We start from the raw sequence: 57,671 nt of genomic DNA, 5'->3' as shown, positions 1-57,671 counted from the left end.
AATCCAGCCAGTTTTAGTCGCTGTCTGATGAAGTTATCCGTTCTGCCCAATCGCTTCGCAATTTCGGTAGGTGCATATTTCTCACTTAGGTAAGCAATCGCTTCAGCTTCTTCTGTTGGTTCGACATCCTGTCTTTGTAGGTTTTCGATAATCTGAACTTCAAGTACATCATTGTTCTCATAAGTTCTAACAATACAGGGTACAGTTTTCTTTCCTGCCAGCTTGCTTGCGCGATACCTACGTTCGCCCATCACGATGATGTATTGGTCATTTAGTTGCCTTACCGTGATTGGTTGCAACACACCGTGCTTTTCGATACTCTCAGAAAGCTGCTTCAATGCATCTTGGTTGAACGTCTTTCTCGGTTGTTCAAGGTCAGGCTTGATTTTACCCAATGGTAAGCTCTGAATTTGAAGTACGGATGAATTCTTTCCATTTACTTCTTTCTTGGCAGTAGATTTTGCTCTACTGCGCTTCTTTGTGGTACTCGCTTTTGTTGTCATAATACTCAAATTTTTGATTAAACAATATTTGAGCAGAAACCAAACGGAAGATAAAATCTTGGCTCAAAAGGAAACGGAATAAATGAGTAGTGGAAGAAGCGGTGGCTTTATGCCGTAGTCTTTTGATGGAAGTATTTTACGAGTTTACCTTGCGTGTATATTGTATGATAAAAAACTACCACACCAATGCCCTAATTCTTTCTTGTAGTGTAGTTAGACGTTTCAGAATAGCATCCCAAGAGAGGGATTCCCCTGTAAACATACTTTCTTTCATAACATTATAGTCATTGGCATAATCTTCTATAACTGAATCTGGCGGCACTATGTTAATCGAACTTGGTATATGATTGGAATAATCAATTCCTCTTAGTGGCGAAAAGGTACTGCGATGTTCTGCTATATGATAAAATAGTTTACCATCTTTTAAGGCTTTCTCTGCGTGGTCGCTGTCCATCAACTTCTCTAAATCGTATAAGTGTCGGCTTAGCCTATCAACCCTTATATTTTCCTTTTGCCATTCTTCGTGTAATAGAAAAATTTTCTCTAAGAATGTGCGCTGTGGTTCTACCGTTCTCACATCAAAAGTTGGATTGGCAAAATCCGCTGACCCAAACTCTCTATCAACTATGGAACGTATAGGAACATCCTCATAAGGCTCTCGAAGCGACCTACAACTAATTTCCAAAAGCACTCTTGGTTCTACATATTCATCCTGTTTTGTTAATGGGTCATAAGTAACGTATATCCTTAGTGGGTCGGTATCGGAATCTTCAAAGGGCTCAACGCCTATCGAAGAAATTGGCAGCTTACTATTCTTAATTGCTTGTTTTATATTGTCAATTAACTCTGTACTTATAAACTTGGCACTTTTCTTACGAAGTCTTTTTATCTGTGAACGAGATAATTCCCCTTCCATATCAAAATAAGCACGGTCAATGGCCAAGTCAATATCTTCGGAAAAGCGATTTATCAAATCATAGCCTTTACTTAAAGAAGTACCACCTTTAAATACGAATGCTTCTGCGTAAGGCAACGCAAAAACAATGCGAAGCATTTCTGTGACCCACCAGTCTTTTTCTACTGCAAATGCAGGAAGGTTGGCTTTTACACCAGCTTGGGTAAATATTCTTGTTTTCTGTTCGTTGGTCAGGCTTAAAAACTCACTCATAATAGTACATTAATAAATCCCCAAAAATATCGGCTATCCAAGAAGGTGCCAGCTTCATATCTTGGTATATGTTTTCAGGATCTTCTTTTTTTAGTTGTTCTTTAATTTTGCTAATTTCTTCTTTGGTTACCTTTTCTTTTCCAATCTCTTTTAGTGCCTGTATTGCAAGACCGCTCAACCTACCTTTGGCAGCTAAATTTTTTGGACTGGCTTTTTTGAATTTTATGTTTCGCTTACCAATCTTAATCGTTCGTGGTGAACCGTCGGTTAAAAAAACCGCATTCAACGGGACTTGTGTTGAAAGTCCGAGCAAGTTCAAAGCCTGTATTCCGGTTGGAATTATGCGGGCATTATCGCGAAGTGCTATTTCCTCTGCGACAGTTTCTATGTCTGGATATAGCACCCCTAATAATTCGTCTCTTTCGGGATATAAGTAAATTCCACGTGCCAAACGTTCCAAAAAGCCCTCATTGGTAAGTCGCAATAAAGATTTCTTTGTGTTTTCTACACCATACTTTAGTTCAAAATCTGATGGCATTACTATCTTACCCGTTTTCCCAAGTTGAATTTCGTCCCTTATTTTTTCTTTTATAGACTTCAATATTTTTAATTTGTCCCAAATATATGCTTTTTTTGGGACAATTACAGGCTTAAATCAGGGGAATTTTCCACAAATACACACAATTTATTAAAATTTAATATTTTTGTGTGTTTGATAAATTATCGTATCTTTGTAAAAATGTTGAACTAACACGTTTAAAAATGGAACTCGGAAAGAGAATAAAACAGTTAAGGCAAGATGCAGGGCTATCCCAGCAGGAATTTGCTGATTACACAGGGTTTTCAGTTTCATATGTCCAAAAATTTGAAGAAGGAAAACGAGAAATGAAAACCAATCATTTAATACGCTTTTCTAAAGTCTTAAAGTTGAAACCATTCGATATCATAAATACCGAAAGTACAAACTTGGAATACAATCCGACCGACAAGTCTGCATTCTCAATGACCAATATTGAGTATAGGGAAAAACAAGACTCACACAAAATTTTTGAAAATGAAATTATAGAAACCATTTCAAATGATTTCTTCAACATCATCGAGCTTGAAAATATAATGGACGATAAAATCAAGTTCAAAAATCCAGTTGAAGATATGGTGATAACCAATGGTGATGATATTGAAGATGCGGTCAAGGTTATTCGCAAGAAATGGAAACTTGGAAAAAACCCTATATATGATGTTATCCACCTATTGGAAAACAAGGGCATCAAAATATTTGAGGTAGAAAAGCCAAATAGCTTTGTTGCTTTTTCTGGTTGGGCTGGCGAAGTACCAATTATCGTACTCAACGCTGTAAATCCAGACGTTGCACGAAGGCGCTTTACAACTTTGCACGAGTTGGCCCATCTAATACTTGACTTTGACATTGACGACCACAATAAGATTGAACGTTTTTGCAATCACTTTGCAGGTGCAATGTTACTTTTTGAAGATGTCCTCTTCGACCACTTTAATAACCAAAGAAACGGCATCACACTAGAAGAGCTAAAGAGCATTAAATCTGCCTATGGCATATCCATTTGGGCTATTATTATGCGTGCTTTAACCCTCGGTATTATCAATTGGGACACTTATCACTCGTGGAAAGAGAACTATGACCAATGGCGAGAAAATGAAACCTCTTTTGGCGAGTATCACGGTGTAGAAAAACCAAAACGATTTTACAGCTTGTTGGCAAAAGGATTGAATATGGATAATAAGGAAGGTAAATCTTTACTTTCCCATACAAGGGCGGCAGAACTGTCAAATATGACAATAAAAGATATTAAAGCGAGGTTTGGTGGTAAAAACTTTATGAGAAACTAGATGTATGTATTCAGCGACATAGAATTATTGCTTCTGTTGGATAGTCTAAGGATATTGGACAATTCAACAGACTCTTTTTATGTAACTGAAATGGCACTTGAGTCGCCTTGTTACGACTATGTAGAGCAAAATCGTTTAAAACGCTTGGTTGAAGAAGGTAAAATAAAGACATACTCGCTGGAAGGCGATTTTTTTAAGTTTTCCTGTAAGGAAAGTATAAAGTACAACGGGTTGCACATTATGGATTTTGCGGCTATTTATTATTGCAAAACCATAAATGGATGTCTTGTTGAAAGAAACGATGTGATAAAAGAATACGCCTCAACTAATGGGGTCAATGCCTTATCGGTCGATGAAATATTGAGCACTATTGTTAAAGAAAAAAAGTATATGGAATTTATAAAAGCACTATAAAAAAAGCTGACATCTAAGATATCAGCTCTATAATTTACTTTAAGATAAGATTGGAATATTATCTGTAAAGACTTTGTTTTTGACGACACAAATATACCGTTTATTTCGGTATTTACAAGTCCTTCACACATAATCTTCCCTTTTCAATTAGAGTAATAATCCGCTACCATAATGGTGGCAAGGAATATTTGTTTAATTATTTATAATCAATCTGTTATGGCAAAGAACAAACCATATGGTGACAATGCTAGAAAAGGGGCAGTTAAAAACCGTTCCCAAGTACTTAACCCCAAAACTGGGCTTTACGTTAAAAGAGATTCCGACTCAGGAAGATTTATGGACGTAAAAACCAGCGGCGGAAAATTTAAAGGTGTTACCGATAAAAGTAATTGACGCTTCAGCGAAACCCAAATGCTGTGAACTTGGGCTAATTTAAATTTTGACTATGAATTATTCATTTCAAAATGACAGGTTGAGTCTTTGTGAAAAAGACACCTGTTTACATTTAAAAGGAAATAACGCTAAAGTTATTTCCACAATTCTTACTGTAGTAACTTTTGTTGCGGCTGTTTCAGCCATTGCAAAGGCTATCAAGTAATCAACTAGGCTGGTTCTTAGGATTCAGCCTAGTTAATAATTTAACTCTCTATGGAAAAAGAAAGATTAGAATACACCGTGAGTCGCCTAGACCATTATTACGATAGCGTCAACAACAAAACAGCAGTATATATTGCCATAAACACCTTTATCACAGGTGGGGCAATTACGCTGTTAACCCAAATTCAGGAACTTCTTGATAAAGAAATATGGCTCTTAATATTTTTAGCAGCAATTATTTTATTTGGCGTTGGCAGTCTCTTACTGCTGGCATTGGCAAGTATGCCTTATTTCTCGCCTAAGTCAGATGTGGAATCGCTATACTATTTCGCCAGTATCGCGCAGAAAGACAAAAAAGAATTTTTTGAGCTTTCAAAAAAGCAAGATAAAAAAGAGAATGTAAAGGATTTGAGAAATCAAGTTTTTGTCCTATCACAAGGCTTGAAATCAAAATTCAAAAAACTAAAGTGTGCTTGTGGCCTATTAATCATACAATTTTTGCTACTGGCACCCTTAACCTACATATTAATTAAAATAACCTCATAAAATGAACTTATTTGAAGACTACAAAAACGTAATTAAAAAAGCGGTCGAGAACGACCCTACAAAATCTAACAAAATCTACGGATTAAGTGAACCTCTGTTGGAAAGCAATCGTGAATACCTTAAATCGTTGAGAAACGAACTTCCTGGTCGAGAGCTATCTCGTGAAATGAAATTATTTGCGAAAGGTATGGGTGTGCCAGAGACTTTCGATTATCAGCCCTTGGGAAGTCATCCAGACTTTGCACACTTAAAGGGTACAGACTTAGTTGAAGAACATTGGATAATTTCAGGCTTCATCGATGTAAAGAAGAGCACAAAGCTCTTTAATAATTTCACAAAAGCAACGGTAAGGTTGATTACTGAAAGCATCATTCGAGCTTCTATGTTTGCAGTCAACCTATGTGGTGGCTACGTGCATCGCATACAGGGTGATGGTTTGATGGTCTATTTCGGTGGAAAAAACATAGAAAAGCTGAAAGCCGTCGAAGATGCCCTAAAGTCCTTTTCAATGATATCCTATTTCGTGAAAAAAGACCTAAAAGAATTTTTTGAAGATAATGGTATTCAAGACATCCATACAAGGGCAGGATTGGATTTGGGTCATTCCAAACAGGTGGATTGGTTCTATTCGGGCATTGGTGAATCGGGCGAAGTTACGACGTGTAGTCTTCATACGAGTCTTGCACCTAAAATGCAAAGTAACGCAAAAAACAGCGGCATAGTTGTAGGTCACAATGTGACAACACAACTTAGAAAGGACAAGTATTTTGAACAGCGAAGCAAGGAAATTCACGATTATGAAGATGGAAGAAAATATTACCAATACAACTTTGATTGGGAACGCTATTTGGTAGATAACAACCTAGCTGTTCAAAATGATATGGGTATCTTGGTATTGACAATTAATACCTTTCCCGATGCCAACAGGAATAGCCGTGATTTGTATCCAATCGCTTCTAAAAGTAAACCTTACTTCAAATATGGGTGAAAAAGGCCTCAGTACTGACATTAAAAATTTTCTGGGTAAATATTTTGCCTTTGAGATAGTTGAAAGCTCTAAAACCGGATATTTAGCTCTCGAAGGCAAAATAAGTGTCTTAGACAGAAGTGATAAGCTCTGGGGTCACTTTAAAATCTTAATTCTTATAAACGAAGCTGAATACCCATATACCGTCCCCATAGTAATCGAGAAAACTAAAATTATCAATAGAGATTGGGACTTTCATATTTCCCAGGAAGGGGAATGTTGTTTGGACATTCCGCATAAGCTAATGAAAAGAAAGAGGCGAGGAATAGTCTTTAAAGAGTTTTACAGAGAAGTTATATATCCTTTTTTTGCCAATTACCATTATAAAGTATCCACAGGGGATTATGCAAATGGGGAATACAAACATCACTTTGAAGGTATCGTACAATTTTATCAAGAAGAATTTGGACTATCTGATTTTGGAAATATTGTTGTCCTATTGGAAACGGCCATTAATGGTATCAAATATCGACCGAATGAAGTATGCCCTTTATGTGGCGGTCCTAAATACAAAAAATGTTGCAGAAAGAAAATCTATAATTTGAAAGGGTATGGCCTGCAACAATTAAAATTTGATTTGGCACTTTTTAGGAAACACAAACTGAAAATAGAGCGGATTCCGGGTTAAAACATCGCTCAAAATAAAATACAAATACATCTGCTATCAATTTTCATCAAATTGTATTTCTTGAAGAAAACAACTAAATGTTGTACCTATGTTGTACCCGAAGTCAAAAATCGTAAAGAAAATCCATTTTTTTAAAATGAAAAAGCCGAAGATTTCTCTTCGGCTTTTGTGCGGATGACAGGAATCGAACCTGCACACCTCGCGGCATCAGATCCTAAGTCTGACGTGTCTACCAGTTCCACCACATCCGCATTTTAAATATTTTAACACTTTTTCTTAGGTTAAATCCTAAGTCTGGCGTGTCTACCAATTCCACCACACCTGCATTTCAAATATTGTAACACTAATAAATACTTTCCTCTATTTCGAAAAATCCACTCAACCCAAAAAAACCAATTTTTAAATTCACTCCAATATCAATTTTAGTTTTTCCATGTCCTGACTCACCTTCTTTTCCACTACTCTAGCGTAGATTTGTGTTGTTGCCAACTTTGTATGACCCAAAAGTTTTGAAACCGTTTCGATTGGCACACCGTTAGTTAAAGTTACGGTTGTGGCAAAGGTGTGACGCGCCATATGAAAAGTAAGGTTCTTCTTGATGCCGCAAAGGTCTGCTATTTCCTTTAGATAGCTATTCAACTTTTGATTGGACAATTTAGGTAGAAGATTATCATTATCAAAAGTTCTAAAATCGTTTTTGTACTTATCGATTAAGTTACTAGCCTTAGGAAGTAAAGGTATTTTAAAAGGTGTTCCAGTCTTTATCCTCTTCGCCGATATCCATGAAAGACCATCTATTCCCTTTACTATATTCACGGTTGTCAATCGTATGATATCACTATAAGAAATACCTGTATAACAGCTAAAAATAAATAAATCTTTAACAACAATCAGACGCTCAATCTTAGAGGATAAATTCTCAATATTTTGTAATTCATCGTCAGTAAGAAATTCTCGTTCTTTCTTTTCAATTTTTATTTTATAATTAACAAATGGGTCTCTATCAATCCATTCCATCTGATAGGCAAGAGTAATCATCCTACGTAAACGTTTAATATGCTTCATAGCCGTATTATTTCCAATTTTAGATTGGCCACTGTTTGGAGTGTATGAGCGTAGAAAATTTTCAAAACTTATTATAAAACTATAATCTAGTTCAGAGAGAAGAATGTCAGTAATTTTATATTCCTTTAAAATATACTCTAACATATACCTTTGACTAGTCTTGTATTGACCCATAGTATCTTTATGCAACTTATGTTGCATCTTTTCATTATGATAGTCAATAAGATTTTGAAAAGAAAAACGCCTTCTGTCTTCACCTAGATATCTAGCTTTTACCATTTGGGAAGTAAATGGCTTTTCTTCCTTCTTAAATTCTTCGTAAATCCGATAAACTTTTGATTGTACCTCGTTCAAATAAAGATTTAGAATACGCGAATCCTTATCTGTCCCATTTGCTCTCTGGATTTTTTCATCCCAGGTAGTAATATTAATTTTCTTTTTAAGGCTGATATTAACGCGCTTACCATTTAAGGTAATACGCAAGTAGATATTTACTTGGTCTTTAATGACTCGTTTACCGTATACCCAAAACAGTACTGAAAATGTTGTAGAAGTTCTCATAGTTGTCGTCTTTTAATGGTTAAACATTATTGAGACGAAAGTCAAATCAACTATAATAATATGAGTAAGTTACGTAATTCTGTCAACATAATTAGTAATAAAAAGATATGTTGACGATTTGTGACCTTTTAGAATCAAATAGAACCAAATTCTATGATTGCCCTAAAAATATAAAACCTTGTAAATCATATGATTTACAAGGTTTTGAAGGTTTTTGATAACCCTTTTAGCGGTCTGGACGGGACTCGAACCCGCGACCTTCGCCGTGACAGGGCGACATTCTAACCAACTGAACTACCAGACCGTTGCTTTATTGCGGTTGCAAATATACACGCCTTTTTTTATATCTCAAATCTTTTTTTGTGTTTTTTGAATATTTTTTTCAATTGAACGAATTCAATATTGTTTTTACATCAATACCAATTACGATAAATTATTTCAAACAAATATTAACCAACTGATTTTCATAAAATATGCTTTTAAACAAACTTTTTTCGTTCTACCAAATAAGTCGTAAGGATGTTATTAAACCCCTTATTAATATCGGCCTCAACATACTTTATTTTGTATTGCGCACATTTTAGCTGTAAAGCCACAAAATAATCTTTCACGGCCTTGCTGTAATTCTCTTTTATCGAATCGGCGTACAAATTAATATACTCACCTGTTTCAACATCTACAAACCGCTTGGGTTTATTATCAAAATCGAAATTAAGTTCTTTTGATTTGTCGAATACGTGAAACAAAACCACTTCGTGCTTATTGTATTTTAAATGCCGAAGTGCTTCAAAAAGTTTTTCGTCCTCCTCTGAAGTTTGAAACATATCCGTAAACAGAACAATCATGGAACGCCTGTGGATTTTTTCGGCAATTTCGTGCAAATATTTATAGGTTTCTGTTCGCTTGTTCGAATGTTTGGAAACAACAGCTTCACTTAGATGGTTTAAAAGCATTTGATGGTGCCGTTCACTTCCTTTTTCTGGGGCGTAATAATCGTAATCATCACTGTATATACTTAAACCAACGGCATCGCGCTGCTTTTTTAAAATTTGCATTAATGCAGCGGAAGCCAAAACTGAAAAGCCTATTTTATTTAATCGATTGATGGAAACTGAATTAACCTTTGGATAATGCATCGAACTACTATTATCTATTATAACATGACACCGCAAATTGGTTTCGTCATCATAACGCTTGGTATATAATTTATCTGTTTTAGCAAACAACTTCCAATCTATATGACGTGTACTTTCACCTTGATTGTAAATTTTATGTTCAGCAAACTCGGCAGAAAAACCATGAAACGGACTTTTATGCATACCTGCGATAAAACCTTCAACCACTTGCTTGGCCAGTAGTTCTAAGTTTTTAAATCCTTCGGCTTTATTTAATTCAGGTTGTAAATCCAATTAAATCAATTTATCGACAATACCGTATGCAACCGATTCCTCTGCATCCATCCAATGGTCTCGGTTGAAGTCTTTCAATACTTTATCATAATCCTGCCCGCAATTATCAGCAAGGATTTTAGCACTTAATTCTTTTGTTTTCAAAATTTCCTGGGCCGTAATTTCAATATCACTAGCTTGTCCACGAGCACCACCACTTGGCTGGTGTATCATCACTTTCGCGTGTGGTTGTATAAAACGCTTTCCTTTGGTTCCGGCTGAAAGCAGAATAGACCCCATTGATGCCGCCAACCCAGTACAAATAGTTGACACCTCACTTTTCAAGGATTTTATACAATCGTACATGGCAAAACCTGAGGTTACATAGCCTCCTGGACTATTTATATACAAATGAATGTCTTTGGTTTCTAGAGCATCTAAATAGAGTAACCTATCGATAACATGCTTGGCAGATTTATCGTCTACCTGTCCCCACAAAAACACTTTACGTTCTTCAAGTAACTTACTATCTATTTTATCTTGAACTTTTACTGGTTTACTCATGTTTTATTTATTTTCATCTAAAATAAAAAAAGGTTCGCCATATTGGCAAACCTTTTTTGCTTTCTTTTTCATTGGCAAGCATTAATTTTTTAAAACATCAAAGATGTATAACTCTGTGATTTGATTTCAATAGAAATCCAGAGAAAAATGCTGTTGTTATGTTACTTTTATAAAAGTGAGTCAATGGCGTCTGTATAAGCATTTTTAGGCGCTACACCAACTTGTCTACCCACAACTTCACCGTTTTGAAAAACCAACACTGTAGGGATGTTACGAACCCCGTATTTAGCAGCAAATTCTTGATTGGCATCAACATCTACCTTACCTACAACGGCCTTACCATCATATTCATCGCTTATTTGTTCTATAATTGGCCCAACCATTCTACATGGCCCACACCAAGCAGCCCAAAAATCTACCAATACTGGCTTCTCACTTTTTAATACCGTTTCTTCAAACGTCGCATCTGTAATCTCTAATGCCATAATATTTATTTTTATATGTTCCTTAAATATTTTTATTTTCACAAAATTAGTCAAAAAAAATTCTAAAGCTTACAAACCGTCAATTTGTTTTACTTATGGCTTTATCAATTAGCGTTATCACTAGTTCTAGCCGAATGAAACATATTCAATATTCATTTAAAACACTAGCCTATTTTGTAAAAATGAATTAACCATAAATTGTTCAGATAGTTTTATAAATCTAAAACGACAAAAACCCATTAGCAAGTAAATCCATGTATTTACACTCCAACGAAAACCCAAAAGAATCAATTAACTTTGTACCGTTTAAAAATAGATTATAATCTAGTAGCACACCATGGTTAAAATAAACGTGATTATTCCTGCTTACAACGAAGAAAGTTCGATTGCTCACGTTATAAACGATATTCCCAACCTGGTGGACGAAGTTATTGTAGTAAGTAATAATTCTACGGATAAAACAGAATATAACGCAAAAAAAGCTGGTGCCACAGTTTTAACCGAGCCTAACAAAGGTTATGGTTATGCATGTTTGAAAGGCTTAGAATACATTGAGCAAAAAAACGAAAAACCTGATATTGTGGTATTTATGGACGGTGATTACAGCGACTACCCTGAAGAACTTACAAAAATAACTGCCCCTATAATTGAAAACAATGTCGATTTGGTAATAGGTACCCGCACAAAACAACTAAGGGAAAAAGGATCCATGACATCGCCCCAAATTTTTGGCAATTGGCTAGCAACCAACCTCATGCGATTATTTTTTAGCGCTAAATTTACCGACCTTGGCCCCTTTAGAGCCATAAAATACCAAAAGCTGCTAACCTTAAATATGGAAGACAAAACTTATGGATGGACGGTAGAAATGCAACTTAAAGCTTTAAAACAAAAATTAACATATACCGAAGTACCTGTAAACTACAGAAATAGAATTGGCGTTTCAAAAGTTTCAGGTACAATAAAAGGTGCTATATTTGCAGGCATCAAAATCTTGGGATGGATTTTCAAATACACTTTTAAAAAATGATCTTAGAAACGGTAATTATAATCTTATATTCCATTTCGCTTTTGCTCATATTTATGTATGCCTTGGCGCAATTAAATTTGCTGTTTAATTATTTATCTGCACACAAAACTGAAGATAAAAGTGAGAAATTCGATTTTTCTAACGCAGACGAGATACCCTATGTAACCATTCAGCTTCCAGTATATAACGAAATGTACGTTATGAATCGCCTTTTGGAAAATATAGCAAAAATTGATTATCCAAAAAGCAAGCTCGAAATTCAGGTACTTGACGACTCTACAGATGAAACCGTAGTTAGCACCCAGCAACATATTGTAAAATTAAAGGCCACCGGGCTAGATATAAAACATATCACTAGAACCGACCGCAAAGGTTTTAAAGCCGGAGCGTTAAAAGAAGGGCTAAAAATAGCCAAAGGAGAGTTTATTGCTATTTTCGACTCCGATTTTTTACCTCAACCCAATTGGCTAAAACAAACCGTACCTTATTTTAAGGATGAGGAAATTGGTGTTGTGCAAACGCGCTGGGGCCATATTAACCGAAATTACTCATTGCTCACCAAAGTGCAAGCCTTTGCATTAGATGCCCATTTCACCTTAGAACAGGTTGGCAGAAATAGTAAAGGGCATTTTATCAACTTTAATGGAACTGCAGGGTTGTGGCGAAAAACATGTATTATTGATGCTGGCAATTGGGAAGGTGACACTCTTACGGAAGATTTAGACCTCAGCTACCGTGCCCAACTTAAAAATTGGAAATTTAAATATTTGGAAAACGTTGAAACTCCCGCAGAGCTTCCGATAGTAATAAGTGCAGCAAGGTCGCAGCAATTTAGATGGAATAAAGGTGGCGCCGAAAACTTTAAAAAAATGCTTGGTCGGGTTGTAAATAACCACAATATTTCATTAAAAACTAAAGTACACGGGCTGTTACATCTTTTAAACAGCACCATGTTTTTAAACGTGTTGATCGTTGGTGTTTTAAGCATCCCTATGCTTTATATAAAAAACGAATACGCCCACTTACACGCCTATTTTTATGTAATGAGCTTTTTTGTATTAAGCACCATCATTTTCTTTATCTGCTATTGGTTTATGTACAAAAACACCTATGGCAGTGGTTTTAAAAACTTCATAAAGTACATTGGCATGTTTTTCGTATTCTTCTCTATAGCAATGGGCTTTTCGCTACATAACTCCATTGCCGTTTTAGAAGGGCATTTGGGCAAAAAATCAGAATTTGTTCGTACGCCAAAATTCAATATAAGCAAGTACAAAGACAATTGGAAAAACAACAAATACATGAAACGAACGGTATCGGTTCACGTCATTTTTGAAGGTTTACTCATGCTCTATTTTGGCTTTGGCATGTACAGCGCTTTTATTGTTGGCAATCAAGGTGGAGACTTTGGGTTGTTCCCCTTTCACCTTATGCTGTTCATTGGTTTTGGCTATGTGTTTTTTAAATCTTTAGCTTCAAAAGTATAATTATTTATTTGGGCGTTACCACAGGGGTCGCGCTTTACACTTCTAGTTTTGGATCGATGTGCGCCTCGCCAAAAGCTATCCCCTGCAATCGCTAACACGCCTAAAACAATTTAAATCTGAAAACCTAAATTAATTGAGATTACATTGGCCATAATGCCCTTTAGTCGGCCAAACTCAGCCTGATATCTCATATCTAAATACAATTCTTTATCATTCTTATATGTACTCCTCAATCCAAGGCCCAAATTTATTCCATAACCCCATTTTGAGAATGGATTATCATTTGTTTGATCTGTATCAAAAACCTCTCCCCAAGAATAGGAAGCCTCTAAATTTCGGCTGTACTCATCACCAAAAAAATAGTTTAGAAATCCTCCGAATTGAAAGGTTGGCCTAAATTTTCCTCTTGGAAATTCATAGTTAAAAACGCAAAGGTTTTGCACTCTGCTTTCAACCCATGAAATATCATTTATATATTCAGTCCTGTAAACAGGTTCTATATAAGTATTAGATGTTGTTAATTTCGTCCTAGAATAGGTGGCTTCGTAATGCAAAAACAATCTTTCATCCACAAAAGACATATTTATTTTATAGAACACACCCACAGACGGGAAAATGTTAAACCCAAAATTACTGTTTTCTAAATAATAGTATTCCTCTTGCATGTTGGCAGATTCAGAGATTGACATTCCATTTACTCCAAGAACTACACCAAATTTATTAGGTATTCTATCAAGCTTTTTTTCATAAACTATGCATTCTTCATTAGGGCAAATTTCATTATGATAATCAGTTGTTATATCTATCAATGACTTATGATTGAGGCTAGTGCTCTGAGCCTTTTTGGAGACTGTTGGACTTTCTTTAAAAACCACCTTTAATACTCCAACAAATTCGTTGGACTCTTTAACATACTTTTTGTCATTTATTACAACTTCCTTTTCACTGTTTTTTAACTCAATAAAATTGCCTAAATCATCTTCAACATAATAATGATCTCCATCCAGGTCTCTAAAATAATATACATCTACCGTTGCATTAATAAGATATTCTAAAAACAACCGCCTTACCTCGCCTTCTATATTTACAGGTTTCGAAACATAATATTTACTGTCAATAAACCTATAGCCTATAATATCATATGGGGTAAAGATTTGTCTCTCAGAATTGAAATTTTGCTTGTAGATACATTTCTTTGAATTGTTTTTATTTCCTTTATAATCAAGAAGCCCAAAGACTGTATCATTTTCATTAAGAATAACATATCCTTTCCTGAAATCAGATTGCGCCAATAATCCAAAAATATTCAATAATGTAACTCCAGCTAATAATACATATTTCATCATGTTTGCTTTTATTATTACCCCTATAATTCGCGCTAATTTCCCGGACAGTATAATAAGGAATTTATGAGTCCAAATAAGTAATTTCTACTCTATAAAACAAGCTATTAACCTTATATTTACACCATGCCATTAAACTCACCCTATTTAAAACTTTATAGACTGCCGCTAGCAATGGTATTATTGAGCATGCTGTTTTATTGGGCATTCGGTTATGATTTAACCCGTACTGATTATATAAAGCTTTTAATGCTCTATTCAGCATTATTCTTCATATTTTATAGGTTGGTACTGCTATTTAAACACAATATAAAACACCTTACGTATCTATCTTTTGGATTTAGAGCCATTTTTATTTTGGCTATTCCCAACCTCTCACAAGATTTTTATCGCTTTATCTGGGATGGGCGTATGATTTTAGAAGGATTAAATCCCTATCTGTTTACTCCAGAATCATTTATTAGCAACAGCCTATTTCCTTTAGCTCAAGCCCAAGATTTATATAACGGTATGGGCAAACTAAACGCCAGCCATTTCACCAATTATCCGCCTATTAACCAATTATGTTTTGCTATTGCTGCGCTATTTACTGGTAAGAGTATTGTGGGTTCGGTTATTGTTTTGCGCCTAATTATTATTGCAGCCGATTTCGGAACGCTATATTTTGGAAAAAAACTGTTAGAAAAACTGAAACTTCCAACATTCCACATCTTTTGGTATATTTTAAATCCGTTTATCATTATCGAACTTACCGGGAACCTTCATTTTGAAGGCGTAATGATTTTCTTTTTGATTTGGAGCTTGTACTTGTTACACAGAAGCAAATGGCAGTTGGCAGCGGTGGTTTTAGCATTATCCATTTCAACAAAATTGATTCCACTTATTTTTTTGCCGCTGTTTTATCAGTGGTTGGTAAAACGAAATGAAGCAAAGCATGAGATACTGAAACAACCCCGAAAGCTTTCGGGGCAGTATGAAGATAACAAAAAGGAGAAACATGTTTCTTTTGAAAAGATTGCCACGTCGATTCCTCCACGCAATGACAGAACTAATAAGGCTTCAAATGTAATCAAATTAAAGAACCTTATTTCATTCTATGGCATCATCGGGATAATCTCCGTACTACTTTTTACGCCGTTTTATTCCTCGGATTTCATAGTCAACTATACCCAAACCGTGGCACTTTGGTTTCAAAAATTTGAGTTTAACGCCAGTTTATATTATGTTGCAAGAGCCATTGGATACGGGTTTCGAGGCTATAACGAAATTGCCATTATTGGAAAATATACAGCCCTAGTGGTCTTTCTTTTTGTTTTGGCCATAGCCTTTTTTAGAAACAACAAAACCTCGGTTCAACTTATTACTGCCATGCTATTGGCGTTGTCTTTTTATTATTTTACAGCGAGTACGGTACACCCGTGGTACGTGGCCACGCTTTTGGCCCTATCGGTTTTCACCAACTATAAATTTCCGTTGGTTTGGAGTTTTGTAATCATACTTAGTTATTTGGGCTACGTGCATATTAATAGCGCCGATAAATCCGAAAACTTGTGGTTTATTGCCTTGGAATATACTGTTGTATATGGCGTTTTTATTTGGGAAATCTTCATAAAAAAGGCCTCCAAAAAGGAAGCCTAAATTTGTTCAAATTTTGATGAGATTCTGAAACAAGTTCAGAATGACAAAAATCATCTAAATTTTTTCTAAACCGGTAATGGTATTCACCTCTTCTTCATCGTCGTTGCCATCGGCATCTTTGGTAACTTTAATTTCTTTATTAAATGTGATTTTAAATTTGGTACCCACCAAATCATCAGCATTTAAATTGAAAGTTTTTAGCACATCCTCATTCACCTTTTGGAAGGTAAGCGTATGCTCCATATCGTCCTTTCCCTTGATGACAAAATTATAACCATAATCTTCCTTTCCGTCGTAAACGGCATAAACCACCAAACCTTCTTGGATTAGAACATTTTTATTTGAAATATCGAAATCCGTTACTGTCGTAAAACCTGTATGCGTAAAAAATGAAAGTATTAGTCCGCATACTACCAAAATTGTTTTTGTTTTCATAATCCTATGTTTAAATATTATTAACGTCTACTTTTATCGAAATACAACGAATACTTTTGACAATCAACACATTAAATATACATATAAAATATCATGTTTTTTAAATCAGGTTAAAAAGTTTCGCAATGAACATATCGATGACCTCAATGACGATTAAGATAATAATAATCCATTCTAACCTACTACTTTCCTTATGATCCATAATATCTTTGAAGAGTTCTAAATTCTCCTTTATAATTTCAATGCGATCATGAATAAGGCGGTAGCGATCCTTTAAATCGAAGGAACGTTTTAAGTCTAAGTTGAGTCTATTGAGCTGCTCGTTTTCCCAAGTAATTTCTGGAGAATCGAAAATATATAGGTTTTCTGAAATTCTATTTTTAATATTAAGTGCCTTACCGATGAAACGTTTCAGCTTGTTTCCAGAAATATCCAACTTTCCGTTTTCTTCAAGGTATGCCGTATGTTTTTTGGTTTCGTTAAGTAGTTCTTCCGTAATTTCAGAATAGCGGTTTAGTGCTACAGATTGCGAAGTATTCAACATTACCAAACGAATCATTTCTTCATCGAGTTTTGGGAGCACAATATTATCGAAGCCGACCTTGATTACATTAGATTTAACAATAACTTCGGCCGAATCTGATAGTTTTTCGGAAAAATAATCGTTGCAAAATGGTTTAATTTTTTGCAATATTTCGGCGATGGTCTTTTTTTCTAAATTGAAAAAGCTGACCATGCCATATTGAAACAGATAAACAAAAGCATCTTCAGACACCTTGTAATAAAGCTCGTCACTATCTTGAAAAAGCAAGGTCCATGGCAAATGGCCTTTGCTTTCTTTTATATTGATGGTACTTGCTACTTGATAAGCAACTGTTTTGTACACTTACTGATTTTTAAAAATGTCTTGTGAATTCTTGAAACTTTTAAACTCCAACATATATTCGTTAGGGTCTTTTACGAAAAAGGAATGGTGCTGCCCCACTTTACCTTTTAAAAAGGTAGATTCTGTAACCAAATCGAGGTTTTGTTCCTTAAGCTTGGTATAAATTGCTTTCCAGTTTTCGTTGTCCAAAACAATTCCGAAATGGAAAGCGGGCAGAATTTTACCCTCAAAAACATAATTTGGACTTTGAAAATTAAATTTTCCGGCTTTTGTAAATGTAATTTGATGGCCGTACAAATTTATATCAGCCCAATTTTGGGAAGCTCTCCCCAAGGTCGCACCAATATTGGTGTAAAAACGGCTTGTCTCCCTCACACTCTTGCAAGGTAAAGATAGGTGGAATATTGCTTGCATAACGCATAAACTAAAGGGGTTTTAAACTTTCAACTCTATAAATAACATCGTCTCCGTCTTCATCTTCAACAAATGTTATCCTAAAATCTTTATCAACTAAACTTTTGTCGTTTTTTAAATCAAATTGTTTTAAAACCCGCGGGTGCACTTCTTCAAAAGAAAGCTCCTCTCCGTTTTCAAACCAAAAATTGAAGTAACCGTTTTCGTAGGACTTAAAAACAGCTGTTCTCATGGTACTATATGTTTTTTAATTGTTATCGTCGTCTGAATCTTCATCTGAAATCTCCGGCTCTTGAACGGCTTCGGGGTCGTTATCAGCAAAATCTTCGTAATCGTCTTCATCGTAATTTTCCATGGTCAATGCCAGTTTGGTACTCACTTTTACTAAATATTTGGTGTCGGCAGTAACCACCTCAACGGCTTCTATAATCTCGTTGTGTTGATTTCTGAAGGATATAATTTGGTCGTCGTCATAACCATCAGGGTATCGTTCAACAAGCAATGCTAAAATCTCTGGTGTTAATTTTTTAAAATCTACAATAACACGTTTTAGATTATCATTTCTATTTTTCATTTGGGTCATTTTTAAAATATTGATTGGTCAATTTACAAGCCTAAAAGATAAGCAAAAATTAAAGGAGCGACAATAGTAGCATCACTTTCTACAATAAATTTTGGCGTATCGATATCTAATTTTCCCCAAGTTATTTTTTCATTTGGAACGGCCCCGGAATACGAACCATAACTGGTTGTAGAATCACTTATTTGACAAAAATAACTCCAAAACGGCGTATCGGTACGTTCCATATCTTGATATAACATGGGCACCACGCAGATAGGAAAATCGCCAGCAATACCACCTCCAATCTGGAAGAAACCAATCCCTTTTCTGGAATTTCCGGTGTACCAATCAGCTAAAAAGGTCATGTACTCAATACCTGATTTCATGGTACTTGCTTTCAATTCACCTTTTAATACGTAGCTAGCAAAAATATTGCCCATGGTACTATCCTCCCATCCAGGAACCACAATGGGTAAATTCTTTTCTGCAGCAGCGTACATCCATGAATTTTTTAAATCGATTTCGTAGTATTCTTCCAAAACCCCAGACAACAACATTTTATACATGTATTCATGTGGAAAGTAGCGTTCGTCTTTGGCTTCAGCATCCTGCCAAATTTTAAAAATATGTTTTTGCAATCTTCGAAAAGCTTCTTCTTCCGGAATGCAAGTATCGGTTACTCGGTTTAAGCCTTTTTCCAATAAACCCCATTCTTCCTGAGGCGTTAAATCACGATAGTTAGGCACACGCTTGTAATGCGAATGTGCTACCAAATTCATAATATCTTCCTCTAAATTTGCTCCAGTACAAGAAATAATTTGCACTTTATCTTGACGAATCATTTCTGCAAAACTTTTACCCAATTCGGCGGTACTCATGGCACCAGCCAAAGATACCAACATTTTAGCACCGTTGTTTAATTGCGTTTCGTAACCTTTAGCAGCATCAACCAATGCCGCAGCATTAAAATGCAAATAATGGTTTTCTATAAATTGAGAAATAGGTCCTTTAGTAGTTGTCATTGTCAACAAATTTTGAATGGTTATTTTTTTGTTCCGAATTGCCAAAAGCATTGTCGTAATCGTCTTCTATGGCTTCATCCATAAATTTATAGCTCAGCATTTTATAATACAATTTAGCTGCTAAAAAGTCGGATGATTTTTCCTTTTTATTCGGGCACAGCTCTACTATATCAAAGCCTACCACATTTTTTTCGGCAAAAACCACCTTCAAAAACTCTAAGGCTTCATACCACAACAATCCTCCTGGTTCAGGGGTTCCGGTACTTGGCATGATAGAAGGGTCGAAAGCATCCAAATCGAAAGTTATAAATACATTATCGGTCATTTGGTCGATGGCCGAATCCATCCAAGTATCATCAGCCGCCATATCGTGCGCAAAATAAGTTTTCTCTTCGTCCATTACGGTTTTTTCCATGATATCCATAGAACGAATCCCCACCTGAATTAAATTAGTAGTTTGGCTAGCCTCGTAAACCGCACAAGCATGGTTACAAGCAGTACCATCGTACTCTTTTCGCAAATCGGCATGCGCATCAATATGAAGTACCGTTAAATTGGGGTACATTTCGTTAAATGCACGAATAGTTCCGATAGAAATGGAATGCTCACCACCAAAAATAGTAACAAACTTATTTTTTTTGATGTACTTTTTTGTAGCACCATGAACAGCATCCACCATAGTTTCTGGTGAAGCGTATTCTGTCACGGCATCGGCCAAAAACACACCTTGCTGATACACTTCGGTACCAGTTTCAATATCATAAAGCTCCATATTTTCTGAAGCTTCCAAAAAAGCTTTCGGGCCTTTATCGGCTCCTTTTTGCCAGGTACTTGTACCATCATAAGGCACTGGGATTAAAACGATTTTTGCTCGTTCTAGTTTTGCAAATTCCTCTGGAATTCCTGCGTAAGTTTTCATTCTATTAAGTTATTGTTTTTGGGTTAGCTCAACTTGTTTAATTTCATCTTCAACAGCGTCATTTTGAATGTTTTGATAACCTAATATTTTTAGTAAATCTTCACTTTTTTGTTGATCGCTAAACAGTTTTGTTGTCAACTGTCCGTTTTCATCCCTATCTATTAAAATATGTTTTGGCGATGGTATTAAACAATGCTGTAAACCTCCAAAACCGCCAATGGTTTCTTGGTAGGCGCCCGTGTTAAAAAACCCGATGTAAAGCGGTTTTTCTTTATTGTATTTTGGTAAATAAATAGCATTCATGTGCTGTTCACTATTGTAATAATCATCGCTATCGCAAGTTAAACCGCCAAGCAATATACGCTCGTAACTGTCTTGCCATCGATTTACCGCCAGCAAAACAAAGCGCTTATTAATGGCCCAAGTGTCTGGCAATGTTGTGATGAAAGATGAATTTATCATATTCCATTTTTCACGGTCGTTTTGCTGCTTTTGGTACAACACTTCGTAAATAGCCCCACCACTTTCGCCAACTGTAAAGCTTCCGAATTCGGTGAAAATATGCGGAACATCCACTTCTTCTTCCTCGCACGTCAATTTGATTTGGTTAATGATTTCGTCAATCATATATTCATAATCAAAATCAAACGCCAATGAGTTTTTTATTGGGAAACCACCACCAATATTCAAGCTGTTTAATGTTGGGCAAACCTTTTTTAAGCTGGTATAAACCTTTAAACATTTTAGCAACTCGTTCCAGTAATAAGAGTTATCACGAATGCCCGTATTAATAAAAAAGTGCAGCATTTTTAGCTCAACTTTTTTATTGTTGGCAATCTGATTTTTGTAAAACGGCACAATATTTTTATAACCAATACCTAAACGCGAGGTATAAAACTCAAATTTGGGTTCTTCTTCAGATGCAATGCGAATGCCCACATTAAACTTGCCGTTAATTTCTTTTGATAGCAAATCAATTTCCTCGTAATTATCAATTATAGGGATAGCATTTTTGTGTCCGTTATTAATAAGCCGAGCAATATTGGTAACGTATTGCGCGCGCTTAAACCCATTGCTAATTACAAAAGTATCATCAGTAATTTTACCAGACGCCTTTAGGTTTTCAACAATATCAATATCAAAAGCTGAAGACGTTTCAATATGTATATCGTTCTTCAAAGCCTCATCCAAAACATGTTTAAAATGTGAGCTTTTTGTGCAATAGCAGTAATGATACTGCCCTTTGTAATTGTGCTTTTTAATAGCATGTGCAAACCATACCTTTGCCCGATTAACATTATTGGATATTTGCGGCAAATAAGTAAACTTTAACGGAGCTCCGTACTGTTCAACAAGCTGCATTAAATCAATATCATGAAAATGTAACTCTCCTTTATCAACTTTAAATTCTTCCTGAGGAAAATCAAAAGTTTGATTGATTAAATCAATATATTTTGTATTCAATTTGTTTTTTATAAAAAGTTAAAGATGTAATAGATAGATTAACTACACGTTAAGACAATAAAAAATAAACGATATCAAATCTGTATTTCGCGCTGAGTAGTAGGCACGAAACCGTATTTATGCTGTATAGCATATATTGGAGAAACGGAAGTTAGCTTTAAAATTCGGTTACTTAATCTGTAAGCTGCTTTTGAATATGACTTCCTAATTTTCAAAAGCCCGAACATAGAAACAGGTTTCAATTTGTTCAGCTAAAAGTGCGGCAAATGTAATTTATTTTTTAATACGTTAAACATTTTTTAGTTTTTTTCTGTTAAAATGTTTTGCAATACTAATATGCATAAGAAACACTAAACTTTCGTATCGGGTAAACTTACACCTTTCATGAGTAATGCCATACCCATAGCACCCAACCAAACCACTTTAACATGAAATAGTGGTTTATAAATTTCAAAATTATCAGGAATCAATAATATAACCCCCATTGCTGAAAAACCTAATAAAACCGTAAACCAACCCAGCCAAAGGCTCATTATTTTCCACTTAACCAGGGCGATACCAAATAAGACCAAACCTACACCAGAAAAAATGCGGCCAAAACGAATAAAACAAGTTACATATTGGTTGGTAAATAACAAATTATTCATGAATTCTTTTAGCTCAATTGCCGACATTCCAGATGTTTGACCAACACCCCAGGCACCATGATTATAAAAATATGCCGCAGCAATTGCTAACGTAAAAGTTCCAATAATAGTCATACCACCCCCTGGTAAGATGAGCACCCTATAAGGTTTTCTAGCAGTAACAGAAATAAATGCAAATAGAGCAATACCCATAGTTACCCAGCCAAATATATGAATACGATACATCCAAATCCAATACCAAACATTTTTACCTATTTCAGCAAAATCAGAAGCCACAATATATTCCCCAATATGATGTGGAGATAATACCCAGCCAAACCACAACAATAATGCAGCAGCAATAAATGACCATCCTGTAAAATTGGTCTCAAAATCTTTTTTAATATGTTTCATAATTCAAATATCCGTTTTGCTCTTCACAAGATATAGGTATCGTTTAATCTTTATTGTAACAAAAGTTACAATAGGACAGGTTAAGTTGTTGTATTTTAAACTTTTAATTTTTAAATCATAAACAGCTTTGAAAAGAAGTGACTTTATAAAAAAGACAACTTTGGGGTCTTTTGCTGCAATTATAGGAACCGAACTGGTTTTTGGCTCTAACATCTTAAAAGGATATACGCCCATTGGCTTGCAGGAGCCCGACCCTTTCAAGATGTTCAAGAAGAACCCTGAAATGGTTGTTCTAAATGACAAACCTTGGAATATTGAAGCCCAAGCACATTTGTTAGACGATAAAGTTACACCTAACTCTTGTATGTTTATTAGAAACAACGGGTTAGTACCTGAAGACATTGACCCAAACATATGGACACTAACTATTGATGGTGAGTCTGTTGTCAACGAAAAAACATATACACTAGCAGAATTAAAATCAAAATTCAAACATTATACGTATCAATTAACTTTAGAATGTGGTGGTAACGGAAGAAGTGAATTTGACCCTCCCGCTAAAGGAAATCAATGGACTGTTGGTGCTGTACATTGTGCCTCATGGACTGGTGTTCGCTTAGCAGATGTACTAAAAGATGCCGGCATAAAAAGTAATGCCGTTTATATTGGCTATCATGCGGTAGACCAACATTTAAGTAAAGACGAAAAAAAAGAACCCATCTCTAGAGGATGCCCAATGGATAAAGCCCTTCAAGATGAAACACTCTTAGCTTTTAAAATGAATAGTGAAGACATCCCGTTAATTCATGGTTATCCATTACGCTTAGTTGCTGGTGGTTGGCCAGCCTCGGTTTCTGGTAAGTGGATTAACAGAATCAGTATACGTAACAAAGTTCATGACGGGGCAAAAATGACTGGAACCGCGTACCGAGTACCTTGTAATCCAGTCGCTCCAGGCGAAAAAGTAAAAAATGAGGATATGTGTGTCATTGAATCAATGCCAGTAAAATCATTAATTACCTATCCTAAAACAGGGGCAATGATAAAAAAAGGTAAATCTTTAAATATTCGAGGACATGCATGGGCAGGAGAACTTGAGGTATCCAAAATGGAATACTCAATAGATTTCGGTTCTACTTGGGCAAACTGTAATATTGAAAAACCGTCAAATCGATTAGCATGGCAGCACTTTTCAGCTTCAGTTAATTTTCCAAAAGAAGGTTATTACGAAATTTGGGCAAGAGCAACAGATACTAATGGTATTGCACAACCAATGCTTTTACCTGGATGGAATCCGAAAGGATATTTAAATAATGCCTGCCATAGGATAGCAGTTAAAGTAAAATAAATGTCTAAAGAAGAAGTGTTTATAGCAAAAGTCAGAAAAGTATATCGTCTATTGATGATTCTTTTTTTCTTGTTCGTAATTACTGGAGGTGGGTTGGTTTACCATATGGTAAATCCAGGTTTTTTAAATTTTAATACTGAAACAGAAACGTTAATATCAAAACCAATAGAAATAGATGAAGACCGCATAGAAAATGGTATTCATGTTAGAACAGGATTGATGGACGCCGAAGGATTAATGACTGTTGTAAATAATTGTACTAATTGCCATTCAGCCAAATTAGTAACTCAAAATAGAATGAATGCGGAACGTTGGAATACCACAATTAAATGGATGCAGGAAACACAAAACCTTTGGGATTTGGGAAAAAACCAAGAAACTATCGTCAATTACTTAGTAACCAACTATCCTCCACAAAAGAAGGGAAGGCGCCAGGTTATAAAGCATGTTGATTGGTATGAACTGATGGATTAATAGACAAATGGAATACATATACTTAAAACCTTACCTATATTTAAAACACAATAGTTTTATTTTGGTGAAGTGTTTAACGCTAAAAATACGATGAACAATTAATAAATTAACTATGGAAAAATACCTAGACGCCTTTATAAATGCATTTCAAGGCACATTAAACTGGACATGGAAATCAATAATTTTTGATGTTCCATGGTACACAAATTACTTTTGGGGACTTATAACTATTTCAGTTTTTGTTTGGTTGTTGGAAATTATATTTCCTTGGCGAAAAGAACAATCAATCTTCAGAAAGGACTTTTGGCTCGACGCATTTTACATGTTCTTCAATTTTTTCATTTTCTCTATTGTCATTAGTGGCGTTTATAAAATAATAGGGTTGCTTTTTGGAGAAATAAATTTAACCGCCAAAAGCCTTGCGATTTTTGACATTTCTGAGTGGGCTCCTTGGTTGCAGTTATTAGTATTCTTTATAATACTTGACTTTGTACAATGGTTTACACATGTTTTATTACATAAATACCCATTTTTATGGAAGTTCCATAAAGTGCATCATAGCGTAAAAGAAATGGGGTTTGCAGCACATCTAAGATATCACTGGATGGAGAATATTTTATATAAACCCCTTAAAACTTTTGGTGTAATGATTATTGGAGGTTTTGAGCCAGACCAAGCCTATGTAATTCATTTTATAACCATTGCTATCGGCCATTTAAACCATGCCAACATTAAAATTACTTGGGGGCCATTAAAGTATATATTTAATAACCCTGTAATGCATTTATACCACCATGCGTATGTTTTACCAAAAGGAACTTATGGCGTAAACTATGGCATTAGTTTAAGCTTATGGGATTATATTTTTAAAACCAATTATATACCTGAAGATAGTGGAACCATAGAAATTGGATTTAAAGGTGACGATAAATTCCCCAAAGATTTTATCGGTCAAAACACTTATGGCTTTAAAAAAGGTCAAAAATAGAACATTAGTTATATTATAAGAAATGCATGTATTTCAATTGAAATACATGCATTTCTTACAACGTTCCTCTATTGGCCTGCTCGCGCTCGATGGATTCGAAGAGTGCTTTAAAATTTCCTGCACCAAAGCCTCGTGCGCCCATTCGTTGAATAATTTCGAAAAACAACGTAGGCCTATCTTCTACTGGTTTGGTGAAAATTTGTAACAGATAGCCTTCTTCATCAGCGTCAATCATAATGCCCAAACTTTTTAGAGTTTCAATATTTTCCCTAAGCTGGTGGCTGTATTCTTCCAAACGCCCAGGAACAGCTTTATAATATGCTTCTGGCGGTTTCGACAAAAACTCAACACCACGCGCTCTTAATTGCGAAACCGCATCAATAATATCATCGGTGGCCACAGCAATGTGCTGCACACCTGCTCCTTCATAAAAATCGAGATATTCCTCAATTTGCGATTTCTTTTTTCCCTTGGCGGGCTCATTTATTGGGAATTTGATTCGGCCGTTACCGTTGCTCATGACCTTACTCATCAATGCCGAATATTCAGTATGGATTTGTTCATCGTCAAACGACAGAAAGTTTTCAAAACCCATAACATCTTCATACCATTTTACCCATTTGTTCATTTGCCCCCAGCCCACATTGCCCACCATGTGGTCAATAAATTTTAAACCCACAGCGGTTGGGTTATAATCTGACTTCCATTCCCTGAATCCTGGCAAAAACGTACCCTTGTAGTTTTTACGTTCTACAAACATATGCACAGTTTCGCCGTAAGTATAAATACCAGAGCGCACTATCTCACCGTGTTCGTCTTTTTCTACAGTTGGCTCTAAATACGATTTTGCACCTCTGCTGGTGGTTTCTTGGTATGCTTTTTTGGCATCTTCAACCCATAAGGCAACCACCTTTACGCCATCGCCATGCTTTACTATATGTTCGTTTATTGGCGATTTACTATTTAATGGCGTGGTTAAAACTAATTTTATTTTATCCTGTTTTAACACATAACTCACAGAATCTTTCGAACCGGTTTCCAAGCCTTTATAGGCATAGGACTGAAATCCAAATGCCGTTTTATAAAAGTGTGCTGCTTGTTTGGCATTGCCCACATAAAACTCTACATAATCCGTTCCTAAAAGGGGCAAAAAGTCTTGTGCGCCTTCAAATATTTTTTCCAATCCGTAGTTTACTGATTCTATATTTTTACTCATGATAAGCCCCTCTTAATCTCCCCGAAGGGGAGAAACTCAAACTGGGTATTTGAGTTCTTGTACTAATTGTTTTTATTTTGCAATCAAACTGTGCCTTCCCTTCGGGAAGGCTAAGTTGGGCTTTTATAACCACGATGTATAGTAACTATCGTCGGCTAATTTTAACGCTTCTTCGGTTACTTTCAAGGGTTTAAATGTATCTACCATAACGGCCAACTCATCAGTTTTAGTCTTACCAATACTGCGTTCGGTGGCTCCGGGGTGCGGACCATGTGGAATACCTGCTGGGTGTAAAGAAATATGACCAGCTTCAATATCGTTTCGGCTCATAAAATCTCCATCAACATAATACAACACCTCATCGCTATCTATATTACTGTGATTGTAAGGCGCAGGAATGGACTGCGGATGGTAGTCATACAATCTCGGCACAAAACTGCACACTACAAAGGCATCGGTTTCAAAGGTTTGATGCACTGGTGGTGGCTGATGGATTCGCCCAGTAATAGGCTCAAAATCATGAATAGAGAAAGCATAAGGATAATTATATCCATCATACCCCACCACATCAAAAGGGTGTGAAGCATATACCATTTCAATAATGTCATCCTGTTTTTTAACTTTAATTAAAAATTCTCCCGATTCATTATTGGTTTCCAACTCCTGTGGCCTGCGGATATCGCGCTCACAAAACGGTGCATGCTCCAATAATTGCCCAAACCAATTGCGGTAGCGTTTTGGCGTATAAATAGGCCGTCTTGATTCTACAATGAACAACCTGTTATCTTGAGTTTCAAAATCTATTTTATAGATAATCCCTCTTGGCACCAATAAGTAATCACCATACTTGAAATCGAGATTACCCAAATGCGTTCTAAGCTTCCCTGAACCTTTATGGATAAAAATCAACTCGTCCGCATCGGTATTTTTATAGAAATAACCTTGGGTTGAATATCTTGGTGCTGCCAAGATTATAGCGCAATCACTATTCACCAAAACGGGTTTTCTGCTTTCTAAATAATCATCCTCTGGCTTTACTTGAAACCCTTTGAAACGATATGATTGGATATTATTGGATTTTGCAATTTTTGGTTGGACACTATTCTGCTTTCTTATTTCTTTCACCTGCGTTGGCCGCTGTTCGTGATAACTGTTTGTGGACATGCCATCGAACCCAATAGTACCAAAAAGTTGTTCGTAATATAAACTGCCGTCTGGTTTTCTAAACTGGGTATGGCGTTTATGAGGAATCTTTCCTAATTTATGATAAAAAGGCATTTTGTAAAATTTTAGAGTTTACCCCTTCCTCTCGGATTGAGTATTAATAGACTAAAAACCAATGTATATAAAGATACAAAAATGCCAGCTTACTCAGGATTTCTCTTGATAAGAAAATGAAGATGTTGAAGTAAATCTTTCCAGAAAAGCATCATATAGTTTCAAATATCGGAATTTTATACGAGTTAAAAAAAACATTGAATTTAACCTACTAAAACCAGAAACCAATATTAAAAAACCATTTGCTTCTTCCCTGTTCTGGCGAATAGCTATATTTTGCCTGCACTGGCCCTAAAAACGTTTCAACGGCATAACCCAAGGCATACCCTCTGTAGTCTGGCAAGGTAAACCATTCACCTGTATCAAAAATATTATCATCAACATTTGCCCAGTTACCCTCAAGTGTAATATGATGGTTCTTAAATAATTCATAATCTGCCGTCGCCCAAGCTTTCACGTAGCTATTTCCTGTAAGTGAAATAAAATCATAACCTAAAAAAGGTATAAAATTGTTTATTAAATTATTGCCATAACCGCCTAAAGCAAAATCTAAGGTTCTGGTAGATTTATCTCCTAATTTAAACCCTCCACTGGTTTTCAAATTAAATGATAGTTTATCCGAAACACTGAAAGCATAGCCCATATCTGCCTTGGCTATTGAAAAATCCTTAAAATTATCAACAAAACCAGAAGCATATAGGTATATGTTTAAATCACCATTAAAATACACACCCCTTTTTGGGAAATATTTGTCATCGTACGTATCTAGTTTCAAGTTACCAACCAGACTAACATAATCGGTATTTTCTAGTAAAAAATCCTCATTGGTGTTATTTCCAGAAATGGTTTCAGAGTTTATTTCCAAACGCTTATGTTCGACCCCCATGCTAAGCGAAAAATCCCTCCTAAACAATGTTTGCAAATAAAATTGGTTGGTTTGATCTTCTAGTTTTACATCAAGTTTTTTTAAACCTGTGGCAGTAATTTGTTCGTCGTCCAATAAGAGTTGGGCATTAATACTTTTATGAAACTGGTTATATCTAGACTTCAATCCAATACTCCAATAAAACCCTTTATCAATTAAATATTCAAAGTTATAGCGAACGTTATCTCCAAGTATAATATCTAAAGCCGCCACATCATTTTTGAAAAACAAGCGTTTTTGGGTAAGGTTTGCCAGTGCAGCGGTCTTGTACAATTCGTCATAATGAACGCCCAGTTTTAAAAAGGTCTTGACCTGAGATTCTTTAACATTGGCAATAAAATCATAACCTTCAGCATCTTTGGTTGGCTTAAGTTCAAACTGAAATGAATCAAAATTATTAGTGGCTACTACATTGTAAATTCCTTTGTTAAGCTCCTTATAACTTATTTTCTCTTCGCTCTTTAGTTTTAGTTTTCCTAGTATATAAGCTCTGGTGTAATTTTTGTTTCCCTTAAAATCAAATTTATTGATCTTTATACTATCTACTGGTTTAACCTTGAATTTCTTTTTTATATCTCTTTCTAAGTTATGAGACACCAAAGTTCTCAATACATTAAGCTTTGACAAGGCCGCTTCCTCACCTTCTTCAATTATCATACTGCCTTTATCAAAAGAAACCACATTGAAATCTTTAATATTGGGCTTAATATAAACATCTGTTTTTTGTGACTTCAACTTCATAGCGTTGATGGTTCGGAAGTTGTTTATTTGGATTAAAACCTCAGGTGCCGATCTTAAGTCTTCACGTTTTACCAAGCCGTCCTGAACATCAATTCCAATAATGATATCCATTCCTTTATCACGCAACTCATCAATAGGGTAATTGTTTACCACCCCTCCATCAATTAAAATCTTGTCGCCAATAACCACAGGTTGAAAAAGTGACGGCAAGGCACCGCTCGCCATAATAGATTGTGTAAGGTTTCCATTGTCTAAAACTACCTGTTGTCCATTTTCGACATTAGTGGCAATACAGAAAAACGGAATGGGCAGTTTACTGAAATCGTTAATATGATTTACAGGAAGTAATAGCTTTAAAATTAAACCATAGGCTACTTGTCCCCTTGATAGTGCTGAGGGCAATTTTATTTTAAAATTATCAAAAGGTAGGGTAACGGCATACTTTTCAGAATTATCACGTTCATAAAAGGCTTTTGAGGCACGTGGCAAATCGTCGTTAATAATATTATCGAAATCGACTTTTTGAAAAATAGAATCGAGTTCCTTGCCAGAATAACCAGAAGCATATAATGCCCCGATTATGGCTCCCATACTTGTTCCTGCTATATAATCGACCTTTACACCCAAACTATCAATAACCTTTAAAACACCAATGTGTGCCAAACCTTTTGCCCCACCTCCACTTAACACCAAACCTATTTTGGGTTGGGGTTGTTCAACAGGTTTATTTTGCGCTTTCGCAAAAAACGAACCCATTAGTAATAGGGCTAACATTATGGCTTTATGGTACAATTTGATAATTTAAAGTTCAGTGTTTTTAATGCATTTGTCATTTTAAAATGACAAACACTTTAAATATAATTCCATTTTTTAATTTTCGTGGTAATAATTATAAACCTTTTTTGCCCTCGACACGCCAACTACTTCTTCCAATTCATCTAGTTTAGCATGGGCCACTCGTTTTGCTGATTTAAAACGTTTTAATAGCTCCACAACCGTTTTTTCTCCAACCCCTGGAATAGTTTCCAATTCTGTATTTAACGCACTCTTACTGCGTTTGTTTCGGTGGTGTTCTATACCAAAACGGTGCGCTTCATTACGTAACTGCTGTATTATTTTTAAGGTTTCACTTTTCTTATCTAAATATAAGGGAATTGAATCACCTGGATAAAATAATTCTTCCAAACGTTTGGCAATTCCGATGATAGCAATCTTACCTCTCAAGTTTAAAGCATCCAGACTCTTTAATGCGGATGACAATTGTCCTTTTCCGCCATCAATAATAATAAGTTGCGGCAACGGTTGGTCTTCATCGAGCAAACGCTTGTAGCGGCGATACACGACTTCTTCCATAGAAGCAAAATCGTCTGGTCCTTCCACGGTTTTTATGTTAAAATGCCGATAATCCTTCTTACTTGGTTTTCCATTTTTAAAAACCACACAAGCCGCTACAGGATTTGTTCCCTGAATGTTCGAATTATCAAAGCATTCAATATGCCGCGGTTCTTCATTTAGTCTTAAATCGGCCCTCATTTGCGCCATAATACGATTGGCATGCCTGTCTGGATCTACGATTTTCATTTGCTTGAAACGCTCCATCCTAAAGTATTTGGCGTTTCGCAACGACAAATCTAAAATGTGCTTTTTATCTCCTAATTTTGGAACGGTAACTTTAACATCTTCACCTAAATCGACCTTGAATGGCACATAAATTTCTTTAGATTTTGAATTGAATCGCTGCCTAATTTCGGTAATAGCCAACTCTAAAAGTTCTTTGTCGGTTTCGTCGAGTTTCTTTTTAATCTCTAAGGTATGTGCCCGAATAATGGAACCGTACGACAGTTGCAAAAAATTGATATAGCCATAACTTTCGTCACTCATAATGGCAAACACATCTACATTGCTAATTTTTGGATTTACAATAGTAGATTTTGCTTGATAATTTTCAAGTACATCGAGTTTCTCCTTTATACCTTGAGCTTCTTCAAACTGCATATTTTCAGCGTAAGCATGCATTTGTGACTTAAATTGCTGAAGTGAATCTTTAAAATTTCCTTTTAAAATTTCCTTTATGGCTTTTATGTTTTCGTTGTATTTATTCTCAGTCTCAAAACCTTCACAGGGGCCCTTACAATTTCCCAAATGGTACTCTAGGCAAACTTTATACTTTCCGGCTTCTACTTTTTCTTCGGATAAATTATAATTACAGGTTCGCAGACTATACAATCCTTTAATTAAATCGAGCAAGGTGTGCACGGTTTTTCCGCTGGTATAGGGACCAAAGTATTCGCTCCCGTCCTTAAAAACACGGCGAGTAGAAAACACCCTTGGAAAACGCTCTTTTTTTATGCAAATCCATGGATACGATTTATCATCCTTTAGCATAACGTTGTAGCGAGGCTGGTATTTTTTAATCAGGTTATTTTCCAGTAGAAGCGCATCAGTTTCGGTATCAACAACAATATGCTTTATTTCGGCAATTTTTTTTACCAACACCCTGGTTTTACCACTATCGTGGGTTTTGGTGAAGTAAGAGCTTACCCGTTTTTTTAAATTTTTGGCTTTCCCCACATAAATAATGGCACCTTCTTTATCGTAATATTGATAAACTCCGGGTTGGTTGGGCAGGGTTTTTATTTGTATCTCTAAATTGGGGGTATCCATTGTTGTAAAGGTAATTATTTTAATTTTCACCTATTAATTATAGTACTGAATAAACGCTAATATTTTATAAAAATTTTTGATTATTGAATTGATTATTTATCTACATTCGCTGCCTTTTACAGGGCTTAATTGGTTTACCAAAAGCTTTGAGTTATTAATACCTTTGGAGAAGGATACGTTAGGGATTGAACGGTCTGTTTGAGCTCGCCAATCCCGATAGTTATCGGGAGAGGAAGCGAGTAGTGAAAGCCCGACCCCAAGGGTAACGCTAAAATAAAAATTGAAATGAAAAAAATTGTAGGACGTGTTGATATTGTTGATTTCCCAAAGTTGGGTCTGTACAATATTGATGTAAAGATGGACACGGGGGCTTATACATCGGCGATCCACTGTTCTGAAATTATTGAAGAAGACCATAAATTGCGCTGTATTTTTAACAGTGGTGCGCACAAAAACTTTGGAAAGACCGAAATTGTATTTGATGTTTTTTCGAGAACCGACGTAAAAAGCAGTAACGGATACAAGGAAAACCGCTACAAAGTGAAATCTGAAGTCATATTTTTTGGAAAAACGTACAAGATTAACTTAACTTTAAGCACTAGAGACGATATGAAATTCCCGGTGCTTATTGGCAGGCAGTTTTTAAAACAAAAATTTATAGTTGATGTAGATTTGGAAAACGTTTCTTATATAACACGCAAAGCATGAACATAGTTATACTCTCTAGAAACTCTAACCTTTACTCGACAGACCGCTTGGTTGAAGAAGCCGAAAAACGTGGCCATAAGATAGAAGTGATTGACCCGCTTAAATGCGACATTATTATTGAAAAAGAAAAACCGACCATCTATTATAAAGACCGATACTTGGATTACGTTGACGCCATTATTCCTCGTATTGGTGCCTCTGTAACCTTTTATGGTTGTGCTGTGGTGCGCCAATTTGAAATGATGGGGGTTTTTACTATTTGCACATCGGACGCTATACAACGTTCTAGAGACAAACTCCGTAGTTTACAGCGCTTGAGTAAAGCGGGTATTGGGATGCCCAAAACCGTGTTTACTAACTATTCTAGAGACGTTGAAGAAGTGATTGAACATGTTGGCGGCACACCGGTTATTATAAAACTATTGGAAGGCACACAGGGTTTGGGCGTAGTTTTGGCCGAAACAAAAAATGCCGCCGAGTCTGTATTGGAAGCATTTAATGGTTTACAGGCCAGAGTCATCGTTCAGGAGTTTATAAAAGAAGCTGGAGGTGCCGATTTACGTGCATTGGTTGTTGACGGCCAAGTAGTCGGCGCTATGAAAAGACAAGGTAAGGATGGAGAATTTCGGTCGAATTTACATCGAGGTGGCTCGGCTAACATTATAAAACTGAATCACGACGAATTGAAACTGGCCATGAATGCCTCGAGAGCCTTAAAGCTTCCTGTTTGCGGCGTTGACATGCTGCAATCGTCTAGAGGCCCTTTATTGCTTGAGGTAAACTCCACCCCTGGACTTGAAGGTATAGAAACTGCTACCGGACGCAATATTGCAAAAGCCATTTTACATTACATCGAAAAAAATGCTAAATAAATGGCTGATAAACAAAGCGAAGTACTTCACATTTTAGGTGAACAGGTAAAACCTGGCGAAAGCAAAGAAGTAAGTTTTGATGTGGCCAATTTGCACACCTCATCGCCGGTTCATATTCCTGTAATAATCGAGCGTTCTAAAAAACCAGGCCCAACGGTTTTATTCACAGCCGGTATTCATGGCGATGAAGTTAATGGTGTTGAAATAGTACGTCAGCTTATAGCCAAGGGTATCAACAAACCGAAATGCGGAACGATTATTTGCATGTCAGTCATCAATATTTTTGGGTTTATTAATTTAAAACGTGAATTTCCCGACGGCCGCGACCTCAATCGTGTTTTTCCTGGAAGCCCTTCAGGTTCTTTGGCTGCACGGGTGGCTCACAAACTTGTAACGGAAGTGGTGCCGCATGCCGATTTAATTATCGATTTCCATACTGGTGGCTCTGGCAGATTCAATGCGCCACAACTGCGCTATGCCAAAGACAACAAAGACATGGATATTTTGGCAAAAGTATTCGGAGCGCCTTTTGTGCTTTATTCCAAAAACCTTTCAAAATCCTTTAGAAAAACATGTAACAAACTGGGTAAACCCATTCTTCTTTTTGAAGGTGGTAAATCGTTTCATATTGATGATGTCGTAACCAATTCGGGCGTTAACGGCTCTAAACGGGTCTTAAAACATTTGGGTATGCTTAAAACTATATATAAGGCAACCAAACCAAAAAAAGAGTGTGTTTTTATTAACGATAGCAGATGGCAACGTGCTAAATATTCAGGTATGTTCAAAGCATCTGTTCCCATTGGCGCTTACGTGCAAAAAGATGACATGCTGGGCAATATTACAGACCCTTATGGCAAGTTTAACTTCTTTGTAAGAGCTTCAAACACTGGCTTTATTATTAACGTAAACGAATCGCCGATTGTTTATCAAGGCGATGCCTTATTCCATATTTCAACCAAACTAAAAAGACAATAAAGTGACAAAAAGTGAATTGCGAAAAACATATAAAACGCTTCGTAAAAACTTGTCATTAAACGACATTGAGGACTTTAGTTTGGCCATTGCCAACCAAGTTATAAAACTTCCAATTTGGGATGCTTCTTTTTACCATATATTCCTGTCTATTGAAGAACAACAGGAAGTTAATACTGATTATATTTTAAATATTTTATCGGGAAAAGACAAAAACATTCTCATTCCGAAAAGTGATTTTGAAACTGGCGAAATGACCAATTATTTGCTAACGGACAATACAAAAATCAAGAAAAACGAATACCACATACCAGAGCCTGTTGATGGTATTGAAATTTCGAACGATAAAATTGATGTGGTATTTATTCCGCTTTTAGCTTTTGATAAAACAGGAAACCGTATTGGCTACGGAAAAGGGTTTTACGACCGTTTTTTGGCAAAATGCAAACCAGAAACCATTAAAGTCGGATTGTCTTTTTTTGAAGCTGAAACTGAAATTACTGAGGTTTTCGAGAGCGATATTAAGTTGGATTATTGTGTAACACCCAAGAAGGTTTTTAAGTTTTAGTTGTTGCAGTTCTCGCAATACGTCTTTCTTAAATACTCGTCTTCCAATAACTGAAAGGTAATACCACCATTATCTATGGCGTTAAATAATTTACAAAAACGCTCACGATTCATATTAATGGCATTTAACATGGCTGTTCTATACTTTGGTGATTGTGTAAGCTCCTTGTTTACAAGTGTTAAGTTTAAATAATAAAATAATAAATCTTCATTAATATCAATACTTCTTGCTTTCTTTTCTAATATTTTAACAGCCAAATCAGCATGGCCATAATAACTAAAAGACTGAGCCAAACTCAAATAATCATAATCCGACAGGGTAAACTTTTTAAAGTTTTTATTTATGAATAAAACCGATTTATCCTTATCGTCAAAATTTTTGTCCATCATGAGTTTATCGGCTACCACCATATTAAAATTAACCAACATTCTTGATATCAGTGTTTTATCAATATTATAGTTTTTCAACTCATTAATTTGTCCTAATATTTCTGCATCTTCAGACTCAAGAGCAATAAATTGCCAAAGTTTTATTTTTATTGCGGTTATGTTATATTTAACCTGTGCATCTTTTGGTACAAGTTTTTCAATTTCTAATAGCTCGTTGTAAACAATTAAGGCTTGCCTGAGGTCCAACATATATTTAAAGGCTGAATTTTTGTTTAATAATTTAGCGAATTTGGCCTGTTTGGGTATCATCATTTCTTCTAAAATAGTAATAGGCGATTCATTAGATTTGATTTTCTCAAAAATCGAATTTTGAAGTTCTATAGCTTCATCTATCTTGTTTGAAACAATTGCTGAATTAAACCTTTTTAATACAGAATCTACTGGTTGTGTGCTGTTTTTATCCTTTTTTTCCAATTCGAGCTCTAAAACTGCCTTTCTATGGTTTTTTAATATGGGTTCCATTTGCCTAGAAATGGAACCTGCTATTCTTTTTTTAACCTCATTTTTGGTTAGCAATGATAAATCTGCATATTCAGTGCCTTCTATATCATTAAAAAATTCCACCCAATTCTCTGAAGTCGAAACATTTGTTTCAATAGTTGGCTTTTGAAACGATTGTAATGCCTCAACAATACTATTGGCCCTTAATTGTTGTAATTGTATATTTCGACTTGTTATACCTTCAATGGATGAATACGCCTTAATGTTTATGGCCTTAATATTAAAATCTGTTAGCCGCAACGAGTCATAAATGGGTTTTATATCAGCTTGGGAGTATTTCGATTTATTCTTTTCAAAAGGAATAATAAACTTTAATTTTTTGTTTTTAACAACGAAATCATCATCGCCCTTTGGTTTTATTTGCCTATTTATATAGGTCAAAGTATCTAAATAGATGCCCATATCCAATAAATCTGAAGCATATGAATCTAAATCATAAAGGACATTATAAAGGCATGAACTTTTGTTCCCAATAAATACAATATTGAATTCTAGTTTTTTGTCAAGAAATTGATTAGGTATTTTACCTATCCAGGTACTAAAAAGATTGTCCTCGACGTTTTTTAACCCTCTTTTTAAGGCTTCAGAATAAACTGGTTTCAGCAAAAAACCTCTTATTTGTTTTTCATTTATGGTTTGCAATTCACACGCATACCTATCCTTTGAAACAATATCAATAGCCAAACCATCTCCAGAATTTTGAAATAACGAGTTAAACCATTCTTTATCATTTATTTCAAAATAAAGATCTGAATTTTCTCTTTTAACTGAAAATTTTACTTCTTTCGGTTGCTTTTTGAAGGCCTTTAGGCAAGATTTGCACATTTGCGCTCTGTCCTTACCTGAAAAATCGATATCGTAGGTATTTTGGGATAACGCAATTTTAAATAATAAGAGCGACAAGGTTAATAGGAGGGATTTACCTTTCATTTAATTGAGAACGATTAAATTTGATATTCTAATAATTCAAATTTAACAAATACTACTAAATAATTTATCGTTTTTTGGTAAATGCTTTTTTATTAAACACAATAAGCATTATAAAACCAGTACTTATGGCTACATCGGCCACATTAAAAACGGGTTCGAAAAAATTAAATCGCTTCCCACCGTAAAACGGAAACCATTGTGGCAAGTCTATTTCAAAAAGGGGAAAGTAAAGCATATCAACCACACGGCCGTGCAAAAAGCTATCATACCCGCCATGTTCTGGTAAAAATGTTGCCACTTGGCTAATACTATCATCAAATAACACCCCGTAAAAAACAGAGTCCATTATATTGCCCAAGGCTCCTGCAAAAATAAAGGCAATGGCTAAAATTAGAACGTGCGAGCTTTTCTTTTTTACGGCATCGTAAAGCCAGTAGCCTATACCTAAGATGGCAATAATTCTAAAAAGGGTTAAAATAACCTTGGCCGTTCTATCTGAAACAAATGAAACGAAATCACTGATTTTTGTGCCCCAAGCCATACCATCGTTTTCAATGAAGTATATTTTAAACCAATTAAAAACATCTACACTTTCGTGCAACGTAAAATGAGTCTTTATATAAATTTTACTCACCTGGTCGATCAGCAAAATAACGATGATTAATATAACGGACTTTTTTAGAGACATTAAAAATTCTTAAAAGAGATTCGGTCTATGATGGAATGACAAACAAAAACGCCCCAAAAATTATTTTGAGACGTTTCAAAATATGTCATTAGCAACGATTTACTTTTGCATATTCTTTGCTTCAATGCTTAATGTAGCATGCGGCACTAACTTCAATCGTTCTTTATTAATCAATTTTCCTGTAACACGACAAATACCATAGGTTTTGTTTTCAATCCTAATTAAAGCATTTTTAAGGTCGCGAATAAACTTCTCTTGACGGATAGCCAAGGCTGAATTCGATTCTTTACTCATCACTTCACTTCCTTCATCAAAAGCCTTGAACGTTGGCGACGTATCGTCGGTACCATTATTATGGTCGTTCATATAGGCGCTTTTTATAAGTTCTAAATCGTGCTGTGCTTTATCTATTTTTTCTTGAATCAGCACCTTAAATTCGGCTAAATCTTTATCTGAATATCTTTGTGTATCTCCCATGTTGTTAATGTTTTTGGATAAATAGCTTGGTACTTACATTATCAAATGCAATTTCTATACCATCTTCTAATTTATCTATAATTTCAAGTTCGTTTGTTAATGTTTCTGATTTTATATAGGTCATATTTGCATCAACGGCACTTATAACCTGCTCGTCTTTTTGAAGCTGCACATCAATTTTATCAGTGACTTCAAAGCCAGAGTCTTTCCGTAAATTCTGAATGCGGTTAACCAATTCTCTAGCAATCCCTTCTCTACGTAAATCGTCTGTAATGGTTACATCTAGGGCCACCGTAAAGGCACCTTCCTTGGCAACCAACCACCCTTCAATATCTTGAGAAGTGATTTCTACATCCGAGCGATCTAATGTAATATTTTTTCCATTAATCGCAATCTCCAAACTGCCGATTTGTTCTATTTTGTTAATATCTTCCGCCGAAAAGTTAATTACTTCATTTGCAATAGCTTTCATATCCCTTCCAAAGCGAGGTCCAAGGGTTTTAAAGTTTGGTTTTATCTGTTTTACCAAAATATCTGAAGCATCATCCAATAGCTCAATTTCCTTGACGTTCACTTCGTGTTTTACCAAGCTTGAAACCGCCAAGATCTCAGCTTTTTGCTCTTCGCTATCAATTGGGATAATCACTTTTTGAAGTGGCTGGCGCACCTTAATCTTCTCTTTAGCTCTTAACGACAATACCAGTGAAGATATTGTTTGAGCAGCTTCCATTTTACGTTCTAAGCTTTTATCCACATAACTTTCATCAAACTCTGGAAAATTAGCCAAATGCACACTTTCAAACGTTTCTTTTTTGGTAATGGCATTTAAATCTAGATACAATCTATCCATAAAGAATGGCGCGATAGGCGCTCCCAATTTGGCAATGGCCAACATACAGGTGTAAAGCGTTTGGTAGGCCGAAATTTTATCTTGTTGATAATCGCCTTTCCAATAACGTCTTCTACTTAAACGCACAAACCAGTTACTCAAGTAATCTTGGGTGAAATCTGAAATAGCACGAGCGGCCTTGGTTGGCTCGTAATCGGCATAAAACGCATCTACTTTTTTGATGAGCGTATGCAGTTCTGAAAGTATCCAGCGGTCTATTTCTGGTCTTTCATTGACGGCGATATCAGCTTCACTGTAATTAAAACTATCAAGATTCGCATATAATTGGAAAAATGAATACGTATTGTAAAGCGTTCCGAAGAATTTACGTTTTACTTCTTCAACACCTTCCAAGTCAAATTTCAAATTGTCCCAAGGGTTGGCATTGCTTATCATATACCAACGTGTGGCATCTGCCCCATAGTTTCCTAGTGTTTCAAACGGATCGACGGCATTGCCCAAACGTTTAGACATCTTTTGTCCGTTTTTATCCAATACCAATCCATTAGACACCACATTTTTATAAGCTACGGAATCAAAAACCATAGTTCCGATAGCGTGCAATGTGTAAAACCATCCTCGGGTTTGGTCGACACCTTCAGCTATAAAATCAGCTGGATACGTGGTTCTATTATCAATCAATTCTTTGTTTTCAAATGGATAGTGCCATTGTGCATAAGGCATAGAACCCGAATCGAACCAAACATCAATTAAATCGCTTTCGCGGAACATTTTTTGACCCGTTGGCGACACCAAAATAACGTCGTCAACAATATTTTTATGCAAATCGATTTTAGCGTAGTTGTCATCAGAATTGTTCCCAACTTCAAAATCTTCAAAAATATCTTTTGAAAGCACTCCAGCTTCAACGGCTTTTGCCATTTCGGATTTTAACTCTTCCACCGAACCGATGCAAATTTCTTCCTTTCGGTCTTCAGTTCTCCAAATAGGAAGCGGAATTCCCCAATAACGTGAACGCGATAAATTCCAATCGTTGGCATTGGCTAACCAGTTACCAAATCGGCCTGCCCCAGTAGCTTTTGGTTTCCAGTTTATGGTTTCGTTGTGCGCTACCATTTTTTCCTTGACGTCGGTAACTTTTATAAACCAAGAATCTAACGGGTAATAAAGAATAGGCTTATCGGTTCTCCAACAATTAGGGTAACTGTGCTTATATTTTTCAACCTTAAAAGCCTTATTTTCTTCTTTTAATTTAATAGCAATTTCAACATCTACCGATTTATCCGGTGCTTCACCATCATCGTAATATTCATTTTTTACGTACTTGCCGGCATATTCTCCCATTTCGCGACGGAAGCGGCCTTGTAAATCTACCAAAGGCACCAAATTTCCGTTTTCATCTTTTACCAACATGGGCGGTACTTCTGGCGTGGCTTGTTTAGCTACTAAGGCATCATCGGCACCAAAAGTTGGGGCGGTGTGCACAATTCCTGTACCATCTTCGGTAGTTACAAAATCTCCAGAAATAACTCGAAATGCATTTTCTGGGTTGTCATTTGGCAAGACATAAGGTAATAACTGTTCGTACTTAATGCCAACCAAGTCTTTACCGACAAACTCTTTTACCACATAAAACGGAATTTTTTTATCACCTGATTTATAAGCTAATAATTCCGATTTACCCTCTACTTGCTTGAACTTCCCCGAAAACTGGTAATTAACCAGTTTTTTGGCTAGAACCACATTGATGGGTTGGTACGTGTATTGATTGTAAGTTTCAACTAAAACATAATCGATTTTCGGGCCAACGGTTAATGCCGTGTTACTTGGTAGTGTCCAAGGTGTGGTCGTCCATGCTAAAAAGTGAATATCGCCTTCATTTTGTAAAAAACCTGGCAGAGTGTCTTCAATTGCTTTGAACTGTGCTACTGCTGTGGTATCTGTTACATCTTGATAAGTCCCAGGTTGGTTTAGCTCATGCGAACTCAAACCTGTCCCCGCCTTTGGTGAATAAGGCTGAATGGTGTAGCCTTTATACAGTAAATCTTTATTGTAAATCTGCTTTAACAACCACCAAACACTTTCCATATATTTCGGCTCATAGGTAATGTATGGATCGTCCATATCTACCCAATAGCCCATTTTTTCGGTGAGGTTGTTCCAAACATCAGTATAGCGCATCACCGCTTTTCGGCAGGCTTTATTGTAATCTTCAACCGAAATGGATTTACCAATATCCTCTTTGGTAATACCCAACTCCTTTTCAACTCCTAACTCAATAGGTAATCCGTGAGTATCCCATCCTGCTTTTCGCTTAACTTGGTATCCTTTTTGGGTTTTATACCGACAAAAAATATCCTTAATGGCACGCGCCATAACATGGTGAATGCCCGGTAAGCCATTTGCCGAAGGTGGGCCTTCAAAAAACACAAACGTTTCGTTGCCTTCTCGTGAAGATATACTTTTTTCAAATATGTTGTTTTCCTGCCAATAGTTAAGAATTTCTTCTGCTACTTTTGGCAAGTCAAGTCCTTTATATTCAGGAAATTTAGCGCTCATTTACTGCTTATTCTTTTAAGTTCGCGAATTTAATGAATTTTAGCAAAACTGCCGACCTTTTACTCCAATTTGTCTGAACCAAAAATCTTCAAGTCTCCCTTTACCCATATGGGTCTTTTAATGATAACGATTTAAAAACCAGCAAACAAAAAAAGCCGCAGAAAAATACTGTGGCTTTAATATATTTTAAAAATCTATTATTAGTCTCTCGACATAAAAATACTCAGGATGTACCAGAACAATAGCATAAGCGATGCAAATAAGCCTAACGCGGCAGGGATATAATCGTCTGTTGTGTATTTATTCACCATGTTAGAAGTTTGATATAAAATAGAACCGCCTGCCAATAAACACATACCTGCAGAAAACCATAAACCTAAATTAAAACCGAATAGAGATCCAGCGATAATAAGACCAATGGCTATAAAAAAACCGATAGTTAATCCCGTTTTCAAAAATGAAAAATCCTTTTTGGTTACAAATACAACCGCGGACAACCCAGTAAAAAGCGCCAAGGTTACAACAGCCGCTTGATTAAGCATCTCGGGACCCGCTTCCAAATAATATGCAGCAATGTAAATAAGTGGCACAAAAATAAAGGCTTCGGCCAAAATATATAAACCATAAGCTAGGTATTGCTTACTCTTATCAGTTGTTTTTAATGCCATTCTTTCAGCGTAGTTTGTAATAAACATGAAGCCTCCAAGCATAAGTAACCATTTAAAACCCTGCGTCATCGACAAAGCAAAATCTACAATAGCATCGCTTTGCAACAACAAATATTCAAAAAGTACGAATACCAAAACACCACCAGCAACGTGTGCATAGGTTGTTTTGTAGAAAGCCACGCGGTCTAAATCCGACACTTGGCTAATCAGTAACTTTTCATTTTGTAATTGTTCCATCAAATTTAATTTAAAGTTGAGCCTAAATTTAAAAAAAGAAACCGAATTCTTACTTAAAAAAGTAAAAAATCGGTCATCTGCATGTTTTGTCTTGACAAATAATTAATCTCTACCACCAAAAATTTGGAAGCCCCAATAAACTAAGTTTGCCAAAGCACCAATGGCTGCCACTAAATAAGTCCTAGCCGCCCATTTAAGCGCATCTTCTGAACCCGAATATTCTTCTTGTGACACCATATTTTTATTTTTCAACCATGCCAATGCACGGTGACTGGCATCATACTCAACTGGCAAGGTGATAAAACTGAATAAAGTTGCAAAGCCCATCATCGCCAAACCTGCCACGGCTACCCAATAGCCCATACCCACTCCAGCGGCAGCACCCAATATCAAACCACCAATAACCAACCATTGCGACATACCAGATGTTATGCTTACTACAGGCACCAATGCCGAGCGCATTTGTAAATAACTATACGCTTGGGCGTGTTGCACCGCATGGCCACATTCGTGAGCGGCAACAGCTGCTGCAGCGGCGTTACGTTGATTATAAACAGCCTCACTTAAATTAACCGTTTTATTTTTGGGATTGTAATGATCTGTTAAACGTCCTGATGTAGAAATCACCTCAACATCATTAATACCATGGTCGTCTAACATTTTTTGAGCAATTTCAGCCCCACTCATACCATTCCGAAGTTGAACTTTTGAGTATTTTTCAAACTTGCGCTTTAGCGTGCTACTTACTATCCAACTAACGAGGGCAATTCCTCCTAATAATATATAATATCCTAACATTTTATTTTTTTAATATTTAAATTTCTAAACTTAATATAGCAAAAATAACGCCAATTGTGGGGGTATGATATTCTGTCAGTATTTAAAGTTATGTTAAAAAACATTTTAGCAATTAGCCATAAGAAAAGCGGAGCTCTAGCAAAAGAGCCCCGCTTTGATTTTATATGGCTGCCATTTAGCAGGCCGCAAATTCTAAATCAAAAGCCTCTGCTATTTCTTTATAAACAATCTCACCATTAACAACGTTTAAACCTTTAGCTAAAGGCTTACTATTTTCGCATGCTTTCTCCCAGCCTTCATTTGCTAATTTTATAACGAAAGGCAAGGTTACATTTGTTAATCCTACTGTAGATGTGTAAGGTACTGCTCCAGGCATATTTGCAACCGAGTAATGCACAACATCGTCAATAATGTATATTGGATCTTCGTGAGTAGTCGGTCTTGTAGTTTCAAAACACCCTCCTTGATCAACTGCCACATCAACAATCACAGTACCAGGACGCATCACTTTTAACATATCTCTGGTTATCAACTTTGGTGCTTTCGCTCCTTTAAGCAATACACCTCCTATGATTAAATCTGTTTGAGGTAAATGTCTTCTAATATTATATTCACTTGAAAATTCTGTATGTACATTCTCAGGCATGACATTGGCAATGTGACGCAATTGCTTCATGTTAACATCCATAATGGTGACATTGGCCCCTAAACCTGCTGCCATTTTAGCCGCCTGAATACCAACAATACCTCCTCCTAATACTAATACGTGTGCTGGTGGTACGCCTGGGATACCTCCTAATAAAATACCGCGCCCTTTAATAGGCTTTTCTAAATATTTGGCGCCTTGTTGAATGGACATTCTACCCGCTACTTCAGACATTGGGATTAATAACGGCAAAGATCCATCAGCATCTTCAACAGTTTCATAGGCAATACAAACCGCTTTACTATTTATCATAGCTTTGGTTAATGCCTCACTTGAAGCAAAGTGGAAATACGTAAATACTGTATGATGTGATTTAATCAAAGCATACTCTTTTTCAATAGGCTCTTTAACTTTTACAATCATTTCAGCTGCAGCGTATACTTCCTCAATTGTGTCAAGGACGGTTGCACCAGCCTTAACATAATCTTCATTAAAAAAACCACTACCAAAACCTGCATCTTTTTGTACAAAAACTGTATGGTTTCTCTTTGTTAATTCGAACACTCCTGAAGGCGTCATACCAACACGGTTCTCATTATTTTTAATCTCAATAGGCACACCAATTTTCATAAGGCGAATATTTTAAAAGTTATTAATTAAAAACGTCTGCAAAACTAAAACAAATGATTGATAAATTATTTATATAAATCACTTTTTTTAAAATATTCATAATTAATTTAACATATATTTATATATTCAATAAAATATATCAATATAACAGAAGTTTTTTACGTTTTATTTATTCTAAGACGTAGACATATAATAAAACCCCTGTTTTTTAAGAAAAGTTTATGATTTTTTACTGTACTTTACTTTAAAGTACAATAGTAAAAAAGAAGAAATAATGGTGACAGAATTGGCAAGAATCATAGCAATACTTTTAACTAGAACACCATAGATAAACCAAAACAGGATACCTATAAAAAAGACAAGAAACATAGGAAGTGAAAAGGATTCCACATCTTTGGTTTTCCAGGTTTTATATACTTGCGGCAAAAATGCTGATGTTGTTAACACCGCAGCAATTAAGCCTATAATTTCAATGTAGTCTATAGTGAAAGCATGCATATAGCTCGATTATTTGGGTTCGTGCCTCGACAGGAACGAGATACAGACTATTGTTATCCTGAACTCCTTTCAGAATAGCAGCCTGTATTATGAAAACCTGAAATAAGTTCAGGTTGACAAAAACTTCACTTTTTTGAGAAGTGAGCTTAACCTACAATATTAACAATCTTCCCTGGCACAACAATTACTTTTTTAGGCGTTCGCCCTTGTAATTGGTCTTGGGTTTTTTCATTGGCCAATACAGTTTTTTCAATCTCGTCTTTACTCATATCCAAGGGAAGCTCTAAAGTAAAACGCATTTTACCATTAAATGAAATGGGATAGTTTTTACTGCTTTCTACCAAATGGCTTTCATCAAACTCTGGGAATGGCGCTGTTGAAATACTTTCATTATGCCCCAACTGGCTCCATAATTCTTCAGCGATATGCGGTGCATACGGCGAAATCAAAACTAAAAGTGGTTCTAAAACTTCCTTTGACGTACACTTTTGAGAAGTCAACTCGTTAACCGCAATCATAAAGGTGGACACCGAGGTATTGAACGAAAAATTCTCAATATCTTCCTGAACTTTCTTAATGGTTTTATGCAGGGTTTTTAAATTGTCCTTTGTGGGTTCGGCATCATTAACTTTTAATCCGCTGTCGCCCACATATAATTTCCATAGTTTTTTAAGAAATGAATGTACACCGGTAATTCCGGCCGTATTCCAAGGTTTGTATTGCTCTAGTGGTCCTAAAAACATTTCGTAAAGACGCAAACTGTCGGCGCCGTATTCCTTACAAATGTTATCGGGATTGACCACATTGTATTTGGATTTGGACATTTTTTCAACGTCTCTTCCTACTTTATAAACACCTTCCTCTAATACAAATTCGGCATCCTTAAATTCTGTTCGCCAATTTTTGAAAGCCTCAACATCTAACTCATCGGATGAATTAACAAAAGATACGTCTGCATGAATCGGAGTAAAATTATCTTTAGTAGTTTTTGAATCTTCAGTAAAAAATACTGCATCTCCAGGTTCAACTCTTTCCTTTGGAATAAGTCTCTCTTTTAATTCCTCAGTAAACCAATCACAACTAGAAATAGTCTTTCCCGTATTAATTAATTCTTCATAAATGGATTTGCTTACAATAAGTGAATTTTCAAAAGCACTGGAATTCCATCTATAAACAAAAGCACTAGTCCCCAAAATCATCCCTTGGTTAATCAGTTTTTTGGCAAACTCATCGTGATTTACATAACCTTTATCGAACATAAATTTTTGCCAAAAACGTGAGTACAATAAATGACCTGTGGCATGCTCGCTACCACCAATATATAAATCGACTTGTTGCCAATAATCAATCGCTGCTTTCGAGAAGATTTCTTGGTCGTTTTTCGGATCCATGTAACGATTAAAATACTGCGAACTACCCGCCCAACCTGGCATGGTATTCAACTCCAACATATGAACGGTGGTGTTGTTTATTTTATCGTTGTCAACTACCCTGTTAGTTTCGGTGCACCAGGCCCATTTTGTAGCATTTCCTAATGGTGGCTCGCCCGTTTCTGTTGGTAAATATTTTTCAACTTCAGGAAGTTCAATCGGTAAATGTTCGGCATCAATCATTTGCGGCATACCATTCACATAATACACCGGAAATGGCTCACCCCAATATCGCTGACGACTAAATACGGCATCACGTAAACGGTAATTCGTTTTCCCCTCACCTTGCCCTAGTTTTTCCAATTCGAAAATAACGCGCTTGGTGGCTTTTTTATAGTTTAATCCGTTAAGGAAATCACTGTTTCCAATAACGGTTTTTTCTTTATCTGAAAAGGCTTCTTTACTAATATCGACACCTTCAAAAATGTTTGGAATAGGAATATTGAAATGCTTAGCAAAATCGTAATCGCGCTGGTCGCCACACGGCACACTCATAACCGCACCTGTTCCATAACCTGCTAAAACGTAATCTCCAATCCAAATCGGGATGGGCTCTTTAGTAAACGGATGTTCGGCATAAGCACCTGTAAATGCTCCTGAAATGGTTTTCACATCCGCCATTCGGTCGCGCTCACTGCGTTTTGCCGTGGCTTCAACATAAGCTTCAACTTCGGCTTTTTGTTCTGGTGTGGTGATTTGAGACACCAATTCGTGTTCTGGAGCTAGTGTCATAAAACTTACCCCAAAAATGGTATCGGGTCTTGTTGTAAAAACATCTATTTGATGAGACTGCGACGCTTCGCTCGCAATAACGTTGAATTTAACAGAAGCCCCCACCGATTTTCCAATCCAGTTGCGTTGACTTTCTTTTAAAGAATCTGTCCAATCTATTTTATCCAACCCTTGAAGCAAACGCTCGGCATAAGCCGAAATACGCATGCTCCATTGGGTCATTTTTTTACGTACTACGGGATGCCCACCACGTTCTGAAACGCCATTTACAATTTCGTCGTTAGCCAAAACGGTCCCCAGTGCCGGGCACCAGTTGACTTCGGTTTCTGCTAAATATGTTAAACGGTATTGCAGAAGTATTTCTTGTTTTTTAACGTCATCAAAAAGATTCCAATCGGACGATGTGAAAAATTTAATATCATCATCGCAAGCGGCATTAACGTTGGCATTACCTTCAACTTCAAAAATTCTGATTAATTCTGAAATATCTTCTGCTTTATTACTCTCGTAGTTGTACCATGAATTGAACAGTTGAATAAAAATCCACTGTGTCCATTTGTAATAACTAGGGTCTGATGTACGTACTTCACGATTCCAATCGAAAGAAAACCCAATTTGGTCTAACTGACGGCGATAGGTTTTAATATTTTCAGCCGTTGTAATAGCTGGGTGCTGACCCGTTTGAATGGCATATTGTTCGGCAGGTAAACCAAAGCTATCATAACCTTGTGGGTGCAAAACATTAAACCCCTGGTGACGTTTATATCTTGCATAAATATCTGAAGCTATGTAACCAAGCGGATGCCCGACATGCAGCCCAGCACCACTTGGGTAAGGAAACATATCTAACACATAATATTTGGGTTTATCGCTATGGTTTTCAGCTTTAAACGTTTGGTTTTTGGCCCAAAAGTCCTGCCAATCTTTTTCGATTTTATTGAAATCGTATCTCATTCTATCTATTTCGCATTTAAAAGCGCAAATTTAAACTTATTATAACAATGTTGAAAGTTTAAACGTTGTAATCCCTAACGAATCAAGTTTTCTTTTATATTTTTACGCCATTAATCCATTAATTATGAGTTCAGCTTTCGAAAAACACCAAAAACGCAGACTAATTTCTTCTTATTTTTCTGTGGTATTAAGTATTGCTTTGGTGCTATTTTTATTGGGTTTATTGGGCATGTTGGTATTAAATGCAAAAAAGGTATCAGACCATTTTAAGGAACAAGTGGTACTGACTATTTACTTAAAAGACGCTGCCAAAGAAGTAGAAATCAATCAGCTTGAAAAAAGTTTGGCTATGGCCGAATATGTAAAATCCACCGAATACGTTTCAAAAGAAAAAGCTGCAGAGTTTATGAAAGTTGAAACGGGCGAGGACTTTATGGATTTTGTTGGATACAACCCTCTTCAAAACTCTATTGATGTGCACTTAAAAGCCGATTTTGTTACTTCAGGCCATCTTGAAAAAATTTCCAATGAAGCCACATCAAAAAACTTTGTAGACGAAGTGACCTACGATAACGACCTCGTAAATCTAATGAACGATAATGTTAAAAAAATTAGTTTTTGGGTTTTGGTTATTAGTAGCATTTTTACGCTTATTGCAGTTTTACTAATTAATAGCTCCATAAGATTATCGGTTTATTCTAAACGCTTTACCATAAAAACTATGCAAATGGTAGGTGCTACCAAACAATTTATTCGCCGTCCGTTCGTTTGGAAAAGTGTAAGGCTTGGTATAATTGGTGCTGTTTTAGCCTTAATTGGCATGGCCATTGTGTTGTATTACGTCAATAAAACATTCCCAGAATTAGGACTGTTAAACACACCTATTTTAGTGGTAGCTTTATTTGTTTTCGTATTTGCATTGGGCATTATTATTACCTGGATTAGTACTCATTTTGCAACACAGCGGTTTCTGAACCTAAGAACTGACGAACTTTATTATTAGTTATTTAACTTTTAATTCCGTTAAAAACACCAATTGTTTATAAATATTAAAATGAAACATTTAAAAATCTTTCTTTCATTATTTGTTACAATTTTTGCACTACAAGGATGCGCCGACGATGACTTAAAAAACACGCAGGCCCTTATTCGAATTTCGAACGTAAGTACATTCGATTACAAAAACATTACCGTGAATTCTGCAGATTACAAAAATCTTAATTCAGGTGAAAAATCAGAATATAAACTGTTCGAAAAAGCATATCGCTATGGGTTTGTTGAACTTGAGATTAATGGCGAAATCTACACCATTCAACCCATCGATTATGTTGGGGAATCACCTCTAGAGAAAGGAAAATACACTTATCAAATTGATGCTAACGACTCAACAGACCAGTATGGAAAGTTGAACTTAACTCTAGTTGTAGAAGAATAATATTTAGAATACAATTAACACGGTTGTTTTAAATAAATCGTTTAATTTGCATAAACTTTCAGAAACAACAACTTATGGGAGAACAAAAACGAAAAGAAGAAGCTAAACCAATCTTTGTATTTGGAAAGAAAAACTATAAATTTATGTTTATAGGTTTAGCCGTTATTGCCCTTGGCTTTATTTTAATGGCCGGCGGTGGCAGTGATGACCCTAATGTTTTTAACCCTGAAATTTTTAGCTGGAGACGTATCCGTTTGGCGCCTATGTTGGTTTTAATTGGTTTTGGATTTGAGATTTATGCTATTCTGTTAAGCCCAGATAAATAGTTCGCTTATAGCATTTTTTTTGCAAATTCTGCAGCCATTTTTTTAATATAGCCGTAGCTGTTTACCATAGCATCATCAAAACTTTTAGAATAGCACATTACGGTATCAGCATAATCAATTCCCATTTTTTTTAACTCGGCTTTATTTAAATCTATGGCTCCACAAAGTGCAGCTACATTAATATTTTTCGCTTTAGCAGAAGACAATACGCCCTGAATGGCTTTACCCGAAAAGGTTTGCCCGTCCAATTTACCTTCGCCAGTAATTACCCAAGTGGCATTCGTTATTTTTGAATCGAAATCAACCAACTCTCTTATAAGTTGAATTCCTGGTATTAATTTTCCATCTAAAAATACTTTTGAAGCTATTCCCATCCCTCCAGCAGCGCCAGCACCTTTTATCGATTGCACTTCAATATTGTATTCGGCTTCAATAACCTTTGAAAAACTTTGAAGCCCTTTATCAAGCATCTCGATATCTTCATTTGTTGCTCCTTTTTGCAATGCATAAACTCTAGCCGCACCATTTTCTCCATACAATGCGTTGGTAACATCGCAGGCTATTTTAAAGTCTACATCAAATAATTTTGGGTGTACTTTAATTTTTTTAATAGAAACAATTTCTGACAAATTACTCCCGATGGGTTTGAATTTATTTCCGTCTTCATCTAAAAACTGGTATCCCAACGCCGTTGCCATTCCTATACCGCAATCGTTGGTTGCACTGCCGCCAATGCCCAAAATAATAGTCTTTGCCCCTCTTTCTATTGCATCACCAATCATTTCACCCGTACCAAAAGTCGTTGCATTTTTACAATCAAACTGGGTTGGGTTCAATAATTTAAGCCCTGAGGCTTCAGCCATTTCAATATAGGCGGTTTTCAAATTTTCAGCATATAAATAACTCGCCATTACTGGTTGAAAAAACGGATTATTAACCTCAATCTGAACCATTTTTCCTTTTAAATAAAAGTTAACGACCTCCAATGTACCATCACCACCATCGGCCAGAGGAAGTTTCAGGATTTCTAAATCAGGATTTACACTAAGCAAACCTTCCTCAGCCGCATTACAAAACTGCAATCCAGTTAACGAACTTTTAAATTTATCGGGTGCTAATATTATTTTCATCGAATTTATTTGACCAACCTAAAATAACATTTATAATTTATCTTAGAACAAACCTTTTGTATTGGTATTTTAATATTTTTGCCCCATGGAAATTATAGACGCAATTATTCTGGGCATTATACAAGGGCTTACCGAGTTTTTACCTGTTTCGTCCAGCGGACATTTAGAATTGGGCAAAGCCATTTTAGGTGACCACTCTGTACCGGAAGAAAGCTTGCTTTTTACAGTAGTTTTGCACTTTGCCACCGCATTGAGCACCATGGTGGTTTTCAGAAAAGACATTATGAATCTTATAGTAGGGGCATTGAAATTTAAATGGAACGATGATTTACAATTCATTGCAAAAATTGCTATTTCTATGATTCCTGCAGTTGTTGTTGGGCTATTTTTTGAAGAGCAATTAGAAGCTCTTTTTGGAGGCAATATATTTTTGGTAGGCTGCATGCTTATTGTTACTGCCGTTTTACTTTTTCTTGCCGATAAAGCTAGAAACACCAACAAAAAAGTATCATTTTCCAATGCGTTTGTTATTGGTGTTTCGCAGGCTATAGCCATGCTTCCCGGTATTTCTCGCTCTGGCGCTACCATTTCTACATCTGTTTTATTAGGTAACGACAAAACCAAAGCGGCACGTTTTTCGTTTTTAATGGTAGTACCTCTTATTTTTGGGAAAATAGCCAAAGACATTTTAAGTGGTGATTTAAGGTACGACAGCGGTAATTTTACGGCACTTTCCATCGGGTTTGCTGCAGCATTTGTGGCGGGGCTATTTGCCTGTACTTGGATGATTGCTTTAGTAAGAAAAAGCAAACTGACCTATTTTGCGGTCTATTGCGCCATTGTAGGCCTTGTTGCCATAGCATTCACTTTTTTCAATTAATATGCTTACAGTTGAAGATTATCTTTCTGGTCAGGTTTTGCTCATTGACAAACCACTTAATTGGACTTCTTTTCAAGTGGTCAATAAATTACGATGGGAAATAAAACAAGCATTCAAATTAAAAAAAATAAAAGTTGGGCATGCCGGGACCTTGGACCCTTTAGCAACAGGGCTTTTAGTGATTTGTACTGGAAAAATGACCAAGCAAATCGATACCTTTCAGGCGCAAATTAAAGAGTACACCGGCACCTTTGTTTTAGGAAGCACAACGCCTTCTTACGATTTGGAAACCGAAATAAACGAAAACTTTCCAACGGAACATATTTCTGAAGAACTAATAAATGAAACCACCAAACTATTTATTGGTGATATTGAGCAAGTCCCTCCCGTATTTTCTGCCATAAAGAAAGACGGAAAACGACTTTACGAGTTTGCCAGAGCTGGGGAATCGGTTGAAATTAAATCAAGGACCGTTAATATTTCTGAATTTGAAATCACGAGCATCGATGGTCAAAATATCAACTTTAGGGTAGTTTGCAGCAAAGGCACTTACATACGTTCTTTAGCCAACGATTTTGGAAAGGCCTTGCAATCGGGCGCGCATTTGTCGGCCCTTAGGCGAACCAAAATTGGTGATTTTAGCGTTAATGATGCTGTTACTATTGAAGCATTTATAAAAACCTTGAAGAACTAAACTTATTATTTTTACGTATATTTACTGAACCCAAATTATAATTTTAAGATTTGCACCTAACAAATCAACATAGAGCCATACTTATTACTTTTCTAATTTCTGGAACGGTTGTTCTATCCGTTTTCAATCTCGGACTAAAAAAAAACAGTGATTTTATTTCTGAAAGTTATTACGAAATTGAACCTGAAAAAGAACCCACCGAAGAAGAAATAAAACAACTTAAGGAATTAGAAAACACCAATAAAACAAAGGCCGAGACCAACAATGCTTTTAACGAATCCCAAGAAAACAAGCATTTTGCCCAAGCGTATAAACCTATTGCACCGCCAGAAGACTATATACCTAAAACCAGTGATTTTTCTGAAAACTCAAGTGCAACAAGGAAAGAGTACAAAATTCCTGAAGACTCTAAACTAGACCAACAGGAACTTTCAAAATTCGATAAGGCCAACGAGGTTTTAAAAAAGCAGTTGGCCGAAAACAATAATCATAAAAGCACCATTAGTTATTCGTTGACTAATCGTAAAAAAGTTTACATTCCCGTACCGGTTTACCTATGTGAAGTCGATGGTACAATTGTGGTAAACGTTAAAGTTAACGACCAAGGGAACGTTGTTGATGCTTACCTCAACACCTCTTCAACCTCATCGAACGAATGCTTAATCGGTCACGCTATAGATTACGCAAAACAATCTAAATTTAGTGCCGCTCCTTCTAAAAGAAGTCAGCTGGGATCCATTACCTTTAATTTTATTGGCAAACGCTAGGCTCTAGTTTACAGAGCATTTCGGTTACATCTTGCAGTATATTTTGCCCTTTATCCTTATTATACCAATGCTGCAAATCTTCTTTAAACTCTGGCGTTAGTTTTCCATATTTTGCCTTAAACCTCTTGACATACAACGTGGCTTCACTTGGTCGCGGACCGTAAGTGTTTATAACATCGCCAGTATCGTTGTCTACCATAATTATCTTTGGAACGGACCTTGCACCATTGGTCAAAAACTTATCCATCAATTCAGGGTTCTCATCACGCATCACAATTTTAAGATCAATATTGTCGTTCAACTCGGCTATTTTGTTAATCGCTGGCAGCACTTGTGCCGCATCGCCACACCAACTTTCACTGATTACCAACCATGTTGTAGGATGATTAAACTCCGCAATTTTTTTCTGCTGGTCTTCCGAAACCTTTATGGTTTTATCCAATCGTTTCATGCGGCGGTCGTTAAGTTTGGTATAGTTAACCAAAGTTTTTGTTTTTTCAAGGCCAGTAGTAGAGTTTTCACTTACCAATCGTTTCATCAAATCTCTATAGGATGTGTACGACAAGCCACGTTCTAAACTTGATAGTATTAAAGCATTCATGAATTTTATTATTTTGAACAGACAATATGATAACCTCAAAATTAAGCGCTTATCCTTTTAATTAAGATGATATTTGTCATACTTTTACTTTAAACCTTACTAATTAATTATGAGCACAAAACATAGATGCGGTTGGTGTATTGGAGACCCTCTTTATGAAGCCTATCATGACGAAGAATGGGGCGTTCCCGTTTACGACGACGATACCTTGTTTGAATTTTTAATTTTGGAAACTTTCCAAGCCGGGTTAAGTTGGATAACTGTTTTGCGAAAGCGTGAAAATTTCAGAAAAGCTTTTGACAATTTTGACTATAAAAAAGTTGCCAAATACAATCAAAACAAAATTGATTCGCTATTGCAAGATGCAGGTATTATTCGGAATAAATTAAAAGTAAATGCTACCGTCACCAATGCCCAGGCGTTTATAAAAGTACAGGAAGAATTTGGTGGTTTTGGCAAATATATTTGGGAGTTTGTTGATGGCAAGCCTATAAAAAATGCTTTAACCAACTATAAAGAAGCGCCCGCAAACACCCCTTTGAGTGACCGTATTAGTAAAGATTTAAAAAAACGAGGTTTCAAATTTGTAGGAACAACAGTTGTTTATGCGCATATGCAGGCTACTGGTATGGTTAACGATCATGAAGTGAGTTGTTTTCGATATGAAGAAGTTTAACCCATTTTTACTTTCAATCACCTTTTAGACGCTTATTTAGATTGGGCGTAATATTTTTTAAAGCTTCGTCTGCGTTGATGTAATAATCTAAATCTCTAATAGAGATCACTTTAAAACCATTGTCACTTAAATACTGAAGATGCTCCTCAAACAATTTTGGTGGTGTATTTACCCAAGGGTGCTCAATATCAGGAACCCCATGCACTGTTATTACAACTATATTTCCGTTTTTAGCTTCATGGAATGCTTTTCGAATGTCGTCCCTATTGTCCGACTTCATGGTCCAACTGGGTATTAAATATGGATGGTCAACAATTGGGCTATATGCCCTATTGCCTCCCGCTCTAGCATATTTATAACCTAATCCTTTTAAAATTTCCAAAGAAGTAGCATTTAAGCGGTAAGCTGGATAAGCAAACGATTGTGGCTTTATTATTCCCACAGAATCACATTTGTATTCAATAGCCTTGATTTCCTCAATGACTTCGTGCTTGGCGATTTGATTTATTTTACTATGTGAAAGCGTATGATTTCCAATTTCAAATCCATCTTCCGATAGTTTTTTCACTTTCGCCCAAGTCATGTACATAGTACTGTCTTTATAATTAGGCGGAAACTCACACATGAAAAACGTAGCATTAAAACCAAACTTTTTCAAAAGAGGTGCCACAACCGAATATTGACTCTCACAACCATCGTCAAAAGTGAGTGCCACAAGTTTATCAGGGATTTCTTTTTTTAAAATTTGCGAATACCCAAAAACAGAAAAAGTAATCAATAAAACTATAGTCAATACTTTTTTCATTCTTACAAGTTATATTAAGTTTATGAATTTAAAAAATCAACAAACACATTACGAGGTATCTCCTCAGCCCCGAGACTTTCAAGGTGTTTCGTATGGATTTGACAGTCTATCAGTTTGTAATTACTGTTTTGAATAAAGGTAATGAAACCCACTTTACTGGCATTACTTACTTTCGCAAACATACTTTCTCCACAAAACACACCATTGTTTAAATCGACTCCATAGAGTCCGCCAACTAAACTGCTCCCTTCCCAAACCTCAACAGACTTGGCATAACCCAATTCATTTAAATTTTGGTAAGCCTCCATCATCCTTTCGGTTATCCAGGTACCATCTTGCCCTGTACGTTTTATTTTTGAGCATTGGGATACAACTTCCCTAAAAGCTTTATTTACCGTAACATTAAACTTTTTGCGCCGTAAAACCTGTTTCATGCTTTTCGAAACTTTAAGATTTTCTGGAAAGAGCACAAAGCGCGGATCTGGCGACCACCATAAAATAGGGCTATAATCTTCAAACCACGGAAAAATTCCAGTTTTATATGCCAGCAACAGTCTTTCTATTGATAAATCGCCACCCACAGCCAACAGACCCTCTTGAGTAGCTTGGTTAACATCGGGAAACCATATTTTACGTGTTAAGTACTGCATAGGATAAAAATAAAAAACCTTTCAACATAATACGCTGAAAGGTTTAATTTATAGGTTCCTGAATCAAGTTCAGTATAAAATTTAAAACGGTAAATCGTCGTGCTCGTCTTCATTTAAATCGCCTGCAGGTTCAAAAGCATCAGCCGGTGGTACCGGTGGCACATTTCCATCAGCAGTTTCTGGTTGTAATGCTTCTATTCTCCACCCTTGAATCGAGTTAAAATATTTTGTTTCACCTTGAGGATTAACCCATTCTCTTCCTCGTAAATTAATGTTTATTTTTACTTGCTGTCCTACCTGATAACTATTCAACAATTCTGTTTTATCCTGAACAAACTCCACCATAATATGTTGTGGGTACTGCTCTTCTGTAGTTACTACAATTTCTCTTTTTCTAAAACCGTTACTACCAAAAGTTTGGGTTTCTCCAATCATTTTTACTCTTCCTTGAACTTCCATGTATTCTATTTTTATTCTTTATTAATACTCTTTATTTTTTTACGACAACAATATTTTCCAAGCGCTTTCTACATCACCAAAACTTAAATAATTTCGTGCCAACTTATGTTTTTGACGATGTGTTGCCGTTTTTATATTGGGATAACGCTTACCCAAATCTTCTATAAAAGCAACTACACTTTCTTCTGTTGGCAGTGTTTCTACATTGCCCAATATCCCTAAGTCGTTACCCGTCAAAACCATACTGTTTTTAACATGGTCTGGAAAACTATCTACGCCAATACCTAACGTGGACAGTGGTTTAGGTATTTGAAAAAAACCTTTTTTTGCCCGACTGTAATAGCTGCCCCCTGCTCTAGCTACCAAATCTAATTTTATTTGATCAATTGATT

The 57,671-nt window shown here is 36.0% G+C and carries 59 protein-coding genes and 2 tRNA genes (2 of these 61 running past the window's edge); 23 read left to right on the top strand and 38 right to left on the bottom strand.

Annotated features, from left to right (window positions below; all coding sequences use genetic code 11):
• The 3 genes from ACIEHO_RS02335 to ACIEHO_RS02325 all read right to left on the bottom strand — a co-directional run.
• On the bottom strand, positions 1–503 hold the 5' portion of the coding sequence (locus ACIEHO_RS02335; protein ID WP_406968236.1) for a ParB/RepB/Spo0J family partition protein. The gene continues 1,285 nt to the left of window position 1, outside the view; the window shows 503 of its 1,788 coding nt (coding positions 1–503); its start codon is at positions 501–503; the stop codon falls past the left edge of the window.
• 175 nt (positions 504–678) lie between these two features.
• Positions 679–1,557 (bottom strand): nucleotidyl transferase AbiEii/AbiGii toxin family protein, encoded by an 879-nt coding sequence (locus tag ACIEHO_RS02330; RefSeq protein WP_406968234.1) that lies wholly within the window; start codon positions 1,555–1,557, stop codon positions 679–681.
• 106 nt (positions 1,558–1,663) lie between these two features.
• Positions 1,664–2,272 (bottom strand): DUF6088 family protein, encoded by a 609-nt coding sequence (locus ACIEHO_RS02325; RefSeq protein WP_406968232.1) that lies wholly within the window; start codon positions 2,270–2,272, stop codon positions 1,664–1,666.
• 161 nt (positions 2,273–2,433) lie between these two features.
• On the opposite strand from ACIEHO_RS02325, the gene ACIEHO_RS02320 reads away from it, so the two are divergent.
• From ACIEHO_RS02320 to ACIEHO_RS02295, 6 genes are all read left to right on the top strand, one after another.
• Positions 2,434–3,537, top strand: coding sequence for a helix-turn-helix domain-containing protein (locus ACIEHO_RS02320; protein WP_406968230.1), 1,104 nt, complete (start codon positions 2,434–2,436; stop codon positions 3,535–3,537).
• The gene (locus ACIEHO_RS02315; protein WP_406968228.1) at positions 3,538–3,951 is read left to right on the top strand and encodes a hypothetical protein; all 414 of its coding nucleotides are present in this window, start codon (positions 3,538–3,540) and stop codon (positions 3,949–3,951) included. It begins immediately after the preceding gene.
• 216 nt (positions 3,952–4,167) lie between these two features.
• The gene (locus tag ACIEHO_RS02310) at positions 4,168–4,344 is read left to right on the top strand and encodes a hypothetical protein (protein WP_406968226.1); all 177 of its coding nucleotides are present in this window, start codon (positions 4,168–4,170) and stop codon (positions 4,342–4,344) included.
• A gap of 255 nt (positions 4,345–4,599) precedes the next feature.
• A complete protein-coding gene (locus ACIEHO_RS02305) occupies positions 4,600–5,094 on the top strand; it encodes a Pycsar system effector family protein (protein ID WP_406968224.1) in 495 nt (164 codons plus the stop codon).
• A 1-nt stretch (position 5,095) separates the two neighbouring features.
• Positions 5,096–6,082, top strand: coding sequence for a hypothetical protein (locus tag ACIEHO_RS02300; protein WP_406968222.1), 987 nt, complete (start codon positions 5,096–5,098; stop codon positions 6,080–6,082).
• Positions 6,075–6,749 carry a hypothetical protein gene (locus ACIEHO_RS02295; RefSeq protein ID WP_406968220.1) on the top strand — a complete coding sequence of 225 codons (675 nt, stop codon included), beginning with the start codon at positions 6,075–6,077 and terminating at the stop codon, positions 6,747–6,749. The genes ACIEHO_RS02300 and ACIEHO_RS02295 overlap by 8 nt, the downstream gene beginning before the upstream one ends.
• 169 nt (positions 6,750–6,918) lie before the next feature.
• On the opposite strand, the gene ACIEHO_RS02290 is transcribed toward ACIEHO_RS02295, so the two are convergent.
• The 6 genes from ACIEHO_RS02290 to trxA all read right to left on the bottom strand — a co-directional run bounded on the left by ACIEHO_RS02290 (position 6,919) and on the right by trxA (position 10,821).
• Positions 6,919–7,000, bottom strand: a tRNA-Leu gene (locus ACIEHO_RS02290).
• Positions 7,001–7,154: 154 nt separating this feature from the next.
• Positions 7,155–8,375, bottom strand: a complete 1,221-nt coding sequence (locus ACIEHO_RS02285; protein ID WP_406968218.1) for a site-specific integrase — start codon at positions 8,373–8,375, stop codon at positions 7,155–7,157.
• Between the two features lie 230 nt (positions 8,376–8,605).
• A tRNA-Asp gene (locus tag ACIEHO_RS02280) sits at positions 8,606–8,679 on the bottom strand.
• Positions 8,680–8,854: 175 nt separating this feature from the next.
• Positions 8,855–9,784: a DUF58 domain-containing protein gene (locus ACIEHO_RS02275; protein WP_406968216.1), complete on the bottom strand. Its 930-nt coding sequence runs from the start codon at positions 9,782–9,784 to the stop codon at positions 8,855–8,857.
• A complete protein-coding gene (locus tag ACIEHO_RS02270) occupies positions 9,785–10,327 on the bottom strand; it encodes a ClpP family protease (protein ID WP_406968214.1) in 543 nt (180 codons plus the stop codon).
• Between the two features lie 167 nt (positions 10,328–10,494).
• Positions 10,495–10,821, bottom strand: coding sequence for a thioredoxin (gene trxA, locus ACIEHO_RS02265; protein WP_406968698.1), 327 nt, complete (start codon positions 10,819–10,821; stop codon positions 10,495–10,497).
• Positions 10,822–11,149: 328 nt separating this feature from the next.
• Here trxA and ACIEHO_RS02260 point away from each other — a divergent pair, with 328 nt between their 5' ends.
• Positions 11,150–11,842 (top strand): glycosyltransferase family 2 protein, encoded by a 693-nt coding sequence (locus ACIEHO_RS02260; RefSeq protein WP_406968212.1) that lies wholly within the window; start codon positions 11,150–11,152, stop codon positions 11,840–11,842.
• Complete coding sequence (locus ACIEHO_RS02255) at positions 11,839–13,329, top strand: cellulose synthase family protein (protein ID WP_406968210.1); 1,491 nt, start codon at positions 11,839–11,841, stop codon at positions 13,327–13,329. The genes ACIEHO_RS02260 and ACIEHO_RS02255 overlap by 4 nt, the downstream gene beginning before the upstream one ends.
• Positions 13,330–13,439: 110 nt before the next feature.
• Here ACIEHO_RS02255 and ACIEHO_RS02250 read toward each other — a convergent pair whose 3' ends face one another.
• The gene (locus tag ACIEHO_RS02250) at positions 13,440–14,675 is read right to left on the bottom strand and encodes a hypothetical protein (RefSeq protein ID WP_406968208.1); all 1,236 of its coding nucleotides are present in this window, start codon (positions 14,673–14,675) and stop codon (positions 13,440–13,442) included.
• 123 nt (positions 14,676–14,798) lie between these two features.
• Here ACIEHO_RS02250 and ACIEHO_RS02245 point away from each other — a divergent pair, with 123 nt between their 5' ends.
• A complete protein-coding gene (locus ACIEHO_RS02245) occupies positions 14,799–16,310 on the top strand; it encodes a mannosyltransferase (RefSeq protein ID WP_406968206.1) in 1,512 nt (503 codons plus the stop codon).
• Positions 16,311–16,364: 54 nt separating this feature from the next.
• Here ACIEHO_RS02245 and ACIEHO_RS02240 read toward each other — a convergent pair whose 3' ends face one another.
• The 9 genes from ACIEHO_RS02240 to ACIEHO_RS02200 form a co-directional block, all read right to left on the bottom strand.
• Positions 16,365–16,745: a hypothetical protein gene (locus ACIEHO_RS02240; RefSeq protein ID WP_406968204.1), complete on the bottom strand. Its 381-nt coding sequence runs from the start codon at positions 16,743–16,745 to the stop codon at positions 16,365–16,367.
• Between the two features lie 100 nt (positions 16,746–16,845).
• Entirely contained in the window at positions 16,846–17,631 is a 786-nt protein-coding gene (locus ACIEHO_RS02235; RefSeq protein WP_406968202.1) for an RMD1 family protein, read from the bottom strand.
• On the bottom strand, positions 17,632–18,006 hold the full coding sequence (locus tag ACIEHO_RS02230; protein ID WP_406968200.1) for a VOC family protein: 375 nt from the start codon (positions 18,004–18,006) through the stop codon (positions 17,632–17,634).
• A gap of 49 nt (positions 18,007–18,055) precedes the next feature.
• Positions 18,056–18,277, bottom strand: coding sequence for a hypothetical protein (locus ACIEHO_RS02225; protein ID WP_406968198.1), 222 nt, complete (start codon positions 18,275–18,277; stop codon positions 18,056–18,058).
• A 15-nt stretch (positions 18,278–18,292) separates the two neighbouring features.
• Positions 18,293–18,619, bottom strand: a complete 327-nt coding sequence (locus ACIEHO_RS02220; RefSeq protein WP_406968196.1) for a hypothetical protein — start codon at positions 18,617–18,619, stop codon at positions 18,293–18,295.
• A 32-nt stretch (positions 18,620–18,651) separates the two neighbouring features.
• On the bottom strand, positions 18,652–19,629 hold the full coding sequence (locus ACIEHO_RS02215; RefSeq protein ID WP_406968194.1) for a deoxyhypusine synthase family protein: 978 nt from the start codon (positions 19,627–19,629) through the stop codon (positions 18,652–18,654).
• A complete protein-coding gene (gene speB / locus ACIEHO_RS02210; protein ID WP_406968192.1) occupies positions 19,616–20,548 on the bottom strand; it encodes an agmatinase in 933 nt (310 codons plus the stop codon). Before speB ends, ACIEHO_RS02215 begins: the two co-directional genes overlap by 14 nt.
• Before the next feature lie 9 nt (positions 20,549–20,557).
• The gene (locus tag ACIEHO_RS02205) at positions 20,558–22,012 is read right to left on the bottom strand and encodes a type III PLP-dependent enzyme domain-containing protein (RefSeq protein ID WP_406968190.1); all 1,455 of its coding nucleotides are present in this window, start codon (positions 22,010–22,012) and stop codon (positions 20,558–20,560) included.
• A gap of 350 nt (positions 22,013–22,362) precedes the next feature.
• Positions 22,363–23,052: a hypothetical protein gene (locus ACIEHO_RS02200; protein WP_406968188.1), complete on the bottom strand. Its 690-nt coding sequence runs from the start codon at positions 23,050–23,052 to the stop codon at positions 22,363–22,365.
• Positions 23,053–23,179: 127 nt separating this feature from the next.
• Here ACIEHO_RS02200 and ACIEHO_RS02195 point away from each other — a divergent pair, with 127 nt between their 5' ends.
• From ACIEHO_RS02195 to ACIEHO_RS02185, 3 genes are all read left to right on the top strand, one after another.
• Positions 23,180–24,400 carry a sulfite oxidase gene (locus tag ACIEHO_RS02195; protein WP_406968186.1) on the top strand — a complete coding sequence of 407 codons (1,221 nt, stop codon included), beginning with the start codon at positions 23,180–23,182 and terminating at the stop codon, positions 24,398–24,400.
• Positions 24,401–24,874, top strand: coding sequence for a monoheme cytochrome C (locus tag ACIEHO_RS02190; protein WP_406968184.1), 474 nt, complete (start codon positions 24,401–24,403; stop codon positions 24,872–24,874). It begins immediately after the preceding gene.
• A 112-nt stretch (positions 24,875–24,986) separates the two neighbouring features.
• The gene (locus ACIEHO_RS02185) at positions 24,987–25,862 is read left to right on the top strand and encodes a sterol desaturase family protein (RefSeq protein ID WP_406968182.1); all 876 of its coding nucleotides are present in this window, start codon (positions 24,987–24,989) and stop codon (positions 25,860–25,862) included.
• Positions 25,863–25,917: 55 nt separating this feature from the next.
• Here ACIEHO_RS02185 and hppD read toward each other — a convergent pair whose 3' ends face one another.
• From hppD to uvrC, 4 genes are all read right to left on the bottom strand, one after another.
• Positions 25,918–27,078, bottom strand: a complete 1,161-nt coding sequence (gene hppD / locus ACIEHO_RS02180) for a 4-hydroxyphenylpyruvate dioxygenase (protein WP_406968180.1) — start codon at positions 27,076–27,078, stop codon at positions 25,918–25,920.
• A 123-nt stretch (positions 27,079–27,201) separates the two neighbouring features.
• Positions 27,202–28,356: a homogentisate 1,2-dioxygenase gene (locus ACIEHO_RS02175; RefSeq protein ID WP_406968178.1), complete on the bottom strand. Its 1,155-nt coding sequence runs from the start codon at positions 28,354–28,356 to the stop codon at positions 27,202–27,204.
• Positions 28,357–28,567: 211 nt separating this feature from the next.
• Positions 28,568–30,796: a patatin-like phospholipase family protein gene (locus tag ACIEHO_RS02170; RefSeq protein ID WP_406968176.1), complete on the bottom strand. Its 2,229-nt coding sequence runs from the start codon at positions 30,794–30,796 to the stop codon at positions 28,568–28,570.
• A 96-nt stretch (positions 30,797–30,892) separates the two neighbouring features.
• Positions 30,893–32,686, bottom strand: coding sequence for an excinuclease ABC subunit UvrC (gene uvrC, locus ACIEHO_RS02165; RefSeq protein ID WP_406968696.1), 1,794 nt, complete (start codon positions 32,684–32,686; stop codon positions 30,893–30,895).
• 285 nt (positions 32,687–32,971) lie between these two features.
• Here uvrC and ACIEHO_RS02160 point away from each other — a divergent pair, with 285 nt between their 5' ends.
• From ACIEHO_RS02160 to ACIEHO_RS02145, 4 genes are read left to right on the top strand one after another with little or no spacing between them, the layout of a single operon-like run.
• Entirely contained in the window at positions 32,972–33,394 is a 423-nt protein-coding gene (locus ACIEHO_RS02160) for an ATP-dependent zinc protease family protein (protein ID WP_406968174.1), read from the top strand.
• Positions 33,391–34,266, top strand: a complete 876-nt coding sequence (gene rimK, locus ACIEHO_RS02155; protein ID WP_406968172.1) for a 30S ribosomal protein S6--L-glutamate ligase — start codon at positions 33,391–33,393, stop codon at positions 34,264–34,266. The genes ACIEHO_RS02160 and rimK overlap by 4 nt, the downstream gene beginning before the upstream one ends.
• Complete coding sequence (locus ACIEHO_RS02150; RefSeq protein ID WP_406968170.1) at positions 34,267–35,244, top strand: succinylglutamate desuccinylase/aspartoacylase family protein; 978 nt, start codon at positions 34,267–34,269, stop codon at positions 35,242–35,244.
• A gap of 1 nt (position 35,245) precedes the next feature.
• Positions 35,246–35,809, top strand: a complete 564-nt coding sequence (locus tag ACIEHO_RS02145) for a 5-formyltetrahydrofolate cyclo-ligase (protein WP_406968168.1) — start codon at positions 35,246–35,248, stop codon at positions 35,807–35,809.
• On the opposite strand, the gene ACIEHO_RS02140 is transcribed toward ACIEHO_RS02145, so the two are convergent.
• From ACIEHO_RS02140 to ACIEHO_RS02100, 9 genes are all read right to left on the bottom strand, one after another.
• Complete coding sequence (locus ACIEHO_RS02140) at positions 35,806–37,689, bottom strand: hypothetical protein (protein WP_406968166.1); 1,884 nt, start codon at positions 37,687–37,689, stop codon at positions 35,806–35,808. The two genes, ACIEHO_RS02145 and ACIEHO_RS02140, sit on opposite strands and share 4 nt — an antisense overlap.
• Before the next feature lie 64 nt (positions 37,690–37,753).
• Positions 37,754–38,377, bottom strand: a complete 624-nt coding sequence (locus tag ACIEHO_RS02135; protein ID WP_406968164.1) for a lipoprotein signal peptidase — start codon at positions 38,375–38,377, stop codon at positions 37,754–37,756.
• Positions 38,378–38,476: 99 nt separating this feature from the next.
• Positions 38,477–38,854 carry a TraR/DksA family transcriptional regulator gene (locus ACIEHO_RS02130; RefSeq protein WP_406968162.1) on the bottom strand — a complete coding sequence of 126 codons (378 nt, stop codon included), beginning with the start codon at positions 38,852–38,854 and terminating at the stop codon, positions 38,477–38,479.
• A 4-nt stretch (positions 38,855–38,858) separates the two neighbouring features.
• On the bottom strand, positions 38,859–42,263 hold the full coding sequence (gene ileS / locus ACIEHO_RS02125) for an isoleucine--tRNA ligase (RefSeq protein ID WP_406968160.1): 3,405 nt from the start codon (positions 42,261–42,263) through the stop codon (positions 38,859–38,861).
• A gap of 200 nt (positions 42,264–42,463) precedes the next feature.
• Positions 42,464–43,168 (bottom strand): Bax inhibitor-1/YccA family protein, encoded by a 705-nt coding sequence (locus tag ACIEHO_RS02120; protein WP_406968158.1) that lies wholly within the window; start codon positions 43,166–43,168, stop codon positions 42,464–42,466.
• Positions 43,169–43,270: 102 nt separating this feature from the next.
• Positions 43,271–43,966 (bottom strand): zinc metallopeptidase, encoded by a 696-nt coding sequence (locus ACIEHO_RS02115; RefSeq protein WP_406968156.1) that lies wholly within the window; start codon positions 43,964–43,966, stop codon positions 43,271–43,273.
• 175 nt (positions 43,967–44,141) lie between these two features.
• Complete coding sequence (gene ald, locus ACIEHO_RS02110; RefSeq protein WP_406968154.1) at positions 44,142–45,242, bottom strand: alanine dehydrogenase; 1,101 nt, start codon at positions 45,240–45,242, stop codon at positions 44,142–44,144.
• Between the two features lie 219 nt (positions 45,243–45,461).
• Positions 45,462–45,740 carry a SemiSWEET family sugar transporter gene (locus ACIEHO_RS02105; RefSeq protein WP_406968152.1) on the bottom strand — a complete coding sequence of 93 codons (279 nt, stop codon included), beginning with the start codon at positions 45,738–45,740 and terminating at the stop codon, positions 45,462–45,464.
• A gap of 146 nt (positions 45,741–45,886) precedes the next feature.
• Complete coding sequence (locus ACIEHO_RS02100; RefSeq protein WP_406968150.1) at positions 45,887–48,856, bottom strand: leucine--tRNA ligase; 2,970 nt, start codon at positions 48,854–48,856, stop codon at positions 45,887–45,889.
• Between the two features lie 124 nt (positions 48,857–48,980).
• On the opposite strand from ACIEHO_RS02100, the gene ACIEHO_RS02095 reads away from it, so the two are divergent.
• From ACIEHO_RS02095 to ACIEHO_RS02085, 3 genes are all read left to right on the top strand, one after another.
• Entirely contained in the window at positions 48,981–49,859 is an 879-nt protein-coding gene (locus tag ACIEHO_RS02095) for a cell division protein FtsX (protein ID WP_406968148.1), read from the top strand.
• A 51-nt stretch (positions 49,860–49,910) separates the two neighbouring features.
• Positions 49,911–50,291, top strand: coding sequence for a hypothetical protein (locus ACIEHO_RS02090; protein WP_406968146.1), 381 nt, complete (start codon positions 49,911–49,913; stop codon positions 50,289–50,291).
• A gap of 74 nt (positions 50,292–50,365) precedes the next feature.
• Complete coding sequence (locus tag ACIEHO_RS02085) at positions 50,366–50,617, top strand: DUF3098 domain-containing protein (protein ID WP_406968145.1); 252 nt, start codon at positions 50,366–50,368, stop codon at positions 50,615–50,617.
• Positions 50,618–50,622: 5 nt separating this feature from the next.
• Here the strand turns inward: ACIEHO_RS02085 and ACIEHO_RS02080 are convergent, their stop codons facing one another.
• Positions 50,623–51,747, bottom strand: a complete 1,125-nt coding sequence (locus ACIEHO_RS02080) for a glycerate kinase (RefSeq protein WP_406968143.1) — start codon at positions 51,745–51,747, stop codon at positions 50,623–50,625.
• 85 nt (positions 51,748–51,832) lie between these two features.
• On the opposite strand from ACIEHO_RS02080, the gene ACIEHO_RS02075 reads away from it, so the two are divergent.
• Genes ACIEHO_RS02075 through ACIEHO_RS02065 form a run of 3 tightly spaced genes read left to right on the top strand, consistent with a single transcriptional unit; the run spans position 51,833 to position 54,088 of the window.
• On the top strand, positions 51,833–52,627 hold the full coding sequence (locus tag ACIEHO_RS02075) for an undecaprenyl-diphosphate phosphatase (protein WP_406968141.1): 795 nt from the start codon (positions 51,833–51,835) through the stop codon (positions 52,625–52,627).
• 1 nt (position 52,628) lies between these two features.
• Positions 52,629–53,321 (top strand): tRNA pseudouridine(55) synthase TruB, encoded by a 693-nt coding sequence (gene truB / locus ACIEHO_RS02070; protein ID WP_406968139.1) that lies wholly within the window; start codon positions 52,629–52,631, stop codon positions 53,319–53,321.
• Positions 53,322–53,371: 50 nt separating this feature from the next.
• Positions 53,372–54,088 (top strand): hypothetical protein, encoded by a 717-nt coding sequence (locus ACIEHO_RS02065; RefSeq protein WP_406968137.1) that lies wholly within the window; start codon positions 53,372–53,374, stop codon positions 54,086–54,088.
• On the opposite strand, the gene ACIEHO_RS02060 is transcribed toward ACIEHO_RS02065, so the two are convergent.
• Complete coding sequence (locus ACIEHO_RS02060) at positions 54,072–54,689, bottom strand: thioredoxin family protein (protein ID WP_406968135.1); 618 nt, start codon at positions 54,687–54,689, stop codon at positions 54,072–54,074. The genes ACIEHO_RS02065 and ACIEHO_RS02060 overlap by 17 nt on opposite strands.
• Positions 54,690–54,798: 109 nt before the next feature.
• Between ACIEHO_RS02060 and ACIEHO_RS02055 the strand changes: the two genes are divergently transcribed.
• The gene (locus ACIEHO_RS02055; RefSeq protein WP_406968133.1) at positions 54,799–55,365 is read left to right on the top strand and encodes a DNA-3-methyladenine glycosylase I; all 567 of its coding nucleotides are present in this window, start codon (positions 54,799–54,801) and stop codon (positions 55,363–55,365) included.
• A 13-nt stretch (positions 55,366–55,378) separates the two neighbouring features.
• Here ACIEHO_RS02055 and ACIEHO_RS02050 read toward each other — a convergent pair whose 3' ends face one another.
• The 4 genes from ACIEHO_RS02050 to ACIEHO_RS02035 form a co-directional block, all read right to left on the bottom strand.
• Entirely contained in the window at positions 55,379–56,170 is a 792-nt protein-coding gene (locus ACIEHO_RS02050) for a polysaccharide deacetylase family protein (protein WP_406968131.1), read from the bottom strand.
• A 20-nt stretch (positions 56,171–56,190) separates the two neighbouring features.
• Positions 56,191–56,820, bottom strand: coding sequence for a leucyl/phenylalanyl-tRNA--protein transferase (gene aat / locus ACIEHO_RS02045; RefSeq protein WP_406968129.1), 630 nt, complete (start codon positions 56,818–56,820; stop codon positions 56,191–56,193).
• Between the two features lie 81 nt (positions 56,821–56,901).
• The gene (locus ACIEHO_RS02040) at positions 56,902–57,279 is read right to left on the bottom strand and encodes a DUF3127 domain-containing protein (RefSeq protein ID WP_406968127.1); all 378 of its coding nucleotides are present in this window, start codon (positions 57,277–57,279) and stop codon (positions 56,902–56,904) included.
• Between the two features lie 39 nt (positions 57,280–57,318).
• A protein-coding gene (locus ACIEHO_RS02035) for a flavin reductase family protein (protein ID WP_406968125.1) crosses the window boundary here: on the bottom strand, positions 57,319–57,671 show its 3' portion. The gene runs 517 nt beyond the window's last position; 353 of the gene's 870 nt are visible here — the last part of the coding sequence; the start codon falls outside the window, past its right edge; the stop codon is at positions 57,319–57,321.

It is taken from the genome of Flavisericum labens (assembly GCF_045446075.1).
Lineage (GTDB): Bacteria > Bacteroidota > Bacteroidia > Flavobacteriales > Flavobacteriaceae > Flavisericum > Flavisericum labens.
The sequence above is the reverse complement of the archived record's forward strand: the minus strand, read 5'-3'. Positions and strand labels throughout refer to the sequence as shown.

Excerpts from the sequence above, each read along its gene's own strand:
- ACIEHO_RS02300 (WP_406968222.1), top strand. The coding sequence starts at position 5,096 with ATGAACTTATTTGAAGACTACAAAAACGTAATTAAAAAAGCGGTCGAG.
- ACIEHO_RS02175 (WP_406968178.1), bottom strand. The coding sequence starts at position 28,356 with ATGCCTTTTTATCATAAATTAGGAAAGATTCCTCATAAACGCCATACC.
- uvrC (WP_406968696.1), bottom strand. The coding sequence starts at position 32,686 with ATGGATACCCCCAATTTAGAGATACAAATAAAAACCCTGCCCAACCAA.
- ACIEHO_RS02150 (WP_406968170.1), top strand. The coding sequence starts at position 34,267 with ATGGCTGATAAACAAAGCGAAGTACTTCACATTTTAGGTGAACAGGTA.
- ACIEHO_RS02245 (WP_406968206.1), top strand. The coding sequence starts at position 14,799 with ATGCCATTAAACTCACCCTATTTAAAACTTTATAGACTGCCGCTAGCA.
- ald (WP_406968154.1), bottom strand. The coding sequence starts at position 45,242 with ATGAAAATTGGTGTGCCTATTGAGATTAAAAATAATGAGAACCGTGTT.
- ACIEHO_RS02115 (WP_406968156.1), bottom strand. The coding sequence starts at position 43,966 with ATGTTAGGATATTATATATTATTAGGAGGAATTGCCCTCGTTAGTTGG.
- rimK (WP_406968172.1), top strand. The coding sequence starts at position 33,391 with ATGAACATAGTTATACTCTCTAGAAACTCTAACCTTTACTCGACAGAC.
- ACIEHO_RS02330 (WP_406968234.1), bottom strand. The coding sequence starts at position 1,557 with ATGCTTCGCATTGTTTTTGCGTTGCCTTACGCAGAAGCATTCGTATTT.
- ACIEHO_RS02120 (WP_406968158.1), bottom strand. The coding sequence starts at position 43,168 with ATGGAACAATTACAAAATGAAAAGTTACTGATTAGCCAAGTGTCGGAT.
- ACIEHO_RS02105 (WP_406968152.1), bottom strand. The coding sequence starts at position 45,740 with ATGCATGCTTTCACTATAGACTACATTGAAATTATAGGCTTAATTGCT.
- ACIEHO_RS02225 (WP_406968198.1), bottom strand. The coding sequence starts at position 18,277 with ATGAGAACAGCTGTTTTTAAGTCCTACGAAAACGGTTACTTCAATTTT.
- ACIEHO_RS02055 (WP_406968133.1), top strand. The coding sequence starts at position 54,799 with ATGAGCACAAAACATAGATGCGGTTGGTGTATTGGAGACCCTCTTTAT.
- ACIEHO_RS02260 (WP_406968212.1), top strand. The coding sequence starts at position 11,150 with ATGGTTAAAATAAACGTGATTATTCCTGCTTACAACGAAGAAAGTTCG.
- ACIEHO_RS02095 (WP_406968148.1), top strand. The coding sequence starts at position 48,981 with ATGAGTTCAGCTTTCGAAAAACACCAAAAACGCAGACTAATTTCTTCT.
- speB (WP_406968192.1), bottom strand. The coding sequence starts at position 20,548 with ATGAAAACTTACGCAGGAATTCCAGAGGAATTTGCAAAACTAGAACGA.
- ACIEHO_RS02310 (WP_406968226.1), top strand. The coding sequence starts at position 4,168 with ATGGCAAAGAACAAACCATATGGTGACAATGCTAGAAAAGGGGCAGTT.
- ACIEHO_RS02315 (WP_406968228.1), top strand. The coding sequence starts at position 3,538 with ATGTATGTATTCAGCGACATAGAATTATTGCTTCTGTTGGATAGTCTA.
- ACIEHO_RS02085 (WP_406968145.1), top strand. The coding sequence starts at position 50,366 with ATGGGAGAACAAAAACGAAAAGAAGAAGCTAAACCAATCTTTGTATTT.
- ACIEHO_RS02320 (WP_406968230.1), top strand. The coding sequence starts at position 2,434 with ATGGAACTCGGAAAGAGAATAAAACAGTTAAGGCAAGATGCAGGGCTA.
- ACIEHO_RS02090 (WP_406968146.1), top strand. The coding sequence starts at position 49,911 with ATGAAACATTTAAAAATCTTTCTTTCATTATTTGTTACAATTTTTGCA.
- ACIEHO_RS02240 (WP_406968204.1), bottom strand. The coding sequence starts at position 16,745 with ATGAAAACAAAAACAATTTTGGTAGTATGCGGACTAATACTTTCATTT.
- aat (WP_406968129.1), bottom strand. The coding sequence starts at position 56,820 with ATGCAGTACTTAACACGTAAAATATGGTTTCCCGATGTTAACCAAGCT.
- ACIEHO_RS02270 (WP_406968214.1), bottom strand. The coding sequence starts at position 10,327 with ATGAGTAAACCAGTAAAAGTTCAAGATAAAATAGATAGTAAGTTACTT.
- ACIEHO_RS02220 (WP_406968196.1), bottom strand. The coding sequence starts at position 18,619 with ATGAAAAATAGAAATGATAATCTAAAACGTGTTATTGTAGATTTTAAA.
- ACIEHO_RS02080 (WP_406968143.1), bottom strand. The coding sequence starts at position 51,747 with ATGAAAATAATATTAGCACCCGATAAATTTAAAAGTTCGTTAACTGGA.
- ACIEHO_RS02250 (WP_406968208.1), bottom strand. The coding sequence starts at position 14,675 with ATGATGAAATATGTATTATTAGCTGGAGTTACATTATTGAATATTTTT.
- ACIEHO_RS02050 (WP_406968131.1), bottom strand. The coding sequence starts at position 56,170 with ATGAAAAAAGTATTGACTATAGTTTTATTGATTACTTTTTCTGTTTTT.
- ACIEHO_RS02130 (WP_406968162.1), bottom strand. The coding sequence starts at position 38,854 with ATGGGAGATACACAAAGATATTCAGATAAAGATTTAGCCGAATTTAAG.
- truB (WP_406968139.1), top strand. The coding sequence starts at position 52,629 with ATGCTTACAGTTGAAGATTATCTTTCTGGTCAGGTTTTGCTCATTGAC.
- ACIEHO_RS02075 (WP_406968141.1), top strand. The coding sequence starts at position 51,833 with ATGGAAATTATAGACGCAATTATTCTGGGCATTATACAAGGGCTTACC.
- ileS (WP_406968160.1), bottom strand. The coding sequence starts at position 42,263 with ATGAGCGCTAAATTTCCTGAATATAAAGGACTTGACTTGCCAAAAGTA.
- ACIEHO_RS02170 (WP_406968176.1), bottom strand. The coding sequence starts at position 30,796 with ATGTTAGCCCTATTACTAATGGGTTCGTTTTTTGCGAAAGCGCAAAAT.
- ACIEHO_RS02100 (WP_406968150.1), bottom strand. The coding sequence starts at position 48,856 with ATGAGATACGATTTCAATAAAATCGAAAAAGATTGGCAGGACTTTTGG.
- ACIEHO_RS02285 (WP_406968218.1), bottom strand. The coding sequence starts at position 8,375 with ATGAGAACTTCTACAACATTTTCAGTACTGTTTTGGGTATACGGTAAA.
- ACIEHO_RS02135 (WP_406968164.1), bottom strand. The coding sequence starts at position 38,377 with ATGTCTCTAAAAAAGTCCGTTATATTAATCATCGTTATTTTGCTGATC.
- hppD (WP_406968180.1), bottom strand. The coding sequence starts at position 27,078 with ATGAGTAAAAATATAGAATCAGTAAACTACGGATTGGAAAAAATATTT.
- ACIEHO_RS02255 (WP_406968210.1), top strand. The coding sequence starts at position 11,839 with ATGATCTTAGAAACGGTAATTATAATCTTATATTCCATTTCGCTTTTG.
- ACIEHO_RS02160 (WP_406968174.1), top strand. The coding sequence starts at position 32,972 with ATGAAAAAAATTGTAGGACGTGTTGATATTGTTGATTTCCCAAAGTTG.
- ACIEHO_RS02185 (WP_406968182.1), top strand. The coding sequence starts at position 24,987 with ATGGAAAAATACCTAGACGCCTTTATAAATGCATTTCAAGGCACATTA.
- ACIEHO_RS02060 (WP_406968135.1), bottom strand. The coding sequence starts at position 54,689 with ATGAATGCTTTAATACTATCAAGTTTAGAACGTGGCTTGTCGTACACA.
- ACIEHO_RS02040 (WP_406968127.1), bottom strand. The coding sequence starts at position 57,279 with ATGGAAGTTCAAGGAAGAGTAAAAATGATTGGAGAAACCCAAACTTTT.
- ACIEHO_RS02295 (WP_406968220.1), top strand. The coding sequence starts at position 6,075 with ATGGGTGAAAAAGGCCTCAGTACTGACATTAAAAATTTTCTGGGTAAA.
- ACIEHO_RS02190 (WP_406968184.1), top strand. The coding sequence starts at position 24,401 with ATGTCTAAAGAAGAAGTGTTTATAGCAAAAGTCAGAAAAGTATATCGT.
- ACIEHO_RS02215 (WP_406968194.1), bottom strand. The coding sequence starts at position 19,629 with ATGACAACTACTAAAGGACCTATTTCTCAATTTATAGAAAACCATTAT.
- ACIEHO_RS02140 (WP_406968166.1), bottom strand. The coding sequence starts at position 37,689 with ATGAAAGGTAAATCCCTCCTATTAACCTTGTCGCTCTTATTATTTAAA.
- ACIEHO_RS02305 (WP_406968224.1), top strand. The coding sequence starts at position 4,600 with ATGGAAAAAGAAAGATTAGAATACACCGTGAGTCGCCTAGACCATTAT.
- ACIEHO_RS02200 (WP_406968188.1), bottom strand. The coding sequence starts at position 23,052 with ATGAAACATATTAAAAAAGATTTTGAGACCAATTTTACAGGATGGTCA.